This window comes from Psychroserpens sp. SPM9 (assembly GCF_025153525.1).
Lineage (GTDB): Bacteria > Bacteroidota > Bacteroidia > Flavobacteriales > Flavobacteriaceae > Psychroserpens.
Genome location: NZ_JANZNR010000009.1, coordinates 1 through 54,420 on the forward strand (window position 1 = coordinate 1; position 54,420 = coordinate 54,420).

At 35.2% G+C, this 54,420-nt stretch carries 54 protein-coding genes and 1 tRNA gene; 30 read left to right on the forward strand and 25 right to left on the reverse strand.

The genetic code is table 11. The features are described from left to right. Both N4270_RS16065 and N4270_RS16070 read right to left on the reverse strand, forming a co-directional pair. Nucleotides 1–3,249, reverse strand: a 3,249-nt coding sequence (locus N4270_RS16065; RefSeq protein WP_260098373.1) for a PKD domain-containing protein, incomplete at its 3' end; no start/stop codon positions are given. A gap of 31 nt (nucleotides 3,250–3,280) precedes the next feature. Then, entirely contained in the window at nucleotides 3,281–3,754 is a 474-nt protein-coding gene (locus N4270_RS16070) for a hypothetical protein (RefSeq protein WP_260098374.1), read from the reverse strand. A 222-nt stretch (nucleotides 3,755–3,976) separates the two neighbouring features. Between N4270_RS16070 and folE the strand changes: the two genes are divergently transcribed. From folE to N4270_RS16095, 5 genes are all read left to right on the forward strand, one after another. Continuing rightward, entirely contained in the window at nucleotides 3,977–4,654 is a 678-nt protein-coding gene (gene folE / locus N4270_RS16075) for a GTP cyclohydrolase I FolE (protein WP_260098375.1), read from the forward strand. 89 nt (nucleotides 4,655–4,743) lie between these two features. After that, nucleotides 4,744–6,222, forward strand: a complete 1,479-nt coding sequence (gene cysS / locus N4270_RS16080) for a cysteine--tRNA ligase (RefSeq protein ID WP_260098376.1) — start codon at nucleotides 4,744–4,746, stop codon at nucleotides 6,220–6,222. 50 nt (nucleotides 6,223–6,272) lie between these two features. Continuing rightward, a complete protein-coding gene (gene yidD / locus N4270_RS16085; protein WP_260098377.1) occupies nucleotides 6,273–6,509 on the forward strand; it encodes a membrane protein insertion efficiency factor YidD in 237 nt (78 codons plus the stop codon). 305 nt (nucleotides 6,510–6,814) lie between these two features. Continuing rightward, nucleotides 6,815–7,741: a prolipoprotein diacylglyceryl transferase gene (gene lgt / locus N4270_RS16090; RefSeq protein ID WP_260098378.1), complete on the forward strand. Its 927-nt coding sequence runs from the start codon at nucleotides 6,815–6,817 to the stop codon at nucleotides 7,739–7,741. A 1-nt stretch (nucleotide 7,742) separates the two neighbouring features. Next, nucleotides 7,743–8,246 carry a DUF192 domain-containing protein gene (locus tag N4270_RS16095; RefSeq protein WP_260098379.1) on the forward strand — a complete coding sequence of 168 codons (504 nt, stop codon included), beginning with the start codon at nucleotides 7,743–7,745 and terminating at the stop codon, nucleotides 8,244–8,246. Between the two features lie 80 nt (nucleotides 8,247–8,326). Here N4270_RS16095 and secDF read toward each other — a convergent pair whose 3' ends face one another. From secDF to asnB, 9 genes are all read right to left on the reverse strand, one after another. Beyond that, complete coding sequence (gene secDF / locus N4270_RS16100; protein WP_260098380.1) at nucleotides 8,327–11,314, reverse strand: protein translocase subunit SecDF; 2,988 nt, start codon at nucleotides 11,312–11,314, stop codon at nucleotides 8,327–8,329. 193 nt (nucleotides 11,315–11,507) lie between these two features. After that, a complete protein-coding gene (locus tag N4270_RS16105) occupies nucleotides 11,508–12,152 on the reverse strand; it encodes a hypothetical protein (protein WP_260098381.1) in 645 nt (214 codons plus the stop codon). A 128-nt stretch (nucleotides 12,153–12,280) separates the two neighbouring features. After that, complete coding sequence (locus N4270_RS16110) at nucleotides 12,281–12,931, reverse strand: DUF4412 domain-containing protein (protein ID WP_260098382.1); 651 nt, start codon at nucleotides 12,929–12,931, stop codon at nucleotides 12,281–12,283. A gap of 93 nt (nucleotides 12,932–13,024) precedes the next feature. After that, a complete protein-coding gene (gene mdh, locus N4270_RS16115) occupies nucleotides 13,025–13,951 on the reverse strand; it encodes a malate dehydrogenase (protein ID WP_260098383.1) in 927 nt (308 codons plus the stop codon). 125 nt (nucleotides 13,952–14,076) lie between these two features. Then, nucleotides 14,077–15,090 carry a DUF6588 family protein gene (locus tag N4270_RS16120; protein WP_260098384.1) on the reverse strand — a complete coding sequence of 338 codons (1,014 nt, stop codon included), beginning with the start codon at nucleotides 15,088–15,090 and terminating at the stop codon, nucleotides 14,077–14,079. Between the two features lie 253 nt (nucleotides 15,091–15,343). Continuing rightward, nucleotides 15,344–17,293 (reverse strand): DNA topoisomerase (ATP-hydrolyzing) subunit B, encoded by a 1,950-nt coding sequence (gene gyrB, locus N4270_RS16125; RefSeq protein WP_260098385.1) that lies wholly within the window; start codon nucleotides 17,291–17,293, stop codon nucleotides 15,344–15,346. A 331-nt stretch (nucleotides 17,294–17,624) separates the two neighbouring features. Beyond that, the gene (locus tag N4270_RS16130) at nucleotides 17,625–18,359 is read right to left on the reverse strand and encodes a CPBP family intramembrane glutamic endopeptidase (protein WP_260098386.1); all 735 of its coding nucleotides are present in this window, start codon (nucleotides 18,357–18,359) and stop codon (nucleotides 17,625–17,627) included. 22 nt (nucleotides 18,360–18,381) lie between these two features. Then, nucleotides 18,382–18,951, reverse strand: a complete 570-nt coding sequence (locus tag N4270_RS16135; RefSeq protein ID WP_260098387.1) for a helix-turn-helix domain-containing protein — start codon at nucleotides 18,949–18,951, stop codon at nucleotides 18,382–18,384. Nucleotides 18,952–19,145: 194 nt separating this feature from the next. Beyond that, nucleotides 19,146–20,816: an asparagine synthase B gene (asnB, locus tag N4270_RS16140; RefSeq protein ID WP_260098388.1), complete on the reverse strand. Its 1,671-nt coding sequence runs from the start codon at nucleotides 20,814–20,816 to the stop codon at nucleotides 19,146–19,148. 260 nt (nucleotides 20,817–21,076) lie between these two features. Here asnB and N4270_RS16145 point away from each other — a divergent pair, with 260 nt between their 5' ends. Continuing rightward, nucleotides 21,077–21,622 (forward strand): DUF2911 domain-containing protein, encoded by a 546-nt coding sequence (locus N4270_RS16145; RefSeq protein ID WP_260098389.1) that lies wholly within the window; start codon nucleotides 21,077–21,079, stop codon nucleotides 21,620–21,622. Between the two features lie 77 nt (nucleotides 21,623–21,699). Here the strand turns inward: N4270_RS16145 and N4270_RS16150 are convergent, their stop codons facing one another. Both N4270_RS16150 and N4270_RS16155 read right to left on the reverse strand, forming a co-directional pair. Continuing rightward, entirely contained in the window at nucleotides 21,700–22,332 is a 633-nt protein-coding gene (locus N4270_RS16150; protein WP_260098390.1) for a 7-carboxy-7-deazaguanine synthase QueE, read from the reverse strand. Between the two features lie 87 nt (nucleotides 22,333–22,419). Beyond that, complete coding sequence (locus tag N4270_RS16155; RefSeq protein ID WP_260098391.1) at nucleotides 22,420–22,866, reverse strand: RidA family protein; 447 nt, start codon at nucleotides 22,864–22,866, stop codon at nucleotides 22,420–22,422. A 56-nt stretch (nucleotides 22,867–22,922) separates the two neighbouring features. Here N4270_RS16155 and N4270_RS16160 point away from each other — a divergent pair, with 56 nt between their 5' ends. From N4270_RS16160 to N4270_RS16205, 10 genes are all read left to right on the forward strand, one after another. Beyond that, entirely contained in the window at nucleotides 22,923–24,455 is a 1,533-nt protein-coding gene (locus N4270_RS16160; protein WP_260098392.1) for a DUF853 domain-containing protein, read from the forward strand. A 27-nt stretch (nucleotides 24,456–24,482) separates the two neighbouring features. Then, nucleotides 24,483–25,052 carry a hypothetical protein gene (locus N4270_RS16165; protein WP_260098393.1) on the forward strand — a complete coding sequence of 190 codons (570 nt, stop codon included), beginning with the start codon at nucleotides 24,483–24,485 and terminating at the stop codon, nucleotides 25,050–25,052. A 53-nt stretch (nucleotides 25,053–25,105) separates the two neighbouring features. Continuing rightward, the gene (locus tag N4270_RS16170; protein WP_260098394.1) at nucleotides 25,106–25,468 is read left to right on the forward strand and encodes a cupin domain-containing protein; all 363 of its coding nucleotides are present in this window, start codon (nucleotides 25,106–25,108) and stop codon (nucleotides 25,466–25,468) included. Next, entirely contained in the window at nucleotides 25,468–26,295 is an 828-nt protein-coding gene (locus N4270_RS16175; protein ID WP_260098395.1) for an alpha/beta hydrolase, read from the forward strand. The genes N4270_RS16170 and N4270_RS16175 overlap by 1 nt, the downstream gene beginning before the upstream one ends. A gap of 17 nt (nucleotides 26,296–26,312) precedes the next feature. After that, nucleotides 26,313–27,062 (forward strand): 23S rRNA pseudouridine(2604) synthase RluF, encoded by a 750-nt coding sequence (gene rluF, locus N4270_RS16180; protein WP_260098396.1) that lies wholly within the window; start codon nucleotides 26,313–26,315, stop codon nucleotides 27,060–27,062. A gap of 12 nt (nucleotides 27,063–27,074) precedes the next feature. Beyond that, nucleotides 27,075–27,947, forward strand: a complete 873-nt coding sequence (locus tag N4270_RS16185; RefSeq protein ID WP_260098397.1) for a LytTR family DNA-binding domain-containing protein — start codon at nucleotides 27,075–27,077, stop codon at nucleotides 27,945–27,947. A gap of 224 nt (nucleotides 27,948–28,171) precedes the next feature. After that, the gene (locus tag N4270_RS16190; protein WP_260098398.1) at nucleotides 28,172–29,125 is read left to right on the forward strand and encodes a DUF6265 family protein; all 954 of its coding nucleotides are present in this window, start codon (nucleotides 28,172–28,174) and stop codon (nucleotides 29,123–29,125) included. Next, on the forward strand, nucleotides 29,118–29,585 hold the full coding sequence (locus tag N4270_RS16195; protein ID WP_260098399.1) for a hypothetical protein: 468 nt from the start codon (nucleotides 29,118–29,120) through the stop codon (nucleotides 29,583–29,585). The genes N4270_RS16190 and N4270_RS16195 overlap by 8 nt, the downstream gene beginning before the upstream one ends. A 50-nt stretch (nucleotides 29,586–29,635) precedes the next feature. Further along, nucleotides 29,636–31,549, forward strand: coding sequence for a beta-lactamase family protein (locus N4270_RS16200; RefSeq protein ID WP_260098400.1), 1,914 nt, complete (start codon nucleotides 29,636–29,638; stop codon nucleotides 31,547–31,549). A 150-nt stretch (nucleotides 31,550–31,699) separates the two neighbouring features. After that, on the forward strand, nucleotides 31,700–32,122 hold the full coding sequence (locus N4270_RS16205) for a VOC family protein (protein ID WP_260098401.1): 423 nt from the start codon (nucleotides 31,700–31,702) through the stop codon (nucleotides 32,120–32,122). On the opposite strand, the gene N4270_RS16210 is transcribed toward N4270_RS16205, so the two are convergent. The 3 genes from N4270_RS16210 to ffh are packed head-to-tail and all read right to left on the reverse strand — an operon-like array spanning nucleotide 32,104 to nucleotide 35,102. After that, complete coding sequence (locus tag N4270_RS16210) at nucleotides 32,104–32,817, reverse strand: TIGR02206 family membrane protein (RefSeq protein WP_260098402.1); 714 nt, start codon at nucleotides 32,815–32,817, stop codon at nucleotides 32,104–32,106. The two genes, N4270_RS16205 and N4270_RS16210, sit on opposite strands and share 19 nt — an antisense overlap. A 25-nt stretch (nucleotides 32,818–32,842) precedes the next feature. Continuing rightward, entirely contained in the window at nucleotides 32,843–33,718 is an 876-nt protein-coding gene (locus N4270_RS16215; protein ID WP_260098403.1) for a bifunctional 5,10-methylenetetrahydrofolate dehydrogenase/5,10-methenyltetrahydrofolate cyclohydrolase, read from the reverse strand. A 55-nt stretch (nucleotides 33,719–33,773) separates the two neighbouring features. Next, nucleotides 33,774–35,102 (reverse strand): signal recognition particle protein, encoded by a 1,329-nt coding sequence (gene ffh, locus N4270_RS16220; protein WP_260098404.1) that lies wholly within the window; start codon nucleotides 35,100–35,102, stop codon nucleotides 33,774–33,776. Between the two features lie 306 nt (nucleotides 35,103–35,408). On the opposite strand from ffh, the gene N4270_RS16225 reads away from it, so the two are divergent. From N4270_RS16225 to N4270_RS16245, 5 genes are all read left to right on the forward strand, one after another. Further along, complete coding sequence (locus N4270_RS16225; RefSeq protein ID WP_260098405.1) at nucleotides 35,409–35,924, forward strand: RNA polymerase sigma factor; 516 nt, start codon at nucleotides 35,409–35,411, stop codon at nucleotides 35,922–35,924. 82 nt (nucleotides 35,925–36,006) lie between these two features. Then, on the forward strand, nucleotides 36,007–36,903 hold the full coding sequence (locus tag N4270_RS16230; RefSeq protein ID WP_260098406.1) for a FecR family protein: 897 nt from the start codon (nucleotides 36,007–36,009) through the stop codon (nucleotides 36,901–36,903). Nucleotides 36,904–36,940: 37 nt separating this feature from the next. Next, nucleotides 36,941–39,211, forward strand: a complete 2,271-nt coding sequence (locus N4270_RS16235; protein ID WP_260098407.1) for a TonB-dependent siderophore receptor — start codon at nucleotides 36,941–36,943, stop codon at nucleotides 39,209–39,211. Nucleotides 39,212–39,286: 75 nt separating this feature from the next. Next, nucleotides 39,287–39,805, forward strand: a complete 519-nt coding sequence (locus N4270_RS16240) for a hypothetical protein (protein WP_260098408.1) — start codon at nucleotides 39,287–39,289, stop codon at nucleotides 39,803–39,805. Then, a complete protein-coding gene (locus tag N4270_RS16245) occupies nucleotides 39,778–40,323 on the forward strand; it encodes a YfiT family bacillithiol transferase (protein WP_260098409.1) in 546 nt (181 codons plus the stop codon). The genes N4270_RS16240 and N4270_RS16245 overlap by 28 nt, the downstream gene beginning before the upstream one ends. A gap of 2 nt (nucleotides 40,324–40,325) precedes the next feature. Here N4270_RS16245 and N4270_RS16250 read toward each other — a convergent pair whose 3' ends face one another. Continuing rightward, entirely contained in the window at nucleotides 40,326–41,009 is a 684-nt protein-coding gene (locus tag N4270_RS16250) for a M15 family metallopeptidase (RefSeq protein WP_260098410.1), read from the reverse strand. 30 nt (nucleotides 41,010–41,039) lie between these two features. Between N4270_RS16250 and N4270_RS16255 the strand changes: the two genes are divergently transcribed. The 9 genes from N4270_RS16255 to N4270_RS16295 all read left to right on the forward strand — a co-directional run bounded on the left by N4270_RS16255 (nucleotide 41,040) and on the right by N4270_RS16295 (nucleotide 47,309). Next, the gene (locus N4270_RS16255; RefSeq protein ID WP_260098411.1) at nucleotides 41,040–41,639 is read left to right on the forward strand and encodes an alpha-ketoglutarate-dependent dioxygenase AlkB; all 600 of its coding nucleotides are present in this window, start codon (nucleotides 41,040–41,042) and stop codon (nucleotides 41,637–41,639) included. A 377-nt stretch (nucleotides 41,640–42,016) separates the two neighbouring features. Next, nucleotides 42,017–42,943, forward strand: a complete 927-nt coding sequence (locus tag N4270_RS16260) for an alpha/beta hydrolase (RefSeq protein ID WP_260098412.1) — start codon at nucleotides 42,017–42,019, stop codon at nucleotides 42,941–42,943. Between the two features lie 267 nt (nucleotides 42,944–43,210). Continuing rightward, nucleotides 43,211–44,071 (forward strand): SPFH domain-containing protein, encoded by an 861-nt coding sequence (locus N4270_RS16265; protein ID WP_260098413.1) that lies wholly within the window; start codon nucleotides 43,211–43,213, stop codon nucleotides 44,069–44,071. A 1-nt stretch (nucleotide 44,072) separates the two neighbouring features. Then, nucleotides 44,073–44,264 (forward strand): hypothetical protein, encoded by a 192-nt coding sequence (locus tag N4270_RS16270; protein WP_260098414.1) that lies wholly within the window; start codon nucleotides 44,073–44,075, stop codon nucleotides 44,262–44,264. 2 nt (nucleotides 44,265–44,266) lie between these two features. Then, the gene (locus N4270_RS16275; RefSeq protein ID WP_260098415.1) at nucleotides 44,267–44,425 is read left to right on the forward strand and encodes a DUF4177 domain-containing protein; all 159 of its coding nucleotides are present in this window, start codon (nucleotides 44,267–44,269) and stop codon (nucleotides 44,423–44,425) included. Between the two features lies 1 nt (nucleotide 44,426). Further along, nucleotides 44,427–44,933 (forward strand): DUF1648 domain-containing protein, encoded by a 507-nt coding sequence (locus N4270_RS16280; RefSeq protein WP_260098416.1) that lies wholly within the window; start codon nucleotides 44,427–44,429, stop codon nucleotides 44,931–44,933. 68 nt (nucleotides 44,934–45,001) lie between these two features. Continuing rightward, the gene (locus N4270_RS16285; RefSeq protein WP_260098417.1) at nucleotides 45,002–45,181 is read left to right on the forward strand and encodes an Arc family DNA binding domain-containing protein; all 180 of its coding nucleotides are present in this window, start codon (nucleotides 45,002–45,004) and stop codon (nucleotides 45,179–45,181) included. Nucleotides 45,182–45,243: 62 nt separating this feature from the next. After that, on the forward strand, nucleotides 45,244–46,554 hold the full coding sequence (locus tag N4270_RS16290) for a DUF819 domain-containing protein (protein ID WP_260098418.1): 1,311 nt from the start codon (nucleotides 45,244–45,246) through the stop codon (nucleotides 46,552–46,554). 50 nt (nucleotides 46,555–46,604) lie between these two features. Then, on the forward strand, nucleotides 46,605–47,309 hold the full coding sequence (locus N4270_RS16295; protein WP_260098419.1) for a DUF4369 domain-containing protein: 705 nt from the start codon (nucleotides 46,605–46,607) through the stop codon (nucleotides 47,307–47,309). A 64-nt stretch (nucleotides 47,310–47,373) separates the two neighbouring features. On the opposite strand, the gene N4270_RS16300 is transcribed toward N4270_RS16295, so the two are convergent. The 8 genes from N4270_RS16300 to N4270_RS16335 all read right to left on the reverse strand — a co-directional run. Further along, nucleotides 47,374–47,447, reverse strand: a tRNA-Thr gene (locus N4270_RS16300). 59 nt (nucleotides 47,448–47,506) lie between these two features. Next, a complete protein-coding gene (locus tag N4270_RS16305) occupies nucleotides 47,507–47,776 on the reverse strand; it encodes a hypothetical protein (protein ID WP_260098420.1) in 270 nt (89 codons plus the stop codon). A 26-nt stretch (nucleotides 47,777–47,802) separates the two neighbouring features. Continuing rightward, nucleotides 47,803–48,774 (reverse strand): type I phosphomannose isomerase catalytic subunit, encoded by a 972-nt coding sequence (locus N4270_RS16310; protein ID WP_260098421.1) that lies wholly within the window; start codon nucleotides 48,772–48,774, stop codon nucleotides 47,803–47,805. Then, nucleotides 48,771–49,181 (reverse strand): 6-carboxytetrahydropterin synthase, encoded by a 411-nt coding sequence (locus N4270_RS16315; protein WP_260098422.1) that lies wholly within the window; start codon nucleotides 49,179–49,181, stop codon nucleotides 48,771–48,773. Before N4270_RS16315 ends, N4270_RS16310 begins: the two co-directional genes overlap by 4 nt. Further along, the gene (idi, locus tag N4270_RS16320; RefSeq protein WP_260098423.1) at nucleotides 49,178–49,705 is read right to left on the reverse strand and encodes an isopentenyl-diphosphate Delta-isomerase; all 528 of its coding nucleotides are present in this window, start codon (nucleotides 49,703–49,705) and stop codon (nucleotides 49,178–49,180) included. Before idi ends, N4270_RS16315 begins: the two co-directional genes overlap by 4 nt. 99 nt (nucleotides 49,706–49,804) lie before the next feature. Continuing rightward, the gene (locus tag N4270_RS16325) at nucleotides 49,805–51,745 is read right to left on the reverse strand and encodes an OmpA family protein (RefSeq protein ID WP_260098424.1); all 1,941 of its coding nucleotides are present in this window, start codon (nucleotides 51,743–51,745) and stop codon (nucleotides 49,805–49,807) included. A 10-nt stretch (nucleotides 51,746–51,755) separates the two neighbouring features. Further along, complete coding sequence (locus N4270_RS16330; RefSeq protein WP_260098425.1) at nucleotides 51,756–52,685, reverse strand: type IX secretion system membrane protein PorP/SprF; 930 nt, start codon at nucleotides 52,683–52,685, stop codon at nucleotides 51,756–51,758. A gap of 32 nt (nucleotides 52,686–52,717) precedes the next feature. Next, on the reverse strand, nucleotides 52,718–54,420 hold a 1,703-nt coding region (locus tag N4270_RS16335; protein ID WP_260098426.1), incomplete at its 5' end, for a gliding motility-associated C-terminal domain-containing protein.

Below are 54,420 nucleotides of genomic sequence, written 5' to 3' on the forward strand. Positions count from 1 at the left end.
TATTGGTGCCTGCTCTACAACTAATTCTAAAGTCGTAGTATCATAACATCCCGTGTTGATATCCTGAACACGTACAATGACGATTTGGCCATTAGAGGTATTAGTATACGGAATTGGTAATGGGTTTATATTTGAATCTGCATCACCCTGAGTTAAATGATAACTCACCGAATAATTTGGATTGTTTCCTGTAACCTCTACGTTTTTTAAACTTAAATCAATACTGGTAATGCCATCTGGAGTACCGTCATCACAAACCTCTAAAGCGGTTGGAGGCACTATAATAGGTTGAGAAAAAACAGTTACTGATTGTACCGTTGTCGTTGGACATGCACCATTAGTAGTATATTCGACTGTATAAGTTGCGTCATATTGCCCTCCAGTAATAATTCCTGTTGCAGAATCAATTGTGGCTCCATCTGTTGGAACAGGGTTCAATACAAATGTTCCATTTGGTAATCCTGTCACAGTAGCTATTCCACCATCACACGTTGGTGACATCGTAAAGCTTGAATCATCTTCAGGAAAAACTGTAACAGATACAGAACTCGTAGAAGGACAAGGTCCTGAAGTAACATAATCTACGGTATAGGTTGCACCAGACACACCATTCGTAATTTCTCCAGTCACTGAATCTAATAAGGCGCCGTCCGTTGGAACTGGGTTAAATGTAAATGTTCCACCAACATCTCCCATGATTGTAGCAGTTGCTCCTGTACAACTAGGTGTTAGAGCGAAAGACGAATCTTCTGATGGCAATACAGTCACAGTCTGACTAGTTGTTTCAGGACAAGGTCCTGAAGTTGTGTATTCAACCGTATAAGTCGTTCCTGAAACACCTACCACCAATCCAGTTGATGCATTTATTGTAGCTGTATCAGTTGGTACGGGATTAAATGCAAAACTACCACCAGCATCTCCAGTAACTACAGCTGTAGCACCTTGACAAGTTGGTGTTAATGTAAAAGTGGCATCCTCAAATGGTAATACTGTTACACTTTCCGTAGAAGATTCAGGACAAGCACCAGCAAGAGCATATTCAACAGTATAAGTTGCACCCTGAGTACCATTCGTAATCGTTCCTGTTAATAAATCTAAAATAGCACCATCTGTTGGTATTGGATTGAATGTAAATGTACCTCCAGAATCTCCTGTCACAGTTGCTGTAGCTCCATCGCATGTTGGCGTTAATGTAAATCCTGCATCTTGAGAAGGAAGCGAAGTAACAGATTGTGATGTACCTGGACTACAAGAACTTGCAAATTCATATAGAATAGTATAAGTCGTGTTAGAACCTCCATTAGTAACTGTACCTGTAACAGAATCAATTACGGCACCATCAGTTGGCTGTGGGTCTTCAAATGTAAATACACCTCCTGAATCTCCCGTAACCGTTGCTATACCTCCATCACAAGTTGGCGTCATAGTAAATGAAGTGTCAAATACTTGACCTACAAGAATAGTTTCACTCTCATTGATGGTTAAGGTACATGCGCCGACAGTTATATCTATAAAATTAAAAGTTTGGTCAACTGATGGAACTCCAAGCGTAACTATAGCTGATCCTGAGGCATCGAGATTTACAGACTGTATGGCTCCAGAATTAATATTATAACTTACTGTTCCATTTGGAGAACCGGTAATTTGAAATTGCGCATCTTCGCCATTACAAATTGGATTGGTAACAGCAACGACATCGCCTAATAATTCTTCTTCTACTGTAATACACACTTCTTCAGTGTACTCACATCCAAAATCATCCATAACTCTATACGTATAACAATGTGTGCCTGCCGTAGCTGGAGCTACTGTTATTGTATTACCAGTCACATTAGTTATTGATGGATCTGCATCCCATGATTCTGATGTGATTGCTGGGGTAAATGATAATTCTGGTGGTTGAATATTAGGGTCAAAATTTAATCCCCAAGAAAATATATAACCATTATCTATCGATAGGTTGTCAACAATTTCAATACACCAATCTCCATTTAAAGGACTTCCAACTAGTGCATTAAAAGATTCAACCGGTAAATAGGTACCTGGTTCCCATGAATTGTTTGGAGGATTGGAACCTGCAGTAATAGTATTGGCATTTTGCAATAAAGTGGTTGCAGACATTGAAAAACAATAATCGGCTCCTACTCCTGGCGTATTCGTTGCATCATCATTAGCGCCACCAAAATAAGTGCCATTTCCCGCTTGGGTGAACAAATCGGCTTCTTGACCATTTGGTGATATAATTTTTATATCCAAATCTCCAGAATAAGAATGTTCCATATTAACACAAATCTCAATGAGCTGAGATGGATCTGTTAATAATTGATCCGATTCATAACAATCTACTGTGATACATGTGGTATAAACCGCCCCTGAACCATCTGGTAAGAATGTGGTTCCACTAACAGGAGGCGTACAGTCATTTACAAAAGGAACAGGATTAACAACTCCTTCAATGGTAGTTGTTTCTCCGAAACACAGCGTATCATCGGCTGCTTGGGTTCCAGTAAAATCCGGTTCGGTAGCCACTTGTATAACTTGATTAATCAAATTGGTATTGGGACAGCCTAGAGGATCTGAATCTGTATTGGCATCTCTAATATTTAAATTAACAATGTAAACGCCTGGAGTATCGTAAGAAAAAGTTACGGTTTGACCATCTACTAAATTTCCATTATCCAAATCCCATTGATAAGTCGCTCCTGTACCATCAAATTCAAAATTCCCACTACCTGTTAAAGTAATTTCTTCATTAGGACACACTCGTATATAACCATCTCCATTTGGAGCAGGACTCGCTGAATCTATTTGCGATGTAATAACCTGACATGGTGTGAAACAAGAAATATCTGCAGCCCATCCTGAAGTGGTTCCAGAACCATCTGAAACAAATTGAATGGTTATACATCCCGAACCATTATCATCGGTCGCTGTTACAGAACCTGGATTATTTGCACCATCGTAGGTTCCGAAAGGCGGACTAGCAACACTGTCACCATTATAAATGGTCATTACATCAGCACCAAGCTGTGTATTAAATGCCGTAAAGTCTAATTGAACTAATTGTCCAGCATTTTCAGGACATATAGTTAAAACTAAGTTTTCATTACTTGAATAAGCACCTCCTGAGCCTCCAGAATCATAAAATGTTCCCGAGCAGGTTGTAACCGTTCCATCTTGCATGACAACATCCTGAGCATAAATGTGAAATGAAAATAATGTGAAAATTATGAGTAATACTTTTTTCATAGCTAATAATTATAAATGGCTAATTAATATTTTATTTGTGTTGAGATTTGATAATAATAAAGTAATTGGTATTATCTACTCTATACATATGCGTTCCATTGGAATAAAAACTGAACAAATATTTTAAAGGATTAAAAGTTTGAGGGTTAAAATTAGGCGCTCTCTCTAAATTAGTTACGTAATAATCCATTAGAGGAACTTCCGATAATAAAGTACATGGCTTTTGATCACTCGGATTTGGAATGCTTTTAATCTCAACTCTATTTCGAAGAATATTTTTAATGTCTTTTAAACGCTGAGGCTTGCTTAAAACATTTTCTGTCGAAGTTGTACCGTAAACTTCATTAATTTTTGCTAATTCACTACTCGTTAAAGGGCTATTAACATTAGTATGATAAGTAACTGTTTTTTGCTTTCTGTTTTGATTTGAAGACTGAGAAAACATGGAAGACGTTGCTAATAAAGCACATAACAACATAAGAGGGAACAGTAATTTTGAGTTCATGATTATCTATTTTTTATGGATGCGGAATTTAAGAAAATTTTAATAAACAAACTGTTAAATTGGATATCATGTGCATCCACGCCGATTATAGGCATATAACAGCTTAAATTAAAAAACCCCTACCCTATAATCATTTTTTTTTATTGCTTATCTTTGCACTCTCTTTTTAAATAAAGAATGCGTATATAATTAAACTGAAATTCCTTTTTACGGAACAATAGAATGAAAATAGAAAAACACATACAAAACATTGATGATGTTGGAGATAACCATGTAGGAACCGCTTCTGAAACACCTTTAAGAAACGATGCTTTTAAATTAACGGCTTCAGAAAAAATAGAAATCATTAAAGATGATGTAAGACATATCATGGAAACTCTTGGTCTCGATTTAACAGACGATAGTTTAAATGGCACACCTAACAGAGTGGCTAAGATGTTTGTTAATGAAATTTTTGGAGGTCTAGATCCTAAGAAAAAACCAAGCGCATCAACCTTTGACAATAAATATAAATACGGTGAAATGCTCGTTGAAAAAAACATTACGGTCTATTCAACCTGCGAACATCACCTTTTACCCATTGTTGGAAAAGCCCATGTTGCTTATATTTCAAACGGAACTGTTGTTGGCCTATCCAAAATGAACCGAATTGTCGATTATTTTGCTAAACGTCCACAGGTTCAAGAACGTTTAACAATTCAAATAGTAAAGGAACTTCAGCAAGTTTTAAATACCGAAGATGTTGCCTGTGTCATTGATGCTAAACACTTATGCGTCAATTCTAGAGGAATTAGAGACGTAGACAGTAGTACGGTAACTTCAGAATTTGGTGGAAAATTCAAAAACAAAGAAACAAAAAGAGAGTTTTTAGATTACATCAAATTAGAAACTACTTTTTAAGTATCCTCGCTTCCGAAGAAAAAATAAAATGTTAGCTTTGACTATTGAAAATTTTCAATCTAATCATCGCATTTTAAATTCGTTACTTTATGCAATTGTACAAAGAGCAAAAAATTCAACTTTATAATACGCTAAGCGGAAAAAAAGAAACGTTTCAACCTATTGAAGACGGCTATGTTGGTATGTATGTTTGCGGACCAACCGTTTACAGTAATGTCCATTTAGGAAACGTAAGAACGTTTATGTCTTTTGATATGATTTTTCGTTACTTAAAACACCTTGGCTATAAAGTGCGCTATGTACGAAACATAACCGATGCTGGTCATTTAGAAAACGATGCCGATGTTGGAGAAGATAAAATCACAAAAAAAGCACGTTTAGAACAAATTGAACCAATGGAAGTTGTACAACGTTACACCGTCGATTTTCATAATGTTTTAAAGACCTTTAATTTTCTTCCTCCTAGTATTGAGCCTACTGCAACTGGCCATATTATTGAACAAATCGAACTCATAAAAACCATTATTGATAACGGCTTCGGATATGTGGTGAACGGTTCTGTGTATTTTGATGTACACAAGTTTAACGAAACCAATGACTACGGAAAACTAAGCAAACGTAATCTCGAAGATTTAATACATAATACCAGAGCTCTTGACGGACAAAGTGATAAGAAGAATCCGCAAGATTTTGCGCTTTGGAAACGTGCCGAACCACAACACATCATGCGTTGGCCTTCGCCTTGGAGCGACGGTTTTCCTGGTTGGCACTTAGAATGTACCGCTATGAGCACTAAATATCTTGGTGATAATTTTGACATTCATGGTGGCGGCATGGACCTAAAGTTTCCGCATCATGAATGTGAAATCGCTCAAAGTGAGGCTGCCAAAGGACAAACACCTGTGAATTACTGGATGCATGCCAATATGCTTCAGCTTAACGGACAACGTATGTCTAAATCTACAGGAAATACAGTCAACCCTGACGAATTACTTTCTGGAAATAATAAATTTTTCAGTAAAGCCTATGCACCAAGTGTGATTCGTTTTTTTAATGCGCAATCGTCTTACAGAAGTGTTTTAGATTTAACTGATGACGGCCTACAAGCCAGTGAAAAAGGCTTTCACCGTTTGATGGATGCTATGCACCTTTTAGAGGATTTAAAACCTGGAAAATCTTCAACCTTTAACGTAGCTGAATGGCGTCAAAAATGTTATGACGCGATGAATGATGATTTTAATTCTCCTATTTTAATCGCCCATTTATTTGAAGCTGCAAAACAAGTCAATCAGATAAAAGCAGGAGCGGCATCTTTAACTGCCGAAGATTTAGAGCTTTTAAAACAAACAATGCACGCTTTCACTTTTGATGTTTTAGGTTTAGTTAATGCAACTGAAACAGGTTCTGGTACCGAAAAATTAGCTGGTGCTGTAGAATTACTCATTCAATTAAGGCAAGAAGCCAGAGCTAATAAAGATTTTGCATTATCTGATAAAATACGTGATGAATTAGCTGCTAAAGGCATTCAGTTAAATGATGGAAAAGACGGAACGACGTTCAGTTTTTAGCATTTAGCTTGGAGTAACATCGTGACAACTTAGTAATAACTATATAGTTTTTGAAAAAACTCCTTACATATCCATTTCTGTTTCTCATTAAAGTTTATCAAACTTTAATCTCACCATTAACACCTGCAACCTGTAGATTTCAACCTACCTGTTCCCATTATTCAAAAGAAGCTTTGGAAAAGCACGGACTTTGGAAAGGTGGAAAACTGGCTTTAAAACGGATTTTTAGTTGTCATCCTTGGGGACGTTCAGGCTATGATCCAGTTCCTGAAAAGGATGACAACTAAAAATATTCCTTCGCGCCTGCTCACACGTTCACTAAAAATGTACACTGTACATTTTCTTTTCGTTCCGTTGCCTTGGGGACGTTCAGGCTATGATCCAGTTCCTGAAAAGGATGACAACTAAAAATATTCCTTCGCGCCTGCTCACACGTTCACTAAAAATGTACACTGTACATTTTCTTTTTCGTTCCGTTGCCTTGGGGACGTTCAGGCTATGATCCAGTTCCTGAAAAAGAAGATTAAAACTATCTTAATGCTAATTGTGTTTTATTCATAAATACTATCTTTACCCAACAAAAATCAATTTTATGCTTGCTCTCGATATGGTTTGGAATCCTTCAAAAGGAATTGACTTAGGATTTTTTACACTACACTATTATAGCTTAATGTGGATTGTTGCCTTTCTACTTGGCTTTAATATCATGAAACGCATTTACAAGAACGAAAACCAGACTAAAGAGTCTTTAGATTCGTTATTTATCTATTCGGTTCTCGGTATTATGCTTGGTGCACGTTTAGGCCATGTTATTTTTTATCAACGTGAATTAATTTCTGAAGACTTTTTTAGCATCTTTCTGCCTTTTAAATTTGCAGGCGGATTTGAGTTCACGGGATTTCAAGGACTTGCTAGTCATGGTGCGGCCATTGGAATGATTATCTCTATGTACCTTTATAACAAGAAGGTTTTAAAAAAGACCATCATTTGGATTCTCGATCGCGTTGTCGTTCCCGTAGCACTTGGTGCTGTTTTTGTAAGAATTGGAAATTTTATCAATTCTGAAATCATCGGAAAAGCCACAGAATCTTCACTTGGTGTTCGCTTTGTACAAGATTATTATAACAAGTATCAAATTGTAAAAGTAACCGGAATACAAGATGTAAATGAAGCTTATGCTGCTGTTGGAAGTGACCCTAAATATGCCGAATTATTAAACAAAGTCCCTTTACGACATCCAGCACAGTTATATGAAGCTGGCAGTTATATCCTAGTATTTTTAATCCTCTTATATTGTTACTGGAAAACAAACAAACGACAACAACCTGGCTTTTTATTTGGTTTATTTTTGGTGTTATTATGGACGGTCCGATTTTTTGTAGAATTCGTTAAGGAACCTCAAGGTGATGAATACCTCACCATGCTTGGCCTCAATACTGGGCAACTCTTAAGTATTCCATTTATTTTAATTGGTTTATACTTTATGTTTATGTACAAACCAAAAACAAAATTAGCCTAATATGAAACGTTTCGTTTTTAAAGTGGTGTCGATGTCATTCTTCGGAGCTCTTGCACTTCAAGTCGTATCTTGCAAAGAAGAACGTCAATCTTCGCAGGTTAAAACAGTTAAAATTACATTTAAAAAAGAAGGGGAACTTCAGCTTAAAAAAGCCGAATCTGATTCGCTATTAAGTCAGTTAGACATTGAAATTGCCGATGATGACTATTCGACTCAAACGGGCTTAATGTATCGTAAGCGTATGGCAGCAAATCAAGGCATGTTATTTATTTTTCCTGACACGGATTATCGTTCATTTTATATGAAAAACACAGAAATTAGTTTGGATATCATCTATATCGACGAAGATCTAACTGTGGTTAGCATTCAAAAAAATGCGCAACCATTTGATGAAAGCTCTCTGCCATCTGAAGGACCTGCAAAATATGTTCTTGAAGTGAATGCTGGTTTGAGCGATCAGTGGACTTTAGAAAAAGGAGATAAAATTCAGTTTACAAAAAACTAGATTTGTAATTATAAACCTATATTTAAAATAAAAAAGCCACTTCAAATGAAGTGGCTTTTTTATTATAGCTATACATGCTATTACTTTTTGTCTTCGTCTTCTTTTGGAGGCGCAATACCTTTATTTTTTAAGGTATCATACATTAATGGTGTTGCGATAAATACCGAAGAGTATGTACCTACGATAACACCAACAATTAAAGCGAATAATAAGCCTCTTAAGGACTCCGCACCAAAAATAAACATTGCCAATAACACCACTAAGGTTGTTAATGAGGTATTTAATGTTCTACTTAATGTGCTGTTAATCGCTGCGTTAATATTAACGCCACCTTTAAAGCCTGCTCGTTCGGCAAGTACTTCTCTAATTCTATCAAATACAACCACGGTATCATTCAGAGAGTAACCAATTACGGTCAAAATCGCTGCGATAAATGCCTGGTCAATTTCCATACTGAATGGCATAAATTTATATAGTAATGAGAAGATTCCTAAAACGATAATCACATCATGGAAAACTGCAGCTACAGCACCTAATGAGAATTGCCATTTTTTGAAACGGAATAAAATGTATAAGAATACCACAAGTAATGATCCTAAGACCGCTAAAAATGATTCTTTTTTGATATCATCTGCGATGGTCGGACTCACTTTACTTGATAATACAATACCGATATCATCTTTAGCTTCAGAAAAATCCTTGAACGTTTCGCCTTGAGGCAAGTAAGATTTCAATCCGTTGAATAACATTGTTTTCACTTCTTCGTCCACTTCAACTGAATTTTCATCTACTTTATACTTCGTAGAGATTTTCAACTGATTCGCACTTCCAATAGTTTTAACCTCAACACTGTTAAATACTGCTGTTAAGTCTTCTGAAACTTTTTCAGCACTTACTGCATCAGCAAAACGTACCTGATACGTTCTTCCTCCAACAAAATCAATACCTTGATCTAATTTGTTTGTAAATAATGATCCTAAACTTATCAAAATTAAAATACCAGACACCACATAAGCTACTTTACGTTTGCTAATGAAATTGATGTTGTTATTCTTGAATAAGTTTTTAGTTATTGATGTTGAGAAATCTAAGCTCTTCCCTTTGTTTACATACCAGTCTACTAATAAACGTGTGATAAAGATAGCTGTAAATAAAGAGGTCATAATACCAATTAATAAGGTTGTTGCGAAACCTTTAATTGGTCCTGTACCAAATACAAATAAAATTAATGCTGTTAAACCTGTTGTAATATTCGCATCTAAAATCGACGATAATGCATTTGCAAAACCATCTTTTACAGCTTCTTTTTGCGATTTACCTTTACCAAGTTCTTCCCGTATTCGTTCAAATATAAGCACGTTTGCATCAACCGACATACCTATTGTTAATACGATACCTGCTAAACCAGGAAGTGTTAATACCGCTCCTAATCCTGATAAGACACCAAAGATTAATAAGATGTTTAATAATAAAGCGATATCAGCAAAAATACCTGCTTTACCGTAGTAAAGAATCATCCAGATTAATACTAATGCTAATGCAATTAAGAATGATTTTGTACCACTATCGATAGCTTCTTGTCCTAATGAAGGCCCTACTTGGTCTGCTTGAACGATTTCTGCTCTGGCTGGTAATTTACCTGCTCTTAAAACATTGGCTAAATCTTCGGCTTCTTTAATGGTGAAGTTACCAGAAATTTCGGTATTACCACCAGAAATAGCACCACTTGAAGCCGTTGGTGCAGAATACACAATACTATCTAAAACGATGGCAATCTGACTCTGGTTTTGATTTGCTCTACCAGTCATTTCTTCCCATATCTTAGACCCTTTAGCATTCATTTGCATAGATACTGAAGGCTTATTGGTTTGCGTATAAGCTTGACGTGCGTCGGTAACAACACCACCACTTAATTCAGGCTCATCTGCTTTATTCCCTTTAAGAGCGTATAAATCGATATATTCAGCGCCAGTTTCCTCATCGGCAAATGGTAAACCAAAAGCAAACTTAGTATAACGCATATCAGCTGGTAGATTAGCTAATACTTCTGGCATTTTTAAATATTCAAGCAGTTGATCTTTATCTTCTAAACGAAGCGTAAATAAACCTTGACTATTAGGAGACACAATCATTTCAATTAACGGATTAACTACAGCAACATTTGTTGAGTCTGTAGAGGCATCACCTAATAAATCATCAATTGTACTTCCTGTATCGGTTGCAGTGCTGTCTTGTTCTTCTAGAGCTTCTTCTTTTTCATTAAGACCTAATTTCGTTTTAAGTGTTTCGTTAGCTCCAATGATAAAATCATTAAGTTCCTGGTCTTTAACAACATCCCAGAATTGTAATTGTGCTGTCGTTGTAATTAATTCTGTTGCACGCTTAACATCTTTAACACCTGGCAACTCAACTAATACACGTCCGGAATTACCTAAACGTTGAATGTTAGGCGATGTCACACCAAACTGGTCAATACGCTTACGCAATACTTCAAAAGCAGAAACGATAGACTCATCTACTTTTTCTTGAAGTATGGCTTTAACGTCGCTATCAGACATGGTTAATTTAACATCGTCTTCTAAATCTTTATTAGCAAAAATGTCTGGAGACGCTAATTTCTGGTCACCTTTTACATTTTCCCAAGCCGTAAAAAACGACTCTAAATAAGGTTCTTGAGCGTCTTTTTGAATTTCTTCAGCATCAACTAAGGCTTTATTAAATGCTGGATCTTTACTTTTATTAGATAGACCATATAAGATATCTCTTACTGAAATTTGAAGAATCACATTTAATCCGCCTTTAAGGTCAAGACCAAGATTCATGGCTTTTTCTTTAACTTCTTTTCCTGTAAAACTTGCAATACCAATATTGTAAGCTTCTACATTAGAAATGGAGTCTAAATATCGAATTTCAGCGTCGTTGATTTGGTCTGAATCTTCATATTTACTTTCTGCGTACGTTTTAGCAGCGTTGTCGATTTGGTTGTTTTTGAATGTAAATGCTAATTGGTAAATACTTACCAATCCAAATAACACTGCAAAAAGTTTAACTAGTCCTTTGTTTTGCATTATTTATAAATTTTAAGTCAAATTTTTTTTGAACGCGCAAATATAAAATTTAGCGTTGATTTGACAATTGTTTTTTGTAATTATATATGTGATTTACATGGCTTTTCTAACATTAAAAGCCAGTAGTAATGAATAAATTTATTAAAGCGGAAACTTTATAGCTTATTCATTTACGGAAGTATGATGGAATGTTTTAAGCCAAGATGCTCAAGTTAGCCATCCCTATTGTCGTTGGTCCAGCTCTAACTTCTGGGATAATTCGCGATCTGTTATCAATGGCGATTGCACTGTTTTTGTGGAATTTATAAGCCACTTTTACAATGCGATCTAATCCTCTAATATCTATAGCTTCTATTGCTACAAATACATTAGGATTTATGAGTCGGTCATTTTCAGCCTTAGATTCTAAAGCTAATTTTCCTTGTAAACCAGAAAGTTCATCACCTTGCTGGATTTCATAAATATCGAGATTATAAACAACAGATTTCTCTTCGGAAGGCAACTCACTTCTATTGTGATCTTGAGTTACATAACCGAGAGCTAATTGTCCTTGTTTAGAAAGTAATTCTTTGATACGTTCAACATCGGCATCACTGTAATACGTGATTTTAAGTTGACCGCTTTTTTGTTTTTGAACTTGAATATTCTCAACTCCTGCAGCTTGCAACTGTTGCTTTACAAGCGTAATGGCCTGTTGCGTTTCCTGAGTAGAAACCTGAGTGCTAGAAAACTGTAAAACGAGTTCCTGATTAGGCACAGACATTTGCTGTTCACTAGCAATGCCTCCTAAAAGGGTAAGAATAATTATTAAAGTACTAATGTACCATCTCGTGTTCATGCGCCAAATATAACAAAAATTATATATTGAATCGGTTTCATTCGTTAAACGGTAGGTTTTAAAGAAAAAGGCATAAAAAAAGAGCAACTATAATGCTGCTCTTTTTATCTGTATTTTAATCTTTAGGCTTATTGGCCAGGTGCTTTGGTGTAGCCCTCTGGTGGTGTCATACTAAACAAATCATCAGAAACTTTGTCTTTTTTGATTTCAGTAACTTCAGTCGTAATGAGCATTTCCATACCCATTTGATTCATAGTCATGGTCATATACAAAGGAAATCCTTTTAACTTATCACCTAACATAGCTGTTTGCTGTGATGCAACTGGAATGGCTTCAGTAGTGAACATTTCCATAGTCATATCTACACCATCTTGCTTAATGGTCACAGTATATTGCTTACATTCGTAACCCAATACTTTTTTTGTCTTATCACCAGCAATGACTTTAATGTTTTTCATTTTATCATCCAAGCTATCTTGCTTTTGATAGGTATAGGTTTTTCCCATCATGTTATCCATTAACATCATTATTTCTTTAGTGTCACCATTGGTTATGGTAACAATATCACCTGACATAGGATTAGATAGTTCTGTTCGCGATTTTAAACCTTTAAAATAGGTTGTTGATTCCAGTTTCCCCATCATATCTAATTGGGCCTGAACCTCAGCATTTTCACTTGTTACAGTTTGCTTTGAAGTAATAACTCCTTCAGTTAATTTATCTTGTGCTGCAACAGTTAAGCTAAATGCTGCTAAGAATAAAAATAATACGTTCTTCATGTTTTTAAATTTGTTATGATTACTATTATAGTGTTGTTAACTCATTACAGACAAATACCTTGCCATAACAAATTTATCAACGCAGTAAAGGGTTTAAAGTTCTAATAAACCGTTTGTTTTTTGCACGCCTTCGGCACTTTCTTTTAAGTGTGCTTCTTCAGCATCACTTAATTTAATGGTCACAATCTCTTCGATACCATTACGACCTAAAATAACAGGAACACCAATACAAAGATCATTTAAACCGTATTCGCCTTCTAATAAGGTAGAACATGGAAACATTTTCTTTTGATCGCAAGCAATCGCTTGTACTAAACCACTTACCGCAGCTCCAGGTGCGTACCAAGCAGAAGTTCCGAGAAGTTTTGTTAATGTTGCACCACCAACTTTGGTATCTTCTTTAACTTGGTTTAAGCGGTCTTCAGATAAAAACTCAGAAACCTTAACACTATTTCTAGTGGCATGAGCTGTTAATGGCACCATTCCTTTATCACTATGACCACCAATTACCATACCGTCAACATCACTAATAGGTGCTTCTAAAGCTTCTGCTAAACGATACTTAAAACGTGCAGAATCTAATGCACCACCCATTCCAATAATTCGGTTTTTAGGTAAGTTGGTCGTTTTATGCACTAAATACGTCATGGTATCCATTGGGTTACTTACCACAATGATAATAGTATTTGGAGACTGTTCGATTAAGCTAGAAGATACTGTTTTTACGATTCCAGCATTAATTCCTATTAATTCTTCACGAGTCATTCCTGGTTTACGAGGAATACCAGAAGTAATAACGCAAATATCACTATTGGCTGTTTTCGAATAATCATTTGTAACACCTGTAATTTTAGTGTCAAAACCATTTAACGAAGCTGTTTGCATTAAATCCATTGCTTTCCCTTCGGCAAAACCTTCTTTAATGTCTAATAAAACGACTTCACTAGCAAAATCTTTAATCGCAATATATTCTGCGCAACTTGCACCTACTGCTCCTGCTCCAACTACTGTAACCTTCATATGTTTTTTATGTTTTAAATTGTGTTGATAATTGAGTGTGCAAAATTACAAATTTTTAGAGTGTTAAAGAAAAAAGCGCAAGAGAAAATCTTACGCTTTTTTGAATATTTTAAGTAGGAATGACTTTAGAATGAAAAGTTTATCCCTAAAGTGGCGCTATCAAATTCGGCAACCGTATAATCGGCATTTAACCCAAAGAAGCCCAATTTAAGATTTGCACCAACTGTAGCTCTTATCCCTGACACATCGTGTTCTATTGAAAACGGATCATTAATTTCTTCGGAAAACAATAGGCCATCGGTGACAACATAAGTTCCTAATAAATCTGTAGTAGAGGTTCCGGTAATATATCCTAAACCACCATAAAAGTTAACAATAGGCAATTTTGTTCCAACTATCAACTGAAACAATAAGGTATTGGTATCGGTTTCAACACGTTGATTTTCACCATCAACATATTCGGCGTCTGTAAAATCGTAGCTCGCGTCTAAATGTGTATATGCAATCAATCCTGAAATAGCCACGGGAAATACTTTATCGGCTGGCAACCAGCTTGTAAATTCTTGCTGAATTCCGAATCCGTAGAGTCCGATTTTAGTATCTTCAGTTTCAACCTTTGGAAAGAAACGTCCTTTTAACTGTGTGCCTTTAAATGGCGAAAAACTAGCTTGTAAAAATCCGGCAGGAATCAAGTTTACATTTTCTGAACCAATCCCTGTAGGTAAAATTAGTTCTGTTTCCTGATTTCCGAAAATTGGATCATCATAGGTAATAATAACAGTAATGTCGGGATCATTATGACCTAATGCAGTAGCAACAGATTTTGAGCTGCTGCCATCTTCAAATCTTATGTTTTCATAGTCTGAAACATTCATTTCAAAAGATTTTTTTTCGTCTTTTATGAATCCGACATTTCCAATAACCGACAATTCGAAGTGAAATCGTTTTGGAGATTTTGCATTATTGAACCAGCCATTATTAATCCCATAGGCCAATCCTTCGGATGCAGGAGCGATATAATCTTGCGTAAACCGCTTAGCATCTGCAACACCTGCTGCTAATAAATCATTGACATTTTCCTGAGCTTTTACAGCTATAACTGTACATAAAGCTAAACTTGTAATAAGTAGTTTTTTCATGAGAATTGTAGGTTAAATGGATTTCAAAATTAATAAAACTTATTCAATCAACGTTTTTTATCGTTAATAATTGCCTTTTACCGATGTTTTATACTCTGTAAATCTGTATACTATAGATATATTTCGGCATAAAAAAAGCAACTACATTATATACGTAGTTGCTTTCATTTAGGATTTTATGTTCTTTCAAAAACTGTTGAAAGCAATTTTATAACCGCCTACAACACGATGAATGTAAACCAGATCATTTCATCTAGGCATCAATATTTGCATAGATGGCGTTCTTTTCAATAAACTCACGACGTGGTGGCACTTCGTCTCCCATTAACATTGAGAAAATACGATCGGCTTCACCACCATTATCAATTTGGACTAAACGCATAGTTCTAAACTCCGGATTCATGGTTGTGTCCCAAAGTTGTTCAGCATTCATTTCTCCAAGACCTTTATAACGTTGAATTTTAGAATTTTCTCCAAATTCTTCTAAAATTTCATCACGCTCTTTATCACTCCATGCATATTGCTTTTTAGCACCTTTCTTCACTAAGTATAAAGGAGGTGTCGCAATATAAATATGGCCGTTTTCGATCAATTCTTTCATATATCTAAAGAAGAAAGTCAAAATAAGAGTCGCAATGTGACTTCCATCAATATCTGCATCACACATGATGACGACTTTATGGTATCTTAATTTAGATAAGTTAAGCGCTTTACTGTCTTCTTCGGTACCAATAGTTACACCAAGCGCAGTAAAGATGTTCTTAATTTCTTCATTTTCAAAAACCTTGTGGGTCATGGCTTTCTCGACATTCAAGATTTTACCACGAAGCGGAAGAATTGCTTGAAAGGCTCTGTCTCGACCTTGTTTAGCCGTTCCACCTGCCGAATCTCCCTCAACTAAAAATACTTCACATTTTGTAGGATCCTGTTCTGAGCAATCACTTAATTTACCAGGTAAACCACCAATACTCATAACCGTTTTACGCTGTACCATATCACGTGCTTTTTGTGCAGCGTGACGTGCCTGAGCAGCAAGGATTACTTTTTGAACTATGGTTTTAGCATCATCTGGATGCTCTTCAAGGTAATCGGTAAGCATTTCAGAAACGGCCTGACTTACAGAAGCCGATACTTCTCTGTTTCCAAGTTTTGTTTTGGTTTGTCCTTCAAACTGAGGCTCTTGAACTTTTACCGAAATGATCGCCGTTAAACCTTCACGAAAATCATCGCCCTGGATATCGAACTTTAATTTGTCTAACATTCCTGAAGAATCAGCATATTTTTTTAAAGTATGTGTTAATCCTCTTCGGAAACCTGACAAGTGAGTTCCTCCTTCGTGAGTATTGATATTATTTACATAGGAATGTAAATTTTCAGCATAAGAGGTATTATAGATCATAGCGACCTCAACTGGCACGCCATTTTTTTCACCTTCAAACGAAATGACATCTCGCATTAATGGTTCTCTGTTTCCATCTAAGAATTTGATAAATTCTTTAAGACCTTCTTCAGAATGAAATGTTTCACCTTCAAATTCGCCATCTTCTTTTTTAGAGCGTTTATCCACTAAATGGATTGTAATGCCTTTGTTTAAGTAAGCTAATTCACGTAAACGACTTGCTAAAGTATCGTAGCTATATTCTAATGTTTGCGTAAAAATTGTAGCATCTGGCTTGAAGGTAACTGTAGTACCGCGTTTATCGGTGTCACCCACTTGTTTTACAGGGTACATTGCCTTACCACGTTCGTATTCTTGCTCGTAGATTTTCCCACCTCTGTAAACAGTCGCTTTCAAATGCTCTGATAATGCATTAACACAACTCACACCAACACCGTGTAAACCACCAGAAACTTTATAAGAATCTTTATCGAACTTACCTCCAGCTCCAATTTTGGTCATAACAACCTCAAGTGCCGAGACGCCTTCTTTTTTATGAAGATCCACCGGAATACCACGACCATCATCTTCGGTAGTAATCGAATTATCTTCGTTTATAGTTACTGTAATATTATCACAATGACCAGCAAGTGCTTCGTCAATAGAGTTATCGACAACTTCGTATACTAAATGGTGTAAACCACGCACACCTACATCGCCAATATACATGGATGGACGCATACGAACGTGCTCCATACCTTCTAAGGCTTGAATACTATCTGCTGAATAATTGTGCTTGTTAAATTCTTCTTTTTTTTCGCTCATTATTTTGAATAAATTTAAGTTCTAATTACGCATAAAAAAAATGATACTATTGCATCATTTTTGAATACTAACAAATATACGATTTTAAAGTGCTTTTTGAAAGCTTTTTATCGATTGAAAGTAATAATTATCAACATTTGTTAATTACTTGAAAGTGTCTTAAATCGTCTTAAAAGAGCTTTAAAATCGATTTTGTTATTTTTTAACATCTTCATAAAAGCAACAAAAACACAAAAGTGTTTAGAGGTGATATTTCGAATATTCAAATACGCAAAAAAGACTAAAAATTAGATCGATTTCTTTAGGTTGTTGATGATTAAGAATAACATATTTAAATGACCGCGTTTTCATCATTATCGGTGAGTTTGAAACTAAAAATTTTATATTTTGACTTTACCAGGTACTTCACAAACACTAATGTAACTATAGATGGAAAAAGTCCTTTAGCTAGACTAAAAAAAAGGAAATTCCAATCCCTAAGTATTGTTTTAGATAATTCCTGAAATACTAATTGACCATAAGGATTCGATTCATAAAACATCGTCATTAAAAAATTATAGCCTATATGAAAACCCAATCCTAACATGATTGATTTTGTTTTATGAAAAGTATACGCCCAAACATATCCAGTAAAACCGGTGATGAAAATAACATATGCAATAGCAATAAAATTCTCACCTATCATTCCATAGGAAAAGACATGATATACGCCAAAAATTATCGCCGAAATCAATATTGCCCATTTGGCTCCTATTCTGTTTATAAGAATATATAGAATGGCACCTCTGAATACTAAATCTTCAGTTAATGCTGACCTTACATGATAGACAAAAGCATCGAAAATAAATGCATAGTTGCTATTCTTATTCAGCTGCCAATCCACATTTAGAACGAAAGTTTCAATTACAATCCAAAGCAAGCAAAGCAACATCATAAACACCATTCCTAAACCAATTTGAGCTACTCTTTTTGGGTAAGGAATGATACCTAAAACCTCTATATTTTTTTTCTCAATGAAATGCAAAAGCACCCAAGAGACTACTATTATGACTAATAATCCTAACATTTTTTATATTATTTAGAAAAAGTTACCCCTTTTTAGACTTTAAAAAAGGAATGGAAATCGGATAATAACATGTTCCTGAACCAATGGCTGAAAAGACATTCTTAAGACTTATGATAATTCCAAAAAGAAATACCGCAGCAGTCACAAAATAATTATAGCCTGGAAAAACAAAAAACAGCAACAAAGATAAAATCAGTAGTAAATTAATGGTACAATGAAAATTAATCACTGCTCGACCATGCGTGTCATAAATTTTATTGTCTTCGACTTTACTCATCCAAACAAATAATGGAAATAACACATTAGCGAATGGAATAATTAATCCGAAAAAAGGTGACGCATGCAATAATAGCATCCATTTACGTTGTATGGTTTCTTCTTTAGGATTATCAATTACAATTAAATCTTCTACGTCGATATCCAATCCTACCGCCAACAATTTTATAGTTTGCAAATGTGGCTGCACCTCCCCCTTTTCTATGCGCTGAATTGTCCGTACACCAACGGTTGTTTTTTCAGAAAGTTCATCTTGTGTATAACCTTTTAGCTTTCGTTGGTATAATAAATTTTCTTTTAGTGATGACTGTTTCATTTTACATTATTTCATTGGCACAAATGTAAAGCACTCCACTCGTTTTTAACACGTCATTTAGGTGTCACCTATCTGTCAGTTACTGTATTTACAAGGGTTTTAGCAAATATATTATTTTCAAATACAAAATACAGATAAAAAAAGACCAATCGTAGGATTGGTCTTTTATATGATTCATAATGGCTATTTTTCTTTTATATTTTAACATAGGCTTTATCATGCACATTAGCAATGGCTCTACCAGAAGGGTCATTCATATTTTTAAAGGCTTCATCCCATTCTAAAGCTGTTGCTGTACTACAAGCTACACTTGCTTCTTGCGGCACACTTAAGGCTGCTGCATCACTAGGAAAATGCCCTTCAAAAATCGTTCTGTAATAATACTCTTCTTTGTTTAGAGGCGTATTAATCGGAAAGCGGAATTTAGCATTTTCAATTTGCTCATCTGTGACTTCTGCTTCTACTAATTCTTTTAGCGTATCAATCCAACTGTAACCTACGCCGTCGCTAAATTGCTCTTTTTGTCTCCAGGCTACGCTTTCTGGAATCATATCTTCAAAAGCTTTACGCACTACCCATTTTTCCATACGCTCGCCATTAATCATTTTATCTTTTGGATTGATACGCATGGCCACATCCATAAACTCTTTATCTAAAAATGGCACACGCCCTTCAATACCCCAAGCTGCTAAACTTTTGTTTGCTCTGAGACAATCATACATGTGTAATTTATCCAGTTTACGAACAGTCTCATCATGAAATTCTTTAGCATCTGGTGCTTTATGAAAGTATAAGTAGCCACCAAAAATCTCATCGGCACCTTCTCCAGACAATACCATTTTTATTCCCATAGACTTGATGACTCTTGCCATTAAATACATGGGCGTTGACGAACGGATGGTTGTAATATCATAAGTCTCGATATTATAAATTACATCTCTAATGGCATCTAAACCTTCTTGTATTGTGAATTTTATTTCGTGATGAACCGTTCCGATGTGATCTGCCACTTTCTTCGCTGCGGCTAAATCTGGCGATCCTTCCAAGCCTACAGAAAATGAATGCAGTTGTGGCCACCATGCTTGCTCCTTATCATCGGCCTCTATTCGTCTTTCTGAATATTTTTTTGCTATAGCCGATGTTACTGAAGAATCTAATCCGCCAGATAGTAAAACTCCATAGGGTACATCGCTCATTAATTGTCTGTGCACTGCATCCTCTAATGCTTGCTTTACTTCAGCTATACTGGTTTCGTTGTCTTTGACAGCCTCGTAATCTGTCCAATCGCGTTTGTACCATTTTACAAACTCACCATCTTTACTAGACATATAATGTCCAGGAGGAAATAGTTCTATTTTTGTACAAGTCCCTTCTAATGCTTTCAATTCTGAAGCTACATAAAAGGTTCCATTTTTATCCCAACCAATATATAATGGAATAATTCCCATGTGATCTCTCGCTATAAAATATTCGTCTTTTACAGAATCATAAATAGCAAAACCAAAAATACCGTTCATAGCATCTACAAAGTCTACACCTTTTTCCTGGTATAATGCTAAGATGACTTCACAATCACTTTCTGTCTGAAAGACATAATCTGGGAATTGCTTACGTAATTCTCTGTGATTATAGATTTCTCCATTGGCTGCTAAGATTAACTTTTGATCTGGACTAAACAATGGTTGCTTTCCTGAAGTAGGATCTACAATTGCCAAGCGCTCATGCGCCATAATCACTTTATCATCACTGTATATTCCACTCCAATCGGGACCACGATGACGAATGGTTTTAGCCATTTCTAAGACTTGTGGTCTTAAGTCTTCTGATTTTTGTTTTAGGTCAAACGCACATACAATTCCACACATACTATTATATTTTTAAATCTTTTTATTAATTTGATAAAGCAAATATGAAACCATACTTACAAATATAAAACATGAAATTAATTATTACTTACAATTTAAAACTATATATAATAAATTTATTATTAAATGAAATCTTATCATAGATTTACATACTTTTTTATTTAAACATTGTAAACTTTAACATCCTACTTCGACTTTTAATATAATATTAAGACCATAAGGGTTTAATTTTATAATATTCACAAAACTAAAAACACACCATGAAAACAAAATCAATTATTACTTCTATTGCAATGGCATTTTTAATGCTCTTTTCAATAAACACTAATGCTCAGGATTTCCCGAAGATGGATAAAAGTCCAATGGATGCTGCCGCTTTTCCAACAAGCTATAAAGATGCAAACAAATTAATTAAAATTGTTTACAGCAGACCGCAACTTAATGGTCGCTCACTCGAAAAATTAGCGCCTAATGGTGATGTCTGGAGAACTGGTGCCAATGAAGCTGCAGAGTTAACACTTTATACCACTATGGCTTTAGGTGACACTAAAATTCCACCAGGAACTTATACGTTTTATGTGATTCCTGGAGACAAAGAATGGACAGCCATTGTTAGCAAAGACATTAATGTTTGGGGAAGTTACTTTTACAAGCAAGAAAACGATGTTGCCAGATTAAAAGTTCCCGTATCTCAAGCCAAAGAATCTCTTGAAGCTTTTGGAATTTACTTTGAAGAATCAAAAGACGGTGTACATATGAATTTAGGCTGGGGAACAGCAAGAGTTGCAGTTCCTTTTTCCAAGTAATTACAGGCCTTTAACAAACATAAAAAATGCTTCAGAAATTAAATTCTGAAGCATTTTTTTGTCTCATAAACCTCGATTTATGGAATATTTAAATACTTATGCGTTTGTAAAGAGACTTTCCATTTCGGATTTTGCATGACATAATCTACAATTAACGGCACAACTTTTTCACGTTTACTCCATTCGGGTTGAAAATACAAAATACAGTCTTTATTCACTTTAGCAGCCTGTTCTTCTGCAAAACGGAAATCATCCTTATTATATATGATACATTTCAACTCATTAGCTTTTTCATAAACTTCTTCGGTGGGCAATTTCATCTTTTTTGGAGACAGGCAAATCCAATCCCAGGTTCCAGATAATTGATAAGCTCCAGAAGTTTCTATATGAGTTTGCACATTTTTTGCTTTGAGCTGAGTCGTTAATGGTCCCATGTCCCACATGAGCGGTTCTCCTCCTGTAACGACTATTGTTTTACTATAAGCCACGGCATTAGCAACAATGGTTTCGGTTTCTGTTGGTGGATGTAATTCGGCCAGCCAGCTTTCTTTAACATCACACCAATGGCATCCCACATCACAGCCTCCAATTCTAACAAAGTAAGCCGCAGTTCCTTTATGGTAGCCTTCCCCTTGGATGGTATAAAACTCTTCCATTAAAGGCAATAACAATCCTTTGTCAATACGTTCTTGTCGTTCTCTTCTTGTCATAGCTTGCAAATGTATTAAATAGTCGTCAGTATTTAGCAGGTAGTAAACAGTAAATTTAACGATTAGAGTTAATGGTTGATATTACTTTTATTTTGCTGCAATAACATCTATTTCAATTTGAGCGCCAACAGCTAAACCTGAAGCTGCAAAAGTCGTTCGGGCTGGCTTGTTAGGAAAATAGGTTTTATAAACAGTATTAAAAGCTTCAAAATCATTGATATCTTTTAGTATAACTGTACATTTTACAACCGCATCTAAAGACAAATTATGCTGTTCTAAAACGGCTTTTATGTTTTCAATACATTGCTTTGTTTCTGCTTCAATTCCGCCTTTAACCAATGTACGCGTTGTGTGATCCATTCCTACTTGACCTGCAAGAAACAAAAAGTCATTAGCTTCAACAGCATCACTAAAAGGCGCTTGTGCTTTTTTAGGCTCATGGGATTTATAAAAAACAATAGGTTCGTTATTGGATTGACAAGCGGTCATTCCGAAGAAAATTAAAACAATTACTATAAGGGATGTATTTTTCATTTTAGCGGATTTTAAACTTGACTAAAATTACACTATTTTTATGCAAATTTTGAACTATGAGCAGAACGGACGATTTTTTAAAAGAAATCACAGACGGAAATACCAGTAAAGGCGACTATATCACTCTTGGATCGGCAATGTTAGATGGACAAACGCTGACCAATGCTTATGTAAATGTCCCTTTAAAAACCATGAATAGACATGGTTTAATTGCAGGTGCTACAGGTACAGGAAAAACCAAAACATTACAGGTTTTAGCCGAAAATTTAAGCGAAAAAGGAGTTCCTGTGTTATTAATGGATATTAAAGGGGATTTGAGTGGTTTAGCGCAACCAAGTCCTGGTCACCCAAAAATTGACGAACGTCATGAAAAAATCGGACTCCCTTTTAACTCTAAATCATTTCCTGTAGAAATCATGACATTATCAGAACAAGATGGTGTAAGGTTACGTGCAACAGTGAGTGAATTTGGTCCGGTATTATTATCTCGAATCCTTGATTTAACTGAAACTCAATCTGGAGTTGTAGCTGTCATCTTTAAATATTGTGATGACAACAAACTGCCTTTATTAGATTTAAAGGATTTCAAAAAAATATTACAATATGCAACTCAGGAAGGAAAAGAAGAATTTACGGAAGCTTATGGCCGAATTTCAACGGCTTCTACAGGTGCAATCCTCAGAAAAGTTGTAGAAATTGAACAACAAGGTGGCGAATTATTTTTCGGTGAAACCTCGTTTGAAGTTGATGATTTATTACGCGTCGATGACGATGGAAGAGGCTATATAAATATTATAAGGTTAACCGATATTCAGGATAAACCTAAATTGTTTTCAACTTTCATGTTAAGCTTATTAGCCGAAATCTATTCAACATTTCCTGAGCAAGGTGATAGCGGAAGACCAGAATTAATCATGTTTATTGACGAAGCCCACCTAATTTTTAACGAAGCTTCAAAAGCATTACTCAATCAAATTGAAAGTATTGTTAAATTGATTCGTAGTAAAGGTGTCGGACTCTATTTTGTAACGCAAAATCCAACAGATGTACCCGAAGCCGTTCTTGGGCAACTGGGTTTAAAAGTTCAACATGCCTTAAGAGCATTTACTGCTAAAGACAGAAAAGCCATCAAACTTACGGCACAAAATTATCCAGATACTAAATATTACGATACGGCAGATGTATTAACGTCATTAGGCATTGGAGAAGCTTTAGTTTCAGCATTAAATGAAAAAGGCAAACCAACACCTTTAGCTGCCACGATGATGCGTGCGCCAATGAGTCGAATGGATGTACTTACAGATTCTGAATTAGGCAGCTTACTCGGAAAATCTAAACTCGCTAAAAAATATAACGAAGTGATTGATCGGGAAAGTGCTTATGAAATGCTCAATAAAAAAATTGAAGTTGCTGAAGCCGAAGAAGCTAAAGCCAAAGCTCGTGAAGAAAAAGAAGCGCTTGAAAAAGCCGAAAGTAAACGACGCTCTTCATCATCGAGAAGCACAAGACAAAACCCGATTGTTAAAGTTTTGACAAGTCCGACAGTAATTAGAAGCGTTCTTGGTATTTTAACCAAAATGCTTAAATAAGACAACTTAAAAATAATTATTACACCATTGAATACATTTATAAAACACCTATCATTTATAGTCATTATTGCTATAACTTTCACAAACTGTACTACGGAAAAAAAGCAGAATCCTTTTCATATTGGGAAGCATCATGTAGGTTTACTCACAGACTCCACGCAGGTCAAAGATTTAAAATTGATTTTCCCTAATGATTCCATCGCTCGGTTTTCGATTAAAGGCGACGAATTTACAGGTCAAAATAATGATATTGATATCTACTCTACTGAAGGAAAAAAATTATTGAGTCTTACGCCAAGACAAGCCCTTGATTCTACTTCGGTTATTGGAAGTGTTCATATTTTAAGTGAACTTTACAAGACCGATAAAAACATTTCAACATTAAGTACGTTTAAAGATATCAATGAGAACTATAATATTTCCAGTATAGACAACCTTATCAATGCTGTGGTGATTTCTGTTAACGAAATTAACGCATCATTTACTATTGACAAGAAAGAATTACCAGCCAATTTAAGATTCGATATGAATTTAAATATTGAAGCTGTTCAAATTCCAGATGAAGCTAAAATCAAGTATTTTATACTTCACTGGTAACTATTATATCAAACGAAAAACTAATAAAAGGGAGCGCAAATAATTAACAACGAATGAAAAAATATACGATTCAAAAGTCCCCTTTTGTCGTACCTACAACTGATGGCAAAGTAATAAAAGAGCATTTTGGCAATGCTACAAATGGTAATTCTGATATTAGTATTGCTCATATGATTGCTCCTCCTGGTTGGAGTGAGCCGTTTCAAACACCTGCTTTTGATGAATATACCTATATTATCAAAGGCAAAAAGCAGTTTATCATTGAAGATGAAACTGTAGTTCTAAGTGCTGGTCAATCAATTAAAATTGAAAAACATACGCGAGTACAATATTCAAATCCGTTTACCGAACCTTGTGAATACATAGCGATTTGTAGGCCTGCTTTTTCTATGAACTTAGTTAACAGAGAAGCCTAATGAAACAGTTTATTACAAAATCCATAGGTGGCTGTATCAACCTGGTTAGCTTTCTCTCTCCTAAAAGAGCAGGAAAAATGGCGATTTCACTATTTTCTCGTCCGCGTCGAATAAAACTCAAAGAATTAGAAAAGGATTTTTTAATGACGGCTTTTATTGAAGACGTTGAATATGACAACCTGAATATTATGACCTACCGCTGGCTAGGTAAAAAAGACACGGTTTTATTAGCTCATGGCTGGGAAAGTAATTCTTACCGATGGAAGCCTTTAATTGAAAAATTAAAAGCTCTAGATTACAATATTATTTCACTTGATGCACCTGCTCATGGTAGATCGAGCGGAAAAGTATTTAATGCAATCATTTATTCTGAATGTATTAATGTCGTGGCAAAAAAGTTTAATGCTAATATAATTATCGGACATTCGGTTGGTGGAATGGCGGCCGCTTTTTTTCAGCAAAAATACCAGTTACCTTCTATACAAAAGTTAATTTTACTTGGTGCGCCTTCAAATTTTGTCGGTGTTTTTGGACGCTATATTGCCATGATGGGCTACAATAATCGTGTTGCAAAAGCCATGAACAACATCGTCGTTGAACGCTTCAATCAAGAACCCGATTATTTTAATGCAGCGCGTCTTTCGGAACATATAAATGCACACGGACTCATTATACACGATGAATTGGATAAAATAATTCCTTATGAAGATGCCGAAGACTTTGACAACTTTTACAAAAATGCGAAGCTAATTTCTACTAGAGGTTATGGGCATGGTTTAAAATCGGATGAAGTCCACGATCATATTCTTGAATTTATTAGCGCTTAGTTTTGTACTTTTGAAACATGTCTGATCAATTAAAACGAATTAATAAATACCTTAGTGAAGTTGGGTACTGCTCGCGTCGAGAAGCCGATAAACTCATTGATGCTGGACGTGTAACCATTAATGGTGAAATTCCAGAAATGGGAACAAAAATTGCACCTTCAGATGACGTGCATGTCGATGGAAAACTCATTACGAATACTAAAAAAGAGTTTGTCTATCTCGCCTTCAACAAACCCGTTGGAATTGTATGTACTACAGATACACGTGTAGAAAAAGATAATATCATTGATTTTATAAATTATCCTAAACGTATATTTCCTATAGGAAGACTCGACAAGCCAAGTGAAGGTTTAATTCTGCTCACTGATGATGGCGATATCGTTAATAAAATCCTGAGAGCCAGCAACAATCACGAAAAAGAATATATCGTTACAGTTGATAAGCCTATTTCGCAAACCTTCATCAATAGAATGGCTGGCGGAATTTATTTAGAAGATTTAGGAAAAACCACAAAGAAGTGTAAAGTCAAAAAAATTAATTCGAATACCTTCAGTATTATTTTAACACAAGGTTTAAACCGTCAAATTAGACGTATGTGTGAATATTTAACTTATGAAGTGCAAACCTTAAAACGGATTCGGATTATGAATATTTCATTAGACATGCCTATTGGAACCTATCGTGAACTCTCTGCTCAAGAGTTTAAAGACTTAAACAAACTACTTGAAGATTCAACAAAAACGTTCGAATCGAAAAGACAAAGGTAAGCCAACGTTCATATGCTACATCTATTTAAACAGTTATCAAATACCAAACGCAGCATTTTAATTATTGCGCTCATTGTCATATTAGCAATTACCTTCGAGACTTTTCAACAATTATATTACATCAAACGATTCCAAATTGCTAATGATGTTGCTTTCCTCACGATTTTAAAAGCGCAATCCTATCGTTGGGTTATCTGGCTTTTACTATCATTAGTTTTGATAGCTTATTCAAGAACCAATACAACCAAAGAAAAAACTACATTGGGGATTTTAAAACTTGGCGGACTCATTTTAGGCTTGGTGATACTTAATATTTTAATCATATCATTAAGTCAATTATTCTTTTCGGGTGATCACTTTACTTTTTCAGCTTTATTTTCAGAATACCTGCCGTTTTTTATGTATCAAAAAGCACCTATTTATACACTTGGCTATATTGCTATTAGTATGATATTGTACTTATATTTTGAAAACGAAAAACTACAAATTGAAGTCCAAGAGCTTTCAGAATTAAAAACCACTAACGCACGTTTGTTTAAAAAACTCAATTCGACTATTGATGAAAAAGCAAGTGTTCTCAATATTAAAATCGGTAATAAACGTAAAATTATTCCTGTCGAAAACATTAGCTGGATTGAAGCAGACGATTACTGCGTAAAAGTTCATACCACATCAAATGGCGCTTACACCATGCGCAGTTCATTAAAAGCATTAGAAGAAAAATTAAGCACTAACTTTTTAAGAGTGCACCGAAAAGCCATTGTGAATATGTCATTTGCAAAAGAACTACACATGTCAGGCTCTCCTAATCTCGTTCTTGAAAATGATATGGAAATTCCGGTTTCTAAAAGCAACTTAAAAACCGTAAAAGATTTTCTTAATTAGCATATTCTTAACCTAACTTACTGCAAATTCTATAGTGTTCTCTGCAATATAGGTCTAAGTCATCATCTTTTTCACTTCTTTTGAATAGGTTGATTTTATTCTTAGTTGAATGATTTAATAATTATTTCCCATCTGAACTAAACACAAATAACTAACTTAACATTGTGATTATTAATAAAACCTGAAGTGCAGGTTCAGGTGGGTTTTAAACAAATAGAATTTACATGACATATTCAAAACACATTCTTATCGTATTACTTGGCATTTTTTTCACTGGAGTTACGCATGCTCAATATGATTATGAGGCTTCAGAAAAACATCCTTTTGGTTTGCCAAACCCTGAAGCACCAGAGCAAATTAAAGATTTTGAACCTTTAATAGGAACTTGCAATTGCAGTTCAACTACCAGAAAACAAGATGGTTCATGGAATGCCCCTGAAGACATGACTTGGACCTGGAAATACATCCTGAATGGTACTGCGGTTCAAGATGAAACCTTAAAATCTGATGGTGCTCATTCGGGTAGCATCCGACAGTTTATAAAAGACAGTAGCCGTTGGTATGTGCATTGGTATGCTTCAAAAACACCGTCTACCACATTTCCGGTATGGGAAGGCAATAAAAAAGACGGCAAAATTGTGCTTTACAGAGAACAAAAAGCACCTAATGGCACCGAAGGTTTTTTTAGACTAAGCTTTTATGACATAGATAAAACGGGATATAAATGGATTGGCGAATGGGTTGACAAAACGGAATCGGTCGTATATCCAACATGGAAAATAGACTGCAAAAAACGCATGGATATTAGTCATATTGAAGGCAAATGGAAAATAGAGAACAAAGACTCGTATGAGGTTTGGGAAAAAAAATCTGAGAATAGCTACACAGGTTATGGCTATAAATTAAAAGATGGCAAAGAAATTATTAGCGAGCATTTGTCCATCACAATTAATTCTGATTCGATATTATATACAGCTACCGTTTTAAATCAGAACGACCAAAAACCTATCGAATTCACACTAAATCCAGCTATTAACGACGCCTATTCTTTTGAAAATTTGAATCATGATTTTCCTAAAAAAATCATTTACAAAATCGAAAACAAAAACACCATCTCCATTCGAGTTTTAGGTGATAATGGTAAGGGGTTTGGTTATAAATTGCTGAAAATTGACTAACATGTATAAAAATGGTGTCGCGCAAACTATAGAAAACCTATTTAGCAGAGAAACCATTATTGTTATTGATATTAACGCCAATATACAAGACGTCTGGAGCTTACTCACTAATGTAGTAAAACAAAACATATGGAATAGCACGCTTATAGCTATTGAAGGAGAAATGATGCTTGGAGGAAAACTAAAAATAAGATCTAAACTTGCTCCAAACAAAGTGTTTAAAATTAAGGTGAGTTGCTTTGAACCTCATTCGAAAATGATATGGCGTGGTTCTAATGGAAATCGGATTTTTACTTTAAAAAAAATCGAACATAACTGGACTAAAGTAGCCATTTCTGAAAAAATTTCTGGGCTATTTTATCCGTTATATAAAAAACATATCCCTGATTTTGACGACCAATTCAATCAGTTTGCTTCCGATTTAAAAGCAGAAGCTGAAGCGCAAATTATATCAGATTGAAAGCCGTATAAAATCAGAGTTATAAACATCCTGTTTAAAGACATACGTATATGAAATCACAAATCTGCATCCTAAGTATTATCATTGGCCTTAGTCTCGCTCTAGGTTGTACTGAAGAAACACCAAAAAAAACCATATCTTATCTCGAAGTAAATAGCCAGCGATTAAACGAGCTCAATAAAGCTGTTGAAGCAGACACATACGGAACGATTCATAGCATACTCATTCTTAAAGACCATACCATGGTCTTTGAAAAATATTATAACGGTTGGACACAAGATTCGCTACACATGTTACAATCTGCAACAAAAAGTGTTGTCGCAACCCTAATGGGAATTGCGATTAAAGAAGGATTCGTTAAAGATGTAAATCAAAATGTATTACCGTTTTTTGGCGACCGTCCTATTGAACATATTGACGCATGGAAAAAAGAATTAACCATTGAAGACTTATTAACCCAGCGACATGGTTTTGATTGGATGGAAGCGCCTTGGAATTCTCCTGATAATTCATGGCGAAAAGTTTTGGCTTCTGAAGGCGATTGGTATAAAATGATTCTCGACACCCCAATGAAGCACCAGCCAGGAACCGTATTTAATTACAGTAATGCAGCACCTGTTTTAACATCGGGAATTATTCAAGAAGCTTCTAAAATGCCTATTGATAGTTTTGCAAACACCTATCTGTTTAAACCTCTTGGTATTACTAACTATCGTTTTTGGGAAGGCAATGGTGGTCCACAGCATAATGGCGCTGCGCTCCTCTTTTTAAGATCCAGAGATATGCTTAAAATCGGACAATTACACCTCAACAATGGTGTTTGGAATGGTCAACAGCTCTTACCAGAAAACTGGGCAAAAAATGCAGCAGGAACAGCCATCACCAAGAATATTAAAGACAATCGGTTTTATCGCTTCGGATATGATTATTTTTGGTGGAATACACCAAAAGCTACAGAAAACAACCCCAAAGTAGCGTCTCATATTTATGCTGCCAGAGGTGCAGGTGGTCAATATATTATTGTTGATCCAAAAGAAAATATGGTTGTTGTGATAACAGCTTGGGATTTACAAAAGGCCAATTATATTTTCGAAATTTTCACGAAATACATTCAAACCAAAACAAACTTAGAGCCAACGATTCAGCCTGAATTATTTGCTGAAGGAATCTTAACAAACAAGGTAGAAACCTCTCTAACTCTAATGCCAGACCGCAAAGAACTTTATTTTGCTAAAAAAGACTCCTTCTATGCTGGAGGACAAAAAAGTGCCATTTACAAATCGAAGCTAGTCAATAAGCAATGGTCACAACCTGAAGTGGCTAGCTTTTCTGGAGAGTTTTCAGATAGTTCACCTTTTGCAACTCCAGATGGAAACAGAATATATTTCTCATCTAACCGACCCATTTCTGGTACTAAACCCAAAAAAGACAGAGATATTTGGTTTGTTGAAAAACAAGGAGATTCATGGAGTGAACCGCAACATCTGTCTGTGTATAATTCAGAAAAATCAGAATACAGTCCTACACTCGATAAACAAGGACATCTATATTTTGGTTCCTATCGAGACGGTGGTTTAGGGTCTGGTGACCTTTGGGTATCTCATCTAAACAACGGAAGTTATCAAACACCTATAAATTTAGGTAATGCCATAAACACCAAAGGTGGCGAATGGGGAAGTTGTATTGCTCCTGATGGTGATTATATCATTTTTGAAGCCAGTGGTCGTGAGGAGAATATTACACATGATGGCGATTTATATATTAGCTATTATAAAAATAACCAATGGACAAAAGCCAAACATTTAGGCGAACTAAACTCTGGCGGTAGTGATTTGTCACCTAAAATACATCAGGACAAGTTGTATTTTGCCAGTAACAGACACAAGGATTTTAGAGTTGAAATGAACAATAACAATGTAGAATTGTATACTATCGATTTAGCCTCGATTTTACAAAAAGAGTAGTATAATTTATTTAGTAACACCTTTATTTTCTACTGATGATAAATTGTTAAAGTGCATTAAAATCTGAAATAAAATCTGCAAAATATCCTTAAAAATTATGATCTTTATGTTGAAATTCAAAACCGAACTTTAACTATAAATCGAATACTTATGCCTGCAGTTTCTCCATTCCACATAGCTATTCCTGTTCACAATCTTAATGAATGCCGCACCTTTTATAAAGAGATTCTCAATTGTGAAGAAGGTCGTAGTAGTGAGCATTGGGTTGATTTTAATTTCTTCGGGCATCAACTCGTCATCCACTACAAAGCAAAATCAAAGTCAGACGTACATACAAATGCTGTAGACGGTAAATCGGTTCCTGTTCCGCATTATGGTGTCGTTTTACCTTGGGATACATTTCATGAGTTTTCAAAATCGCTAGCTGAAAAAGGTATAAAATTCATCATTAAACCTTACATACGTTTTGAAGGTCAAATTGGGGAACAAGCCACGATGTTTTTCTTGGATCCTTCAGGAAATGCTCTAGAATTTAAAGCCTTTAAAGATATAAATCAGTTATTTGCTAAGTAAGACTTTTGTAAATAGAATGGTAAATAAATCAGTAGAAAAACAGGAATAATTAGTAACTGACAAACTATAATATAATAAGGCCAATCTCCAAAATAATCAAGTACCGAAGCCGATTTTGGCTTTTCATTTAAGTAGAAGTAATTGGCATCTAAAATAAAATTCAACGCGACCATTAAACCAACATAAAGTTGTAGTGCAAAAAAGGACTTAAAGACACTTTTAAGTTTAGGTTTCAGCTTTAAAACAAAAATACTGTAGAAGATGATGAGGAGCAATCCTAAGTGAACAATCCAATATCTAAAATAGTCAAAAGCCGGAAACCCTTCTGCAATATCAGGGGTAATCACACCTTGTAAGGTTCCCGCGATGATCCAAAATATTAAAATTTCAAACATCCAGTATTTCTGATAATAGGTATATATCGGAATTAAAATACCGAGTAGACTACATAAATACAAAGGTAAATCGGTTCTATAATTATAGGTACTAAAAATGCTGTTATAAAGATGAAACCCAATAACTGTAAGCGAAACAAATACAGCGACATAATGGATAAGACGCTGCTGCTTTTTAGAAGCTAAAGTTTTGGCGTACCGCATTAAAAAAGCAGCAAAGATGAAGGCTAAAACTATTGGAAGTAGATGCTCCCAACTACCTATAAGAACACGACCCGAAGCAGTACAACAATTAATCATACTGCAATATAGCTAAATGCATTTACTACATGCGTTGCTCTCGTGCCAACAACGTATTTTTAAGAAGCATTGCAATGGTCATTGGACCAACACCACCAGGAACAGGCGTGATATAACTTGCTTTTTTACTCACGTTTTCAAAATCAACATCACCTGTGATAATATAACCTTTAGGAGATGTTTCATCTGGAACTCTGGTAATACCTACATCTATAATAACCGCATCATCTTTTACCATTTCGGCTTTCAAAAAGTTAGGAACACCTAATGCCGAAATAATAATATCGGCCTGCGAAGTAATTTGGGTAATATTTTTGGTGTGACTATGTGTGAGCGTTACTGTAGAATTTCCTGGAAACCCTTTACGTCCCATCAGGATACTCATTGGACGCCCAACAATATGACTTCTGCCAATCACAACGGTATGCTTTCCTTTTGTTTCTACGCCATAACGATCTAATAATTCTAAAATCCCAAAAGGCGTTGCCGGAATAAACGTACTCATATCTAATGCCATTTTTCCGAAGTTTTCAGGGTGAAATCCATCAACATCCTTACTTGGATCGACTGCCATAAGCACTTTTTGAGTATTAATTTGCGGTGGTAATGGCAACTGAATAATGAAACCATCGATATCATCATCCTGATTTAATTCTTCAATCTTATCTAACAATTCTATTTCGCTGGTGGTATTAGACAAACGAACCATTGTAGACTCAAATCCAACACGCTCACAGGCACGAACTTTACTTCCAACATAGGTTAGACTCGCGCCATCATTTCCAACAATAACGGCCGCCAAATGAGGAACTTTCTCATTTTTAGCTTTCATTTTATCAACCTGTTGTTTGATCTCGTTTTTAATGTCGTTACTTACTTTTTTACCGTCTAAAATTGTCATTGTTGATTGTGTTGTGTTGTGTTTATTTTGAGTAGTCACAAAAAAAGCATGAGAATTATCTCATGCCTTTCATAGCTTGCATCATTGCTTTTCCTTTTCCACCTTGCATCATCTTCATCATTTTGCTCATTTGGTTGAATTGCTTTAAAAGCTGATTGACTTCTTGTACCGAAGTACCTGAACCTTTACCTATTCGCTTTTTTCTGCTTGCATTAATCACAGAAGGGTTAGAGCGCTCTTCTGGTGTCATAGAGTGAATAATGGCTTCAATGCCCTTGAAAGCATCATCATCTATATCGACATCTTTCATCATTTTTCCTGCTCCTGGAATCATTCCGATAAGATCTTTCATATTACCCATTTTCTTGATTTGCTGAATCTGCTTCAAAAAATCATCGAACCCAAATTGGTTCTTGGCAATTTTCTTCTGAATCTTACGTGCTTCTTCCTCATCATATTGCTCCTGAGCTCTTTCAACTAAAGACACAACATCTCCCATACCTAAGATACGATCTGCCATACGTGACGGATAAAAGACATCAATCGCTTCCATCTTTTCACCTGTACCAATAAATTTGATTGGCTTATTTACAACAGATTTAATAGAAATCGCAGCACCACCTCGCGTATCACCATCCAATTTGGTAAGGATTACACCATCAAAATTTAAAATATCGTTAAAGGCTTTTGCTGTATTTACAGCATCCTGACCTGTCATAGAATCTACCACAAATAAGGTCTCCTGTGGCTGAATGGCTTTATGGATATTTGAAATTTCGGTCATCATTGCTTCATCAACAGCTAAACGACCTGCGGTATCAATAATCACTACATTATGTCCGTTTGCTTTGGCATGTGATATACCAGCTTGAGCAATTGCTACAGGATCACTATTGCCTTTATCACTAAAGACTTCAACATTTATTTGATCACCTACAACATGTAATTGATCAATTGCCGCCGGACGATACACATCACAAGCGACTAATAAAGGCTTTTTGGTTTTCTTGTTTTTTAAGTAATTCGCCAGTTTACCAGAGAAGGTGGTTTTACCAGACCCTTGTAAACCCGACATTAATATCACACTTGGATGTCCCGAAAGGTTAATACCTTCGGCGTCGCCTCCCATAAGCTCAGTAAGTTCGTCTTTAACAAGTTTCACCATCAATTGACCTGGCTGTAAACTAGTTAATACGTTTTGACCTAAAGCTTTCTCCTTGACTTTATTGGTAAATTCTTTAGCAATTTTAAAGTTAACATCGGCATCTAATAAGGCTCTACGAACTTCTTTTAAAGTTTCAGCAACATTGACTTCGGTAATACTACCATGACCTTTTAAGACGTGTAATGCTTTATCTAACTTTTCACTTAAATTATTAAACATATTCTTTTAGAATTTAAAGATGCAAATTTAACGATTTGTGATGTATTTATGAAGCGAAGTTTGAAATTAAGCCATAAAAAAAAAGGATTGCTATGACCAACAATCCTTTTTAACCAACTAAAAACTAAAACTAACGGTTAAGCAGACTTAACTATTACTTATATTTTTTTATAGAACAAGTAAAAACAAGAAACTCCTACCTGGCTCCTCTTCTAAACTAACAATTCTTGTTTTAGACTTAGAACTCTAGAATTTGAATTTTTATTCGTTTACATTTTCATAACTTAGCCTCAACCAAAAATCAAAATGTCAAAACCGCTTAAAAATCATATTTGCGAAGAACAGTTGTTCTCATCTATCTTCAGAAAATATTCCAAAGATTTACATGATTTCTTATACTACAAATTTGGAGGTCAGTTAAATCCGCAGGACAAAATGCAGGAAGCCTTTGTAAAATTATGGGAAAACTGTGCTAAAGTACCTCAAGATAAAGCCAAAAGTTTTTTATTTACCACTGCCAATAATTTAATGTTGAATGAATTTGCGCATCGCAAAGTGGTTCTTAAACACCAACAAACCAAACCAAAACATAGCACGAATATAAATCCGGAATTCCTCCTTCAGGAAAAAGAATACCAAGCAAAATTAGAAAAGGCCATCGCTAACTTAACCGAAGCACAGCGCGTTGCTTTTTTGATGAATCGAGTTGAAGGCAAACGTTTTAAAGAAATTGCAGAATTACTTGATATTTCGACAAAAGCTGTAGAAAAACGAATTTATGGTGCCCTAAAAAAATTGAGAAAAGATATTGATGAACTTTAATTAGGCTGGCTGTTGACAAAATATTAAAAAAGAATGGTAGGGATTTTTAACATATAACTGTTATATACCTGAATTTAAGATTATGAACCGAGACGTCCTCATACAAAAATGGTTAGACCATGATTTGAATCCGCAAGAACTTGAAGCATTCAAGCAACTTGAAGATTATCACGATTTAATCACTTTAGACACACATCTAAAAGGTTTTAAAGCTGAAACTGTCAACACAGAAGCAGCTTTAGAATCGGTATGGAGTTCTGTTAGCAATACACCTCAAAAATCCCATAAACTTTTACCTACACTTTCTAAAATCGCAGCTGTTTTAGTGATTTGCTTTGGCTTGTATTATTACACTACGACTTTAGATCAAACAGTTCAAACACTAGCATCACAACACAAATCTATGGTATTACCTGATGCTTCAAAGGTTGAATTAAATGCCATGTCTACGATTAAGTTTAACAAATCTAGTTGGACAAACCTAAGAAATGTCACATTAGATGGCGAAGCTTTTTTTAAAGTAGAGAAAGGAGAAACCTTTGATGTGAATACTAACATGGGAACGGTTCGTGTGCTTGGAACTCAGTTTAACGTTAAACAACGACCTCACTATTTTGAAGTCACTTGCTACGAAGGCAAGGTGAGTGTGCATACAGATACAAAAAACACGACACTCCTTCCTGGAGACAGCTTTTTAATTATTGATGGGAATTATATTGCTACCGAAAAAGAAAATGCACCTCTTCCGTCATGGGTCAACCATAACAGTACGTTTAAAAGTATTCCGTATCGCGAAGTTATCGCCGAATTTGAACGCCAATACAACGTCTCAATTCAATTTGAAAACCTGGATGCTTCACAAAAGTTTACGGGAAGTTTTACGCATAATGATATAGAAATTGCCTTAAAATCCATTACTTTACCATTACAATTAAAGTATAGTAAAACGGATCATATCATTAGGCTAAAACGTGAATAAAAAAAATTTATGCACCTTTTTCATAATTTTGTTCTTTTTGAACTTAGGCAGCATTTTTGCGCAAACTAATTCAAAAAATAAGCGTCCGCTTTCCGAAATTCTAGCACTTTTAGAGGTTAAATACAATATCAACTTCACTTACTTAGATCAAACTATTGAAACTAAAACAGCTGTTTTACCTGACGACAATTTAACGATTGAAGACGCCTTAGAATTTTTAAAAGCAGAAACAAATCTCGATTTTATAATGCTCAGCACAGGCAGTGTGGTCATCTCTAAACGCAGTAACCCTTTTAGTGATTTTATCACCCAGAAACTTGAAGAAGTGGTGATTACCAATTACCTAACAAAAGGGATTTCGAAAAAGAGTGATGGTAAAATTAATATCAAAACAGAGGACTTCGGAATTCTTCCGGGTTTGATTGAACCTGATATCTTACAAAGTATCCAAGCCTTACCTGGGATTTTAAGCGTTGACGAACGTGTGTCAAATATCAATGTAAGAGGTGGCACACACGATCAAAACTTGATTTTATGGGATGGTATAAAAATGTACCAATCTGGGCATTTCTTCGGATTAGTTTCGGCATTCAATCCCTATTTAACGAAAGAAGTCAATGTCTCTAAAAATGGTACAAGTGTTAAATTTGGTGATGGTGTCTCCAGTGTCATCGATATGCAACAATCCAATAGTTTAGATCAGGATTTTAAAGCTGGCGCAGGTTTTAACCTCATTCATGCCGATGGTTTTGCTAAAGTACCTTTAAATGAAAAAGGCGAAATTCAAGTATCTGCCAGACGATCGGTTACCGATTTTATTTTCACTCCAACCTACGACCAATACTTAAAACGTGTGTTTCAGGATAGCGATTTTTCTAATCCGCAGCAAGGAAATTCAGAAATCGTATCAAATAACGAACGTTTTTACTTTTATGATATTGCTACTAAATTTCTGTATGACGTTACAGACCAAGATCAATTTCGGTTTAATTTTCTAACCATAAACAACAAACTCACCTACGACCAGCAATCAAATACTGATGCTCAAATTCCTTTAAAAAATGAGTTAGAACAATCCAACTTTGCAACTGGTGTAGAATATCTAAAATACTGGAACAGCAAACTAACCACCACGGCTCAACTCTATTTTACAACTTACGATTTAAAGGCTACCAATTTTGATATAATTAATGACCAAGAACTTAATCAAGACAATCATGTTGAAGATTTTGGTATAAAAATTAATGCAACCAATCATATAGATGAACATTTAAAACTTCATGGAGGTTATCAGTTTAGTGAGGTAATCATTAGCAATGCCGAAACAATAGACAATCCGAGTTTTGAAAGTTTTATAAAAGAAGTTGTAAGAACGCATTCTATTTATGGCGAAGCCGAATTCACCTCTGCTAACCGAAACACTTACGCCAGAATAGGACTAAGAACCAATTATATCGAAAAATTTTCAGAGTTTTTTACCGAGCCGAGATTGTCCTTAAGTCATAAACTAAATAACGATTTTAGACTCGAATTTTTAGCCGAACTCAAAAGCCAAACTACATCGCAAATAATAGACTTACAGAATGACTTTTTAGGTATTGAAAAACGACGGTGGATTTTATCAAACAATGAAGATATTCCCATTATTAAAAGTGTTCAGGCCGCCTTCGGAATTCATTACAACAAGAACAAGCTCCTCATTAGTGCCGAAGCTTTTATTAAAAATGTGGAAGGCATAACCACTCAAAGTCAAGGCTTTCAAAATCAATTTCAGTTTAATAATGCTCTTGGCAAGTATCAGGTTAATGGCATTGATTTTTTAATTAATAAACAATTTGATTCGTTTAGTACCTGGTTAAGTTATTCGTTTAGTAAAAACGACTACACTTTTGACGATTTAAATAACGGTGTGGACTTTCCTAATAATTTAGATATCAGACACACGGCTACGTTTGCAGGCACTTACGCTATCAACAATTTAAAATTAGCTTTGGGTGTTAACTGGCACTCTGGAAAACCACAAACGCTTCCTTTAGAAAATCAGTCTAATATGAGTAATCAAATCGACTACGAAGCTCCCAACAGCACCAATTTGAACGATTATTTTAGAACAGATTTGTCTGCAACCTATCAGTTAAAATTTACTAATAAGCTCAATGCCTCTATTGGAGCATCGATATGGAACCTCTTAGATACCAAGAATGTAATCAACCGCTATTTCACTAAGAACAATGATGGTGATATTATAACCATTGAGAATTTATCATTAGGAATTACGCCTAATATTAGTTTTAGATTGCAATTCTAAAAAACGCCAGAACAACATTTTTGTTGGGCTTCAGATTTAAAAAAAATTGTACATTTAGTATCTAAAATTTATACTATGAAACGCTACCTACTATGCTTAATGACTTTTATTTTATGTACGTCTTCTTTCACTTTAAGTGCTCAAGATTTTAATGTTCCTGAAGCTGCAGTTCTAAAAACAGCCAATGATTACAAAACGTATGAAAAGGATGTGATTGACGGAATTAACTGGATTACAAACACACCTCTTGATGAGCAAAAAGACAAGAGAAAAGAAGTGAATGCGTTTCTAATGCGCTGGATGACCGGAACGCCAACAGTTTCAATTGAAGTTAGCTCGTATTTAGTTGAAATTAGTGAGAAAAACCCAGAACTTTTAATACTTTTCTTATCGGGATGGACCAAATTTGCCATTGAAAATCCTGATAATTCTGACGCTTTTCAAGGCAATCTTGCCGGAATGAAAATGGTCCTTGAAGTCTATGAAAAAAATAAAAAATCTGGTATAAAAAAAGATAGAGCCTTAGAAAAACTGCTAAAAAGAAAATCGGATGAAGATCTAGAAAAATGGATACAAAAGAAATTGAAAAGTTAAAATACCCAATAGGAACATTTCAAAATCCTAAGCATATCTCTTCGGAACACATCAATACGTGGATTGCAGCTATTGAACAGTTTCCGAACGCTGTAGAAAGCATCACTAAAGATCTAAATCCAGAACAATTACAATGGCAATACAGGCCTGATGGTTGGACGATTAAACAAGTGGTTCATCATTGTGCCGATAGCCATATGAACAGTATTATTCGTTTTAAACTCGCCTTAACCGAAGATGCGCCAACCATTAAACCCTACGAAGAAAACCTTTGGGCAAATTTAATTGATGGCAATGACGATAATCTTGAAAACTCTTTGTGTTTACTTAAAGGTCTTCATGCCAAACTTGGTAAGCTGCTCCGCAATATTTCCAAAACTGAACTTTCCAGAGAATTTATACATCCTGAACACGGTAAACGTTTTAGATTAGACGAAACTATTGGTACTTATGCATGGCATAGCAATCACCATTTGGCACATATAAAACAAGCGCTAAAATATAAAGGTAAGTTTTAAACTTACTGGACTTCAAAGTCAAAATAGGTTTTTGGAAATGGTTCCCAACGCAAGGTAAAATGCCACCATTCTTTTGAGTAATTTCTAAAATTATGTTTCAGCATCACCTTCTGTAATAATTGTCGGTTTGCCTTTTGCTCTTTAGTTAAATCTGGATGCTCAACCCAAGAGGCTTTTCCGAAGAAATCATACGGACTTCCCATATCTAACGGCTCATTGGTATTACCGTTAATGATAGTGAGATCTAGTGTGCTTCCACGACTATGCCCAGATCGTGTCGCAATATATTCTTCACGAAATAAATGCTGCTTTTTAACATCTGGATAAAACTGCTGCTTATTAATTGTATCATTTAAATCTTTGGCCCAACGTATAAAGTGGTTAACAGCGCGTTGCGGTCTGTAACCATCATACACACGTAAACATAAATTTTGCTCCTGGAGTTCGTCTTGAACTTTTTTTAAGGCTTCAGCCGATTGTTTTGTAAGAATGAGCCGATTAGCTTTATAGCCTGTAATGGTATCGCCTACAAAATTATTAGTTGAAAAGTAACGCAGTTCGACATCAATATCGGGAATCACATCTTTAACATAAACAAATCCTTCAGGTAACCCGTTTTGCTCTTGTTTAGAAAACGAAAAAGTGACCAGAACACTTAACAGAATTAATATTTTGTGAATCTTCATGATATAGCTAATTTAGATAAAATTTAGGTGATGGACTTATTTTCTAATGAAAAAACGATATTAAAACTTCCAAATGCAGAGTTAATCTACATCTCTAATTTTTATAATACCGAAAAAGCCAATCACTATTTCGAAGTTTTGAAAAACACCATAAAATGGCAACAAGACGATATTACGATCTTCGGAAAAACTTACAAACAACCTCGACTCACAGCTTTATATGCCGACAACAACAAGCCCTATTCTTACTCTAACATCGTTATGAAACCCCATCGATTCACGGAAGAATTATTAACTATTAAATCGGATATAGAAAGCGAAGTCCAGCATAAATTCACATCGGTTTTACTAAACTTATATCGCAACGGGAACGATAGTAATGGTTGGCATGCCGATAATGAAAAAGCACTTGGAAGCAACCCTGTAATTGCTTCAGTAAGTTTTGGAGCAACACGACCGTTTCACTTTAAACATCGAACAATTAAAGATGAGCGTCATAAAATACCTCTTGAACATGGAAGCTTACTCTTAATGAAAGACGAAATGCAGCATTTTTGGTTGCATCAAATAGCAAAAACAAAAACAGTTATTGACGAACGTATTAATCTCACATTCAGAACACTCATATAAGAATATATAAAAAGAAAAAACCAAGGTCCCTCAACCTTGGTTCTCCTAATTTGCTTTTTATATATGTGGTAGATTTAGGGTCTCTAATTCTGCACATATGCAAATATTAATTAATTAATCCATTGAACTAAAAACTAAATTTTAGTACACTTCAAATATAGAACTCTATTTCAATTTACAAGTTAAAATACATTATTAATCGTTGAAATACACTTAATTTTAACATTTTCAGACGAAATATTGCATTTCATCGATGAAATACATTTTATAGTTTTTAAAATTTGAGCTATTAAAACGGTATCAGCATATAATTTTCGTCTGTATTTTTAGTTAACTTTGGTACATCATAATTATGATTGTCATTAAAAATTTCTAAAATGAAATATTACTTAACTGCAATACTTATTTGTTTCATCATTGTTGTACCTGCACAAGAAGTCAATTACACTTCCGAAGAAATAGCTATCAATGAACATATCGATGGCACCTTATTAACTCCAAAAGACAAAACAAAACCAAGTTTAGCAATTATTATAGCTGGATCTGGTCCTACAGATAGAAATGGTAATCAAAATTTTCTAAAGAATAATTCTCTAAAAAAACTTGCCGAATCTTTAACGAGTCAAGGTATTGCTACATTTAGGTACGATAAACGGATTGTCAAGCAAATTTTAAAAAACAAGGTCGATCCTAATATCACATTTGATGATTTTGTTACTGATGCGATTTCGGTGGTTGCTCATTTTAAAAAGGAGAATCTTTATTCAGCTATATATGTGATTGGTCACAGTCAAGGCAGTCTTGTGGGAATGCTTGCGGCTAAAAATCGTGCTGACGGATTTATTTCACTGGCTGGTGCCGGACAATCCATTGATGAAGTAATAACCCAACAGGTTGCAGCAATGGACCCAACACTTGTTGAAGGGACAAAGAAAGCCTTTGAAAATTTGAAGCAAGGCAAAACAACTACCGATTATCCTCCAGCTTTAGCGTCTATCTTTAGAGCCGATGTACAACCCTTTATAATGAACTGGATGCAATATAATCCTCAGGATATAATTACATCTTTAAAGATTCCGGTACTTATTATCAATGGAACAAAAGACCTTCAGGTGTCTGTAGATGAAGCTAAACTTTTAAAAACAGCTTCAGATAACGCCGAATTAAAAATTATTGACAATATGAATCATGTCCTTTTTATTATTGAAGGCGGTCAATTAGAAAATTCAAAATCTTATAATGAATCTTCGCGAAAAATTTCGGAAGAATTAATCAGCACTATTTCTCAGTTCATACTTAAGTAATTTACGCTTCAGTGTAACAACTCCAACGCCTATAATGTTAAAAACGCATCTCAAAGTCTGAGATGCGTTTTTACTAACTAATCAACCAAATGATAAATGTTACTCCGTTATGCGAGGTAATCACTCCTCTACTAACATCATCATAAACATTTACATTTTATATAAAGCAAATCGCGTGCCAAACTCAATTTGCAAATTAAAAATGTTTGATGTAAATTTGATATCAAAATAATATCATATTGAATTAATCAACTAAACTTTAAACCCATGAAAGAAGAAAAAATAATTGTCCCAGCAAATGGCTATCTCATGCTCTTTGTATTCCTTATACTCTTTTTTGGAAGCATCGCAGCCATGATAATCATGAAAAACCCAATTTTTATCATATCTATAGTCATGGCTCTTTTTATTGCTCCAGGATTTATTATGGTACAACCTAATGGTTCAAGAGTTCTTTTGTTATTTGGAAAATACATTGGAACTGTCAAAAAGAATGGGTTCTATTGGGTTAATCCATTTTATACTAAAAAGAAAATCTCTTTACGTGCAAGAAACTTTGACAGTGAGCGCTTGAAAGTCAATGATAAACTTGGTAATCCTGTCATGATTAGTACCATTTTGGTTTGGCGTGTTCAAAACACTTACAAAGCAGCTTTTGATGTTGATATCTACGAGAATTTTGTACGTGTACAAACCGATGCTGCGGTTCGTAAGCTAGCAAGCATGTATCCTTATGACAATTTTGCAGATGAAGGTCACGATGAAGATATCACCTTACGATCTAGTGTCAATGAAGTGAGTAATGCCTTAGAAAAGGAAATTGATGAACGCTTATCTATTGCCGGAATTGAAGTCCTAGAAGCACGAATTGGCTATTTGGCCTATGCGCAAGAAATAGCAAACGCAATGCTTAAGCGCCAACAAGCAACAGCTATTGTAGCTGCCCGACATAAAATTGTGGAAGGCGCAGTGAGCATGGTCGAAATGGCACTTGAAGAACTAGGAAAAAAGCAAATTGTAGATTTAGATGAAGAACGCAAAGCTGCCATGGTAAGCAACCTTATGGTTATCCTTTGTGGTGATAAAGATGCTTCACCTGTTTTAAACACAGGAACCTTAAATCATTAAAATGAATAAAAAACAAACTTACAGTATTGCACTCGGTGTCGCTTTTGGTACCAGTTTCGGAACAACAGCTGGCGCTGTTATAGGAAACGTTGCTATGGGCGTTGTTTATGGTTCATTACTAGGAACTGTTATCGGTGTAGTTTTAGCATTAGTCGTCTTTAAAAATGAAAATGACCAAACAAATCGTGAATAACTATGAAAGAATATAAAGTGGTAAGTTGGAAAATGGGGATTTCCAATAACAACAAAAAATTAGAAAATACGCTCAACGAATACGCAATTTCTGGATGGCGAGTCATCCATGTAGCTGAACAAAGTGCACGAATCATTTTTGAGCGCGATAAAAACAGATAATATGAAATCTGAACGACCAAAAATAAAAGTCCCTTGGGAACCTTTAGATATCATCACCGATTTGATATCTATCAGCCTCATTGTAGCGATGATTGCATATACCCTACTTTATTTTGGAGAATTGTCAGATACCATTCCAACCCATTTTAATGCCTCTGGAGAAGCGGACGGCTTTAATGATAAGATTTATATTTGGATGCTGCCTCTTGTTGGTGTGTTTACATTTTCTTTGTTATTTTTTCTGAACACAAAGCCACATATACATAATTATATGGTTCCTATTACCGAAGATAATGCTTTAAAAAACTACAGATTTAGTACGCGAGTACTTCGGTTCACCAATTTGTTTGTAGCCATCATTTTTTCCGTTATTCAATATATTATGGTTGAAAAAGGGCGTGGTAATCCCATTCGTCTTGGCGGATGGTTTTTGCCTGTGGTTATTGGATTTAGCATTTTGCTACCAATATTCATATTCGTATATAACAAAAAACTTAATGCTAAATGATTTTAAACGTTGCATATCTGTTTTTAGTTTTTATATTAAGTCTAATACTATTAGTTATAAAGTAAAACATGTCAAAAAAGAAAGCATTTGCATTACGAATCAATGAAGATATGCTCAAAGCAATCGAGAAATGGGCTTCTGATGAGTTTCGAAGTACCAATGGTCAGATTGAATGGATGCTGATGCAATACCTTAAAGAAAAAAACAGGCAACCCAAACCTAAAAAAACAGATCACAGCGACTCTTAATTGAATCGCTTTTTTTATGCGCTTTAATTTTGGTATTTTGCAGGCACTAACACATTTCAAATATGGATACGACACCTTTATTTACTAATGATACTATTGTTTTTGGAATCCTAATGCTCGCATTAGGGTTTGTATTTGTCACCGAATCTATAAAAACCGGGTTTTGGCCTCAGTTTTATAAAATTGTTCCTGGTTTATTTATGGCTTATATGATTCCAGCTATTTTGACTACTACCGGACTTATTTCTCCGGAATGGAAAACCGTTTCTGAAACAGGAGAAGTCACAGAACATAGTACAAGTTTATATTATGTTGCCAGTCGTTATTTATTACCTGCTGCATTGGTTTTAATGACCTTAAGCATCGATTTAAAAGCTGTTTTTAATCTCGGCTGGAAAGCTTTGGTTATGTTTTTTACAGGAACTTTAGGAATTGTTATTGGAGGACCAATCGCTATACTTATAATCGCTGCTATTTCGCCTGAAACTGTTGGTGGCGCAGGTCCAGATGCTGTTTGGAGAGGTTTATCAACACTTGCAGGAAGCTGGATTGGTGGTGGTGCCAATCAAACTGCAATGTTAGAAATATATGAATACAATCAAGCTAAATATGGTGCTATGGTATTTGTCGATATCGTCGTTGCTAATATATGGATGGCAGTCATTTTAATAGGAATAGGAAAACGTAATCGTATCAATAAATGGTTAAAAGCCGACACCTCTTCAATTGAAGATCTCAAAGAAAAAGTATCGACATTTTCAGAAAGTGTAAAACGCAATCCGTCGCTTACAGATCTTATGATTATTGGAGCCATTGCTTTCGGAACTGTTAGTCTTTCACATTTATGTTCTAACTTTTTAGCACCTTTCTTTGAAAACTTAGTTGCAGGTATCGAATCACAAACAACACGTAATTTATTTACGTTTTTAGGTTCAAAATTCTTTTGGATGATTAGTATTGCTACTTTAATTGCCATTCTGCTTTCCAATACAAAAGCACGCAATTACGAAGGTGCTGGTGCCAGTAAATTTGGAAGCGTGTTTATTTATATTCTTGTTGCAACTATCGGAATGAAAATGGATCTTACTCTTATTTTTGACAACCTAGGCCTCATTGGTATCGGTATTATCTGGATGAGTATTCATGCCTTACTCCTTATTGGAGTTGCCAAACTTATCAAAGCACCTTATTTCTTTTTAGCGGTCGGAAGTCAAGCTAATGTTGGTGGTGCAGCCTCTGCTCCTATTGTTGCGTCTGCCTTTCATCCGTCGCTGGCAACTGTAGGCGTACTCCTAGCAGTATTTGGATATGCCATTGGAACTATTGCTGCTATTGGTTGTACTATTTTAATGGAATTAGCCGCTGCAGGTTAGTATTTAAAAAATAATTATAAGATATTTGCCCTCTTAAAATTTAAAACTAAATGAAGCATATTATTGTTCTATTTATCGGATTCTTACTCGTGTCTTGTGGAAATGAAACACAACATGATTTTACACTTATAGGTCATGTCAAAGGTTTAAAGAAAGGAAACGTTTACCTCCAAAAACAGCAAGATACTGTTATGGTCACTTTAGATTCGATGGAAGTGAATGGTCATTCTAATTTTGAATTGCATACCGACTTAGAGGAACCTGAAATTTTATTTCTGAAATTAGACAAAAATGATAACGAAGAAGGCACTGTTGCTTTTTTTGCAGACAAAGGAATCACAGAAATTAATTCAACCCTAAAAAACTTCAACTTTGACGCTGTAATCAAAGGGTCTAAACAGCAAGAAGTACTCGATGAATATCTCCTCATGATGTCAAAATTTAATGACAAAAATTTAGACATGATTAAAGAGAGTTTAGAATCTCAACAAGCTAAAGACACTATTAAAACTAAGGATTTAGAAACCCGTTTTGATCAACTCCTAAAGCAAAAGTACTTGTACACTATAAATTTTGCGGTTAATCATCCCGATAGTGAAGTAGCTCCTTATTTAGCCATCAGTGAAGTACCAAATACGAGCATCAAATTTTTGGAAGACATCTATAATGCCTTAACAGAAAACATTAAAGCTTCTAAATATGGTAAACAACTTAAAGTGTATATTGACGATCGAAAAGCTGAAGAAGCTCAATAAACAAAAACGATAGTGCACAAAAAAAGTCTCCAGTAAATTGGAGACTTTTTTTATTTGATTGAAGAGCCGATGGAGGGACTCGAACCCACGACCTGCTGATTACAAATCAGCTGCTCTAGCCAGCTGAGCTACATCGGCGTTTTAAGAGGTGCAAATATAACATTGCTGGTTAAATTTGCAAATACTCTTAAAAAGAATTAGCTCAATTTGTTTAATTTGTCGATTAACGCTCTTCCTTTGGTTTCTAGTTCATTATTGATTGCCTTAAAGTGTGCTTTCTTATTCTCAACACTTTTATCATTTACCTTAGCAATCAATTCATCGAACGTTGCAATAGCTTCATCAATAATTGCTTCACTCTTCTTAGTGTCTTTGTCTGTGTTATTATATTCCCAAACATAAACCGCTTCTATAATATCTCCTAAAACAAAATTGATGTCTTTTTTCAGGTCTCTAATATTTGCCATAATTTTTATTTTTATTTGCTACAAAATTAAACATAAACTTCTAATAGTTTTGCATTCGTAGAGGTTATTTTATAGGTCTTTATTGCAGAAGGAATTAATATCGTTTCGCCTTTCTTTAAAAACTCGGAAGCGTGCTCCGTTTCAATCATTGCTTCACCTTCTGTACACATATAAATATAGAATGAATCCTTTGTATTTAACTTCAAAATAGATCCTGTCACATGAAGAAAACTCGTTGTAAAATAAGGACAACTCACCATCTCATTAGAGATGTTTTTTTCTTTTTGATAATCTATTCTGAAGTCATTTTCCATATCAAAATCAAAAGCATCGATAGCTAAGTCGTTATGCAATGCTCTCTCATTACCATGATCGTCAACGCGGTCCCAATCATATACGCGATAGGTAATATCACTGGTTTGTTGAATTTCTGCAAGCATAACGCCTGCTCCAATTGCATGTACAAGACCAGCTTTAATGAAATAGGCATCTCCTGTTTTGACCTGATCAAAATTAAGAATCTTGGTTAAGGTTTTATTTTCGAGGTGTTTCAGATAAGTTTCTGAAGTCATTTTTTCGTTAAAACCTACAATTAGGTTCGCTGCTTCATCGGCTTGCATCACATACCACATTTCTGTTTTTCCGAAGGAATCATGACGCTTGGATGCCAGTTCATCGTTGGGATGCAACTGAATAGACAAGTCTTCTTTGGCGTCAATAAATTTGATAAGCAATGGAAATTTGGTCCCAAATACTTCATAGTTTTTTTCGCCCAACACATCCGAAGTATAGGTTTCTAAAAGCTCTTTTAACGTTTGTCCTTTTAAACCACCATTGCTAATTACAGAGGTATCTCCTTCAACATCACTTATCTCCCAGCTTTCTCCAATATTAGGCAAATTAGAAGATTTATGAAGTAGTGATTTTAATTTTTCACCTCCCCAAATTTTATCTTTTAAAATGGGCTGAAATTTAATAGGATATAAGGGTTCCTTCATACTCCTGAATAACTTACAAAATTACGGGGTGTTTCAAATAATGTGATTTCTACATCAAAATCGGCATTAAGTTTCGGCTTTATTTTATTGTAGATGACCACGACAATATTTTCTGCAGTTGGATTAAGCGTTTTAAATTCGGGAACGTCCAGATTTAAATTTTTATGATCAAAAGCATCTTCGACTTCAGTTTTAATAATCTCTTTTAGCACTTTCATATCAACCACATATCCTGTTTCTGGGTCTATTTCACCAGTGACACTTACTATAAGTTCATAGTTATGACCATGATAGTTAGGGTTATTACACTTTCCGAAGATAGCATCATTCTTTTCAACGCTCCAATCTTTTCGATATAAACGATGAGCGGCATTAAAATGTGCTTTTCTGCTAACCGTTACCTTCATAGCTTTGAAATATTTATATGTTCATAAAACTTATCGAAAATGATTTTAAACCATGCGGTATATTGTTCTGGGTGTAATTCTATATCAACCTTTACAGCTTCTAGAGACATCCATTTCCAGGCTTCAACTTCATCAGGGTTAATCGTAGGCTCATCATTAAAATGTCCAATTAAAACATGATCGTATTCATGTTCGGTCAACCCATTGTCAAAAGGAGCTTTATAGATAAATGAAATGCTTTCTTTTAAGTGCGTAACAAATCCCATTTCTTCCATTAAACGACGTTTGCCTGCCTCAAGGTTTGATTCACCTTCTCTTTGATGACTACAACACGTGTTGGTCCATAATAAAGGTGAATGGTATTTATGTCTGGCACGTTGTTGCAACATCAATTCATTATTATCATTAAAGATAAATACTGAAAATGCACGATGCAATAGCGCTTTCTCATGAGCTTCCAGTTTTGGCATTGTGCCTATTTGCTCATCGTTTTCGTTTACAAGAATTACATGTTCTTCTGTCATATATAAACAAAAATAACAACTATAAATTTAAAAAACATAAGAAATAAAAAAGCTGCCTTTAAAAAGACAGCTTTTAACTTTTATTTAATAAATGCAGACTTACATTTTTACAATTATAAATTCACTACGTCTGTTAAGTTGGTGTTCTTCTTCTGTACATTTTACACCATCACTACAGCCATTAACCAATTGAGATTCGCCATAACCTTTTCCGGTAAGTCGGTCTGCAGAAATGCCTCCAACTTCAATAATATACTTGATGGTCGATTTATTTCTTCGGTTTGATAACGCGTCATTATAAGCAAAAGTTGCTCTACTATCGGTATGAGATCGTACATCAATAGTCATGTTTGGATATTTTTTCAATACAGCAATAACTTTTTGTAATTCTACTTCGGCATCTGGGCGAATATTAGACTTATCAAAATCAAAATAGATAATAGGAATCCCTAAGGTTACAGCTAAATCTGTTCCTTCACCAATTCCTTTTTCATCTTTTTCTAATAATAATTCAATCTCCAGCTTTTGTTTTTTCTTAGGAGTTGTAAAACGTTTTTCATCTGAAGCATAAGTGTCTTTTTGACCTCTTACCAGATACTCTAATTCACAACCTAAGCCTTCAAAAGTATAGCTCGCATCGTCACCTACGGTAACTTGTTCTAACTGATTTCCTTCGCTATCAAATAAGGTTACGATTGCTCCCGGAAGTAATTCTAAAGTTTCTTTATCTTTTACGGTTCCTTCAAGGACTTGTTCGCACTCTGGAATGGTAAAACTATAAATATCATCATCCCCTTTTCCGCCTTCTCTATTTGAGGTAAAGAAGCCTTCTTTGGTACCAATATTTTCGTAGTAACCAAAATCGTCCATCGGACTGTTAATTGGGCGTCCCACATTTTCTAAAGCCATAGGTTGATTCGCTTCCCTTTTGTTTTCAAAATCTCTAATCACGAAAACATCAAGTCCTCCTAAACCGTTAAATCCGTTAGAAGAGAAATACAGATCACCTTCAGAATTGATAAAAGGAAATGTTTCATGACCTTCGGTATTAACGGAAGGTCCTAAATTTACAGGATCTCCTAAAGAGCCATCATCATTAATATCTACTTCAAAAATATCAGACTTACCAAGTGTTCCTTCCATATCTGATGCAAAATACATTTTGGTGCCTTGTACATTAATGGTTGGATGCGCCACACTGTACTCATCGCTATTAAAATGTACCGATTCGATATCATCCCATTGCCCATCTTCATTTAAAGTGGCTTTAAACACTTTCAAACGGTTGGTTCCATCTTCACTATTTTTATATTTCTTTTTGAAATAATTGTTACGAGTAAAGTAAATGACATTATCATCTGGAGTAAACGCTACTGTAGATTCATGAAATTTGGTATTGATATCTGTATCTAATTTTTGAACATTACCATAAGAGCCATCTTCTGTTTTATCTGCGGAATACAAGTCAAGGAAAGGTTGCTCATTCCATTTGTATTTCTTTCCGTTTCCACGAGTAGAAGCAAAAATTAATTGGTTTTTATATTGTGTAGTTCCAAAATCTGAAACTTCGGTATTGATATCTAAATTATAGACTTCAAAATCTCTACTAGCTTCATCAATCATAGCTAAATAATCGACTGTAGACGAAAATGCTCTTCCGCGTAAATCGCTACGATCTTCGGCTGCAAATTTCTTCATCCACTTATCAGATTCGGTATAATCTTCAATTGATTTTAAAGCTTGAGCGTATCTAAAGTAGTATTCAGGATCAATCCCATCAACGTTCATAGTCATCAATTCACCATACCATTTGGCGGCTTCTTTCATTTGATTGTTAAAATAGAACGAGTTGGCCAATTTTTGCAGTAAATCAACAGACTTATAACCGTTTTCAGCAACCTCTAAAAGAATCTCACTTGTTTTTAAGTACGCTAGGTTATCATACTCTTTTGAGGCTTGTCTGATTTTTCCTTTTTGAGCATATCCAATAGAAAAAGCAAAACTTAAAGCCAGGATACATATAATTTTGTGTGTTTTCATAATCATTTTTTTAGAAGAATCTTGGTGATAATATTCTACCTACTTTTTGTAATTCGAAACGTAACATGATTTCATGGGAACCACTGTTATAGTTATTTAAGTTGGTTGTAGTGGCATCGTAAGAATATCCAATATACAACCCGTCTGTTACTTGAAAACCAGCCAGTCCACTAACCGAATCATCCCAACGCCATGCTAAACCTAAAGTTAATTTGTCATTAAATAAAAAGTTAGCTGAAAGATCGGCTATAATTGGAGCTCCTGAAACAGCTTTTACTAATGCTGCAGGTTTCAATTTAGTATTTTCACTCAAATCAAACACATAACCAGCAATTAAGTAATAATTCATACGCTCTTTAGCAACTGATTCTTGAAAGTCGTCATAATGTTCGGTCGTTAAAAAGTTTGGAACAGATAATCCAACATACCACTTTCTATTGTGTAAATAAAGTCCGGCTCCAATCGTAGGAGAAAACAGACTTACATTTTCGTTAAAAACGGCATCAGGGTTTTGAAAACGACCTTTACTCCAATCGGTATTCAATAAATGAGCACCAGCTTTAGCACCAAAGGATAGTTTGGTTAGGGATTCATTTAATCTAATAGTGTACGAAAAATTAGCATCTATATAGGTTTCATTTGCTGGACCTAATGCGTCATTGACTATTGAGAGTCCGAGACCAATTTTATCATTTCTAAGTGGTGCATGGATTCCTAAAGTTTGAGTTTGAGGAGCGCCATCAATACCCACCCATTGTGTGCGATGTAAACCGGTAATACTTAACACTTCTCTTTGTCCGGCATAAGCAGGATTCACACTCATTGTATTATACATATACTGAGTGTATTGAGGGTCTTGCTGCGCAAAACTAGTATTAATGGTTAGCGCACAAAACACTAACAGTATTAATCCTTTAACTAATGATGATTTTTGTATCATTTTAATATCGTTTTTAATCTTGCCTTTATTAATTATCTGTTTATGTATAACCATCCTACTCTTGGTTCTGAGCCATTTCCTAAATCAATGACATAGTAGTAAGTTCCAACTGGAAGTTTATCACCTTCGCTTAAAACAACTCTTCCGTTAGAAGTTCCTCCCCAATCGTTTCTATATCCTCTAGTTTCATAAACAATATTACCCCATCTGTTATAGATTTCTAAGGTATTATTAGGGAATGTCTCTATACAATCTATAACAAAGAATTCGTTAACACCATCACCATTTGGAGAGAACTCGTTATAGATGGTTAAACATATAGGTTCGACACCTACTGAATCACTGTTATTATTTTCGTTTTGATCGTTACCACCTGTAAAGGCTGTAATAGTAGCTGTATTTAAATAGTCTCCAAATCCGAGGACTTCAACTGTAATCTGAAGTACTTCTACTTGACCTGGATCCAATTGACCAACCAGCCATTCACCATCAATTTCTGAATAAGTTCCTGCTGTTGTTATTGCTGAAACGAATGTATATCCACTAGGTAAAATATCTTCAACGATAACACCTGTAGCGGTTACAAATCCTTCATTAGCTACTGTTATTGTAAATACGACTTCATCTCCAATTAGAGGTTCAGCAATATCTAATTCTTTAGTTACAGATAACTCAAAATCAGAATCTGTTTCTGTTACGGTTGGATCATCTTCAGTATTTCCGTCGGTATCATCACCATCGTTACTCGTATCATCAACAGTATTACCATCAGTATCTACGCCATTAGCTACGACACTATTAATTAATCCCCCTGCATCAACATCATCTTGTGTGATCGTATAAGTTGCTGTATAGGTTGCTGTTTCACCAACTAACAAGTCGCCTTCTGCACTTCCTTGATCAGAACTCACATAGGTTGGTCCAGAATCTAGCGTTAAAGGAATTAAGTTTGCATCAGTAAATGTATCTGTAATTGTCACATTTTCTAATGTTACATTACCTGAGTTATTCACTGTAATGGTGTATGTAATAATATCTCCTACTCCAATAACACCATCACCATTATCCGTAATATCTGCAACTTTAACAACATCTAATTGTGGTGTTTGTGGCAAATCGGTAGTCGTTGGATCATCTGGTTCCCCATCGCCATTATTATCATTATCGGTTGGATCGTTTGGATCATCACTATCATCGGTTACTGTGCCGCCTTGTGGATCTGTTCCATCAGCTGTTGCCTGGTTGGTAACAACTCCTGCATCGATATCCTCTTGTGTGATTGCATACGTGGCTGTGTACACTATTGTTCCAGCTCCTACTGCTAAATCTGCTAAATCCATATCTAGGTCTAAGTCCGCGCCTCCACTCTGATAAACTGGTGTTGGTAAAGTACCCGTTCCTGTAAAGTCTGCTGCATCTTCAGATACACTTACATCAAATAAAGTCACATCTCCTGTGTTGCTTACTGTATATGTGTATGTAATGATATCGCCTACACTTACAACACCATCGGCTCCTAAGTCTAAACTACTCTCCTTAACAATACTAATCTCTGGGTTTTGTGGAATCACTGTATCGGTTGGATCATCTGGTTCCCCATCGCCATTGTTATCATTATCGGTTGGATCGTTTGGATCATCACTATCATCGGTTACTGTGCCGCCTTGTGGATCTGTTCCATCGGCTGTTGCCTGGTTGGTAACAACTCCTGCATCGATATCTTCTTGTGTGATTG

What these genes read in the sequence shown, in the direction of transcription:
- folE (WP_260098375.1), top strand. Translation starts at nt 3,977, where the DNA reads ATGAAAATAGAAAAACACATACAAAACATTGATGATGTTGGAGATAAC.
- N4270_RS16120 (WP_260098384.1), bottom strand. Translation starts at nt 15,090, where the DNA reads ATGAAAAAACTACTTATTACAAGTTTAGCTTTATGTACAGTTATAGCT.
- cysS (WP_260098376.1), top strand. Translation starts at nt 4,744, where the DNA reads ATGCAATTGTACAAAGAGCAAAAAATTCAACTTTATAATACGCTAAGC.
- N4270_RS16150 (WP_260098390.1), bottom strand. Translation starts at nt 22,332, where the DNA reads ATGACAAGAAGAGAACGACAAGAACGTATTGACAAAGGATTGTTATTG.
- N4270_RS16245 (WP_260098409.1), top strand. Translation starts at nt 39,778, where the DNA reads ATGGATACAAAAGAAATTGAAAAGTTAAAATACCCAATAGGAACATTT.
- N4270_RS16070 (WP_260098374.1), bottom strand. Translation starts at nt 3,754, where the DNA reads ATGAACTCAAAATTACTGTTCCCTCTTATGTTGTTATGTGCTTTATTA.
- N4270_RS16200 (WP_260098400.1), top strand. Translation starts at nt 29,636, where the DNA reads ATGAAATCACAAATCTGCATCCTAAGTATTATCATTGGCCTTAGTCTC.
- rluF (WP_260098396.1), top strand. Translation starts at nt 26,313, where the DNA reads ATGTCTGATCAATTAAAACGAATTAATAAATACCTTAGTGAAGTTGGG.
- N4270_RS16325 (WP_260098424.1), bottom strand. Translation starts at nt 51,745, where the DNA reads ATGAAAACACACAAAATTATATGTATCCTGGCTTTAAGTTTTGCTTTT.
- N4270_RS16305 (WP_260098420.1), bottom strand. Translation starts at nt 47,776, where the DNA reads ATGGCAAATATTAGAGACCTGAAAAAAGACATCAATTTTGTTTTAGGA.
- N4270_RS16130 (WP_260098386.1), bottom strand. Translation starts at nt 18,359, where the DNA reads ATGTTAGGATTATTAGTCATAATAGTAGTCTCTTGGGTGCTTTTGCAT.
- N4270_RS16205 (WP_260098401.1), top strand. Translation starts at nt 31,700, where the DNA reads ATGCCTGCAGTTTCTCCATTCCACATAGCTATTCCTGTTCACAATCTT.
- N4270_RS16255 (WP_260098411.1), top strand. Translation starts at nt 41,040, where the DNA reads ATGGACTTATTTTCTAATGAAAAAACGATATTAAAACTTCCAAATGCA.
- N4270_RS16190 (WP_260098398.1), top strand. Translation starts at nt 28,172, where the DNA reads ATGACATATTCAAAACACATTCTTATCGTATTACTTGGCATTTTTTTC.
- N4270_RS16260 (WP_260098412.1), top strand. Translation starts at nt 42,017, where the DNA reads ATGAAATATTACTTAACTGCAATACTTATTTGTTTCATCATTGTTGTA.
- asnB (WP_260098388.1), bottom strand. Translation starts at nt 20,816, where the DNA reads ATGTGTGGAATTGTATGTGCGTTTGACCTAAAACAAAAATCAGAAGAC.
- N4270_RS16175 (WP_260098395.1), top strand. Translation starts at nt 25,468, where the DNA reads ATGAAACAGTTTATTACAAAATCCATAGGTGGCTGTATCAACCTGGTT.
- N4270_RS16170 (WP_260098394.1), top strand. Translation starts at nt 25,106, where the DNA reads ATGAAAAAATATACGATTCAAAAGTCCCCTTTTGTCGTACCTACAACT.
- mdh (WP_260098383.1), bottom strand. Translation starts at nt 13,951, where the DNA reads ATGAAGGTTACAGTAGTTGGAGCAGGAGCAGTAGGTGCAAGTTGCGCA.
- idi (WP_260098423.1), bottom strand. Translation starts at nt 49,705, where the DNA reads ATGACAGAAGAACATGTAATTCTTGTAAACGAAAACGATGAGCAAATA.
- N4270_RS16210 (WP_260098402.1), bottom strand. Translation starts at nt 32,817, where the DNA reads ATGATTAATTGTTGTACTGCTTCGGGTCGTGTTCTTATAGGTAGTTGG.
- N4270_RS16280 (WP_260098416.1), top strand. Translation starts at nt 44,427, where the DNA reads ATGAAATCTGAACGACCAAAAATAAAAGTCCCTTGGGAACCTTTAGAT.
- N4270_RS16230 (WP_260098406.1), top strand. Translation starts at nt 36,007, where the DNA reads ATGAACCGAGACGTCCTCATACAAAAATGGTTAGACCATGATTTGAAT.
- N4270_RS16270 (WP_260098414.1), top strand. Translation starts at nt 44,073, where the DNA reads ATGAATAAAAAACAAACTTACAGTATTGCACTCGGTGTCGCTTTTGGT.
- lgt (WP_260098378.1), top strand. Translation starts at nt 6,815, where the DNA reads ATGCTTGCTCTCGATATGGTTTGGAATCCTTCAAAAGGAATTGACTTA.
- N4270_RS16225 (WP_260098405.1), top strand. Translation starts at nt 35,409, where the DNA reads ATGTCAAAACCGCTTAAAAATCATATTTGCGAAGAACAGTTGTTCTCA.
- ffh (WP_260098404.1), bottom strand. Translation starts at nt 35,102, where the DNA reads ATGTTTAATAATTTAAGTGAAAAGTTAGATAAAGCATTACACGTCTTA.
- gyrB (WP_260098385.1), bottom strand. Translation starts at nt 17,293, where the DNA reads ATGAGCGAAAAAAAAGAAGAATTTAACAAGCACAATTATTCAGCAGAT.
- N4270_RS16285 (WP_260098417.1), top strand. Translation starts at nt 45,002, where the DNA reads ATGTCAAAAAAGAAAGCATTTGCATTACGAATCAATGAAGATATGCTC.
- N4270_RS16145 (WP_260098389.1), top strand. Translation starts at nt 21,077, where the DNA reads ATGAAAACAAAATCAATTATTACTTCTATTGCAATGGCATTTTTAATG.
- N4270_RS16155 (WP_260098391.1), bottom strand. Translation starts at nt 22,866, where the DNA reads ATGAAAAATACATCCCTTATAGTAATTGTTTTAATTTTCTTCGGAATG.
- N4270_RS16240 (WP_260098408.1), top strand. Translation starts at nt 39,287, where the DNA reads ATGAAACGCTACCTACTATGCTTAATGACTTTTATTTTATGTACGTCT.
- N4270_RS16095 (WP_260098379.1), top strand. Translation starts at nt 7,743, where the DNA reads ATGAAACGTTTCGTTTTTAAAGTGGTGTCGATGTCATTCTTCGGAGCT.
- N4270_RS16250 (WP_260098410.1), bottom strand. Translation starts at nt 41,009, where the DNA reads ATGAAGATTCACAAAATATTAATTCTGTTAAGTGTTCTGGTCACTTTT.
- secDF (WP_260098380.1), bottom strand. Translation starts at nt 11,314, where the DNA reads ATGCAAAACAAAGGACTAGTTAAACTTTTTGCAGTGTTATTTGGATTG.
- N4270_RS16135 (WP_260098387.1), bottom strand. Translation starts at nt 18,951, where the DNA reads ATGAAACAGTCATCACTAAAAGAAAATTTATTATACCAACGAAAGCTA.
- N4270_RS16330 (WP_260098425.1), bottom strand. Translation starts at nt 52,685, where the DNA reads ATGATACAAAAATCATCATTAGTTAAAGGATTAATACTGTTAGTGTTT.
- N4270_RS16265 (WP_260098413.1), top strand. Translation starts at nt 43,211, where the DNA reads ATGAAAGAAGAAAAAATAATTGTCCCAGCAAATGGCTATCTCATGCTC.
- N4270_RS16275 (WP_260098415.1), top strand. Translation starts at nt 44,267, where the DNA reads ATGAAAGAATATAAAGTGGTAAGTTGGAAAATGGGGATTTCCAATAAC.
- N4270_RS16290 (WP_260098418.1), top strand. Translation starts at nt 45,244, where the DNA reads ATGGATACGACACCTTTATTTACTAATGATACTATTGTTTTTGGAATC.
- N4270_RS16110 (WP_260098382.1), bottom strand. Translation starts at nt 12,931, where the DNA reads ATGAAGAACGTATTATTTTTATTCTTAGCAGCATTTAGCTTAACTGTT.
- N4270_RS16310 (WP_260098421.1), bottom strand. Translation starts at nt 48,774, where the DNA reads ATGAAGGAACCCTTATATCCTATTAAATTTCAGCCCATTTTAAAAGAT.
- N4270_RS16215 (WP_260098403.1), bottom strand. Translation starts at nt 33,718, where the DNA reads ATGACAATTTTAGACGGTAAAAAAGTAAGTAACGACATTAAAAACGAG.
- N4270_RS16295 (WP_260098419.1), top strand. Translation starts at nt 46,605, where the DNA reads ATGAAGCATATTATTGTTCTATTTATCGGATTCTTACTCGTGTCTTGT.
- N4270_RS16185 (WP_260098397.1), top strand. Translation starts at nt 27,075, where the DNA reads ATGCTACATCTATTTAAACAGTTATCAAATACCAAACGCAGCATTTTA.
- N4270_RS16160 (WP_260098392.1), top strand. Translation starts at nt 22,923, where the DNA reads ATGAGCAGAACGGACGATTTTTTAAAAGAAATCACAGACGGAAATACC.
- N4270_RS16315 (WP_260098422.1), bottom strand. Translation starts at nt 49,181, where the DNA reads ATGAAGGTAACGGTTAGCAGAAAAGCACATTTTAATGCCGCTCATCGT.
- N4270_RS16105 (WP_260098381.1), bottom strand. Translation starts at nt 12,152, where the DNA reads ATGAACACGAGATGGTACATTAGTACTTTAATAATTATTCTTACCCTT.